This is a genomic window from Miniphocaeibacter sp., assembly GCF_049276255.1.
Lineage (GTDB): Bacteria > Bacillota > Clostridia > Tissierellales > Peptoniphilaceae > Miniphocaeibacter.
This window is the reverse complement of record NZ_JBASWB010000083.1, coordinates 57,672-115,342: the sequence shown is the minus strand read 5'-3', so window position 1 is coordinate 115,342 and position 57,671 is coordinate 57,672. Positions and strand designations below refer to the sequence as shown.

At 27.6% G+C, this 57,671-nt stretch carries 60 protein-coding genes, 1 tRNA gene, 1 pseudogene and 1 riboswitch (2 of these 63 cut by a window edge); of the genes and pseudogenes, 53 read left to right on the top strand and 9 right to left on the bottom strand.

Annotated elements, in window-relative coordinates; genetic code table 11:
* The 3 genes in view from uxaC to WAO56_RS12165 are tightly spaced (at most 55 nt apart) and all read left to right on the top strand, a layout consistent with a single transcriptional unit that may run on beyond the window.
* On the top strand, positions 1-1,257 hold the 3' portion of the coding sequence (gene uxaC / locus WAO56_RS12175) for a glucuronate isomerase (protein WP_422144326.1). Its footprint begins 147 nt before the window's first position; 1,257 of the gene's 1,404 nt are visible here — the last part of the coding sequence; the start codon falls outside the window, past its left edge; the stop codon is at positions 1,255-1,257.
* Positions 1,258-1,312: 55 nt separating this feature from the next.
* Complete coding sequence (locus tag WAO56_RS12170) at positions 1,313-2,779, top strand: tagaturonate reductase (protein ID WP_422144325.1); 1,467 nt, start codon at positions 1,313-1,315, stop codon at positions 2,777-2,779.
* 7 nt (positions 2,780-2,786) lie between these two features.
* The gene (locus WAO56_RS12165) at positions 2,787-4,277 is read left to right on the top strand and encodes a UxaA family hydrolase (RefSeq protein WP_422144324.1); all 1,491 of its coding nucleotides are present in this window, start codon (positions 2,787-2,789) and stop codon (positions 4,275-4,277) included.
* Between the two features lie 339 nt (positions 4,278-4,616).
* Here the strand turns inward: WAO56_RS12165 and WAO56_RS12160 are convergent, their stop codons facing one another.
* Positions 4,617-5,132 carry an IS256 family transposase gene (locus WAO56_RS12160; protein ID WP_422144323.1) on the bottom strand — a complete coding sequence of 172 codons (516 nt, stop codon included), beginning with the start codon at positions 5,130-5,132 and terminating at the stop codon, positions 4,617-4,619.
* Positions 5,133-5,471: 339 nt separating this feature from the next.
* On the opposite strand from WAO56_RS12160, the gene WAO56_RS12155 reads away from it, so the two are divergent.
* The 4 genes from WAO56_RS12155 to WAO56_RS12140 all read left to right on the top strand — a co-directional run bounded on the left by WAO56_RS12155 (position 5,472) and on the right by WAO56_RS12140 (position 10,151).
* Positions 5,472-7,217: an ABC transporter ATP-binding protein gene (locus WAO56_RS12155; protein ID WP_422144322.1), complete on the top strand. Its 1,746-nt coding sequence runs from the start codon at positions 5,472-5,474 to the stop codon at positions 7,215-7,217.
* On the top strand, positions 7,207-8,928 hold the full coding sequence (locus WAO56_RS12150) for an ABC transporter ATP-binding protein (RefSeq protein ID WP_422144321.1): 1,722 nt from the start codon (positions 7,207-7,209) through the stop codon (positions 8,926-8,928). The genes WAO56_RS12155 and WAO56_RS12150 overlap by 11 nt, the downstream gene beginning before the upstream one ends.
* A 64-nt stretch (positions 8,929-8,992) precedes the next feature.
* On the top strand, positions 8,993-9,145 hold the full coding sequence (locus WAO56_RS12145) for a hypothetical protein (RefSeq protein WP_422144320.1): 153 nt from the start codon (positions 8,993-8,995) through the stop codon (positions 9,143-9,145).
* Between the two features lie 433 nt (positions 9,146-9,578).
* Positions 9,579-10,151 carry an energy-coupling factor transporter transmembrane component T gene (locus WAO56_RS12140; RefSeq protein ID WP_422144457.1) on the top strand — a complete coding sequence of 191 codons (573 nt, stop codon included), beginning with the start codon at positions 9,579-9,581 and terminating at the stop codon, positions 10,149-10,151.
* 68 nt (positions 10,152-10,219) lie between these two features.
* Here the strand turns inward: WAO56_RS12140 and WAO56_RS12135 are convergent.
* The 3 genes and pseudogenes from WAO56_RS12135 to WAO56_RS12125 all read right to left on the bottom strand — a co-directional run.
* Positions 10,220-10,531 (bottom strand): annotated as a pseudogene (locus WAO56_RS12135) (transposase); the annotation flags it as partial.
* Between the two features lie 68 nt (positions 10,532-10,599).
* Positions 10,600-10,749, bottom strand: coding sequence for a hypothetical protein (locus WAO56_RS12130; protein ID WP_422144319.1), 150 nt, complete (start codon positions 10,747-10,749; stop codon positions 10,600-10,602).
* Positions 10,750-10,869: 120 nt separating this feature from the next.
* A tRNA-Arg gene (locus WAO56_RS12125) sits at positions 10,870-10,945 on the bottom strand.
* Between the two features lie 95 nt (positions 10,946-11,040).
* On the opposite strand from WAO56_RS12125, the gene WAO56_RS12120 reads away from it, so the two are divergent.
* The 3 genes from WAO56_RS12120 (at position 11,041) to ahpC (ending at position 12,740) form a co-directional block, all read left to right on the top strand.
* On the top strand, positions 11,041-11,352 hold the full coding sequence (locus WAO56_RS12120) for a hypothetical protein (RefSeq protein ID WP_422144318.1): 312 nt from the start codon (positions 11,041-11,043) through the stop codon (positions 11,350-11,352).
* A gap of 4 nt (positions 11,353-11,356) precedes the next feature.
* Positions 11,357-12,091 (top strand): HAD-IB family hydrolase, encoded by a 735-nt coding sequence (locus WAO56_RS12115; RefSeq protein ID WP_422144317.1) that lies wholly within the window; start codon positions 11,357-11,359, stop codon positions 12,089-12,091.
* Positions 12,092-12,176: 85 nt separating this feature from the next.
* The gene (gene ahpC / locus WAO56_RS12110) at positions 12,177-12,740 is read left to right on the top strand and encodes an alkyl hydroperoxide reductase subunit C (protein ID WP_422144316.1); all 564 of its coding nucleotides are present in this window, start codon (positions 12,177-12,179) and stop codon (positions 12,738-12,740) included.
* Positions 12,741-12,788: 48 nt separating this feature from the next.
* On the opposite strand, the gene WAO56_RS12105 is transcribed toward ahpC, so the two are convergent.
* A complete protein-coding gene (locus tag WAO56_RS12105) occupies positions 12,789-14,588 on the bottom strand; it encodes an ATP-dependent helicase (RefSeq protein WP_422144315.1) in 1,800 nt (599 codons plus the stop codon).
* A 61-nt stretch (positions 14,589-14,649) separates the two neighbouring features.
* Between WAO56_RS12105 and WAO56_RS12100 the strand changes: the two genes are divergently transcribed.
* Genes WAO56_RS12100 through smpB form a run of 7 tightly spaced genes read left to right on the top strand, consistent with a single transcriptional unit; the run spans position 14,650 to position 21,185 of the window.
* Positions 14,650-15,447 (top strand): nitroreductase family protein, encoded by a 798-nt coding sequence (locus WAO56_RS12100; protein WP_422144314.1) that lies wholly within the window; start codon positions 14,650-14,652, stop codon positions 15,445-15,447.
* A 27-nt stretch (positions 15,448-15,474) separates the two neighbouring features.
* The gene (locus tag WAO56_RS12095) at positions 15,475-16,404 is read left to right on the top strand and encodes a tetratricopeptide repeat protein (RefSeq protein ID WP_422144313.1); all 930 of its coding nucleotides are present in this window, start codon (positions 15,475-15,477) and stop codon (positions 16,402-16,404) included.
* A gap of 51 nt (positions 16,405-16,455) precedes the next feature.
* Positions 16,456-17,268, top strand: coding sequence for a molybdate ABC transporter substrate-binding protein (modA, locus tag WAO56_RS12090; RefSeq protein ID WP_422144312.1), 813 nt, complete (start codon positions 16,456-16,458; stop codon positions 17,266-17,268).
* The gene (modB, locus tag WAO56_RS12085; protein ID WP_422144311.1) at positions 17,268-17,933 is read left to right on the top strand and encodes a molybdate ABC transporter permease subunit; all 666 of its coding nucleotides are present in this window, start codon (positions 17,268-17,270) and stop codon (positions 17,931-17,933) included. The genes modA and modB overlap by 1 nt, the downstream gene beginning before the upstream one ends.
* Positions 17,933-18,562 carry an ATP-binding cassette domain-containing protein gene (locus WAO56_RS12080; RefSeq protein WP_422144310.1) on the top strand — a complete coding sequence of 210 codons (630 nt, stop codon included), beginning with the start codon at positions 17,933-17,935 and terminating at the stop codon, positions 18,560-18,562. The genes modB and WAO56_RS12080 overlap by 1 nt, the downstream gene beginning before the upstream one ends.
* A 56-nt stretch (positions 18,563-18,618) precedes the next feature.
* On the top strand, positions 18,619-20,721 hold the full coding sequence (rnr, locus tag WAO56_RS12075; RefSeq protein ID WP_422144309.1) for a ribonuclease R: 2,103 nt from the start codon (positions 18,619-18,621) through the stop codon (positions 20,719-20,721).
* Positions 20,722-20,732: 11 nt separating this feature from the next.
* Positions 20,733-21,185 carry an SsrA-binding protein SmpB gene (smpB, locus tag WAO56_RS12070; protein ID WP_422144308.1) on the top strand — a complete coding sequence of 151 codons (453 nt, stop codon included), beginning with the start codon at positions 20,733-20,735 and terminating at the stop codon, positions 21,183-21,185.
* A gap of 26 nt (positions 21,186-21,211) precedes the next feature.
* Here the strand turns inward: smpB and WAO56_RS12065 are convergent, their stop codons facing one another.
* The gene (locus WAO56_RS12065; RefSeq protein WP_422144307.1) at positions 21,212-22,963 is read right to left on the bottom strand and encodes an Rqc2 family fibronectin-binding protein; all 1,752 of its coding nucleotides are present in this window, start codon (positions 22,961-22,963) and stop codon (positions 21,212-21,214) included.
* A 111-nt stretch (positions 22,964-23,074) separates the two neighbouring features.
* Here WAO56_RS12065 and WAO56_RS12060 point away from each other — a divergent pair, with 111 nt between their 5' ends.
* The 16 genes from WAO56_RS12060 to WAO56_RS11985 all read left to right on the top strand — a co-directional run bounded on the left by WAO56_RS12060 (position 23,075) and on the right by WAO56_RS11985 (position 38,559).
* Positions 23,075-23,956: a YicC/YloC family endoribonuclease gene (locus tag WAO56_RS12060; protein ID WP_422144306.1), complete on the top strand. Its 882-nt coding sequence runs from the start codon at positions 23,075-23,077 to the stop codon at positions 23,954-23,956.
* Positions 23,957-23,967: 11 nt separating this feature from the next.
* Positions 23,968-24,558: a guanylate kinase gene (gene gmk, locus WAO56_RS12055; RefSeq protein WP_422144305.1), complete on the top strand. Its 591-nt coding sequence runs from the start codon at positions 23,968-23,970 to the stop codon at positions 24,556-24,558.
* Entirely contained in the window at positions 24,555-24,749 is a 195-nt protein-coding gene (gene rpoZ, locus WAO56_RS12050; protein ID WP_422144304.1) for a DNA-directed RNA polymerase subunit omega, read from the top strand. Before gmk ends, rpoZ begins: the two co-directional genes overlap by 4 nt.
* Positions 24,749-25,918 carry a bifunctional phosphopantothenoylcysteine decarboxylase/phosphopantothenate--cysteine ligase CoaBC gene (coaBC, locus tag WAO56_RS12045; protein WP_422144303.1) on the top strand — a complete coding sequence of 390 codons (1,170 nt, stop codon included), beginning with the start codon at positions 24,749-24,751 and terminating at the stop codon, positions 25,916-25,918. The genes rpoZ and coaBC overlap by 1 nt, the downstream gene beginning before the upstream one ends.
* Positions 25,919-28,312, top strand: coding sequence for a primosomal protein N' (priA, locus tag WAO56_RS12040; protein ID WP_422144302.1), 2,394 nt, complete (start codon positions 25,919-25,921; stop codon positions 28,310-28,312).
* 8 nt (positions 28,313-28,320) lie between these two features.
* On the top strand, positions 28,321-28,833 hold the full coding sequence (def, locus tag WAO56_RS12035) for a peptide deformylase (RefSeq protein WP_422144301.1): 513 nt from the start codon (positions 28,321-28,323) through the stop codon (positions 28,831-28,833).
* The gene (gene fmt, locus WAO56_RS12030) at positions 28,830-29,765 is read left to right on the top strand and encodes a methionyl-tRNA formyltransferase (RefSeq protein ID WP_422144300.1); all 936 of its coding nucleotides are present in this window, start codon (positions 28,830-28,832) and stop codon (positions 29,763-29,765) included. Before def ends, fmt begins: the two co-directional genes overlap by 4 nt.
* A gap of 2 nt (positions 29,766-29,767) precedes the next feature.
* Positions 29,768-30,466: a zinc metallopeptidase gene (locus WAO56_RS12025; protein WP_422144299.1), complete on the top strand. Its 699-nt coding sequence runs from the start codon at positions 29,768-29,770 to the stop codon at positions 30,464-30,466.
* Between the two features lie 28 nt (positions 30,467-30,494).
* Complete coding sequence (gene rsmB, locus WAO56_RS12020; RefSeq protein WP_422146375.1) at positions 30,495-31,796, top strand: 16S rRNA (cytosine(967)-C(5))-methyltransferase RsmB; 1,302 nt, start codon at positions 30,495-30,497, stop codon at positions 31,794-31,796.
* 31 nt (positions 31,797-31,827) lie between these two features.
* Complete coding sequence (rlmN, locus tag WAO56_RS12015; RefSeq protein WP_422144297.1) at positions 31,828-32,862, top strand: 23S rRNA (adenine(2503)-C(2))-methyltransferase RlmN; 1,035 nt, start codon at positions 31,828-31,830, stop codon at positions 32,860-32,862.
* A 12-nt stretch (positions 32,863-32,874) separates the two neighbouring features.
* The gene (locus tag WAO56_RS12010) at positions 32,875-33,609 is read left to right on the top strand and encodes a Stp1/IreP family PP2C-type Ser/Thr phosphatase (protein ID WP_422144296.1); all 735 of its coding nucleotides are present in this window, start codon (positions 32,875-32,877) and stop codon (positions 33,607-33,609) included.
* The gene (gene pknB, locus WAO56_RS12005; protein WP_422144295.1) at positions 33,606-35,564 is read left to right on the top strand and encodes a Stk1 family PASTA domain-containing Ser/Thr kinase; all 1,959 of its coding nucleotides are present in this window, start codon (positions 33,606-33,608) and stop codon (positions 35,562-35,564) included. The genes WAO56_RS12010 and pknB overlap by 4 nt, the downstream gene beginning before the upstream one ends.
* A gap of 2 nt (positions 35,565-35,566) precedes the next feature.
* Positions 35,567-36,436, top strand: a complete 870-nt coding sequence (gene rsgA, locus WAO56_RS12000) for a ribosome small subunit-dependent GTPase A (protein ID WP_422144294.1) — start codon at positions 35,567-35,569, stop codon at positions 36,434-36,436.
* Entirely contained in the window at positions 36,436-37,092 is a 657-nt protein-coding gene (rpe, locus tag WAO56_RS11995; protein ID WP_422144293.1) for a ribulose-phosphate 3-epimerase, read from the top strand. Before rsgA ends, rpe begins: the two co-directional genes overlap by 1 nt.
* Positions 37,092-37,186, top strand: a riboswitch (TPP riboswitch). (Overlaps the previous gene by 1 nt.)
* A gap of 170 nt (positions 37,187-37,356) precedes the next feature.
* On the top strand, positions 37,357-37,917 hold the full coding sequence (gene thiT / locus WAO56_RS11990; protein ID WP_422144292.1) for an energy-coupled thiamine transporter ThiT: 561 nt from the start codon (positions 37,357-37,359) through the stop codon (positions 37,915-37,917).
* A gap of 9 nt (positions 37,918-37,926) precedes the next feature.
* On the top strand, positions 37,927-38,559 hold the full coding sequence (locus WAO56_RS11985; protein ID WP_422144291.1) for a thiamine diphosphokinase: 633 nt from the start codon (positions 37,927-37,929) through the stop codon (positions 38,557-38,559).
* 46 nt (positions 38,560-38,605) lie between these two features.
* Here the strand turns inward: WAO56_RS11985 and rpmB are convergent, their stop codons facing one another.
* The gene (gene rpmB / locus WAO56_RS11980; protein WP_243660788.1) at positions 38,606-38,797 is read right to left on the bottom strand and encodes a 50S ribosomal protein L28; all 192 of its coding nucleotides are present in this window, start codon (positions 38,795-38,797) and stop codon (positions 38,606-38,608) included.
* A gap of 176 nt (positions 38,798-38,973) precedes the next feature.
* On the opposite strand from rpmB, the gene WAO56_RS11975 reads away from it, so the two are divergent.
* The 20 genes from WAO56_RS11975 (at position 38,974) to WAO56_RS11880 (ending at position 55,974) form a co-directional block, all read left to right on the top strand.
* Positions 38,974-39,342: an Asp23/Gls24 family envelope stress response protein gene (locus WAO56_RS11975; RefSeq protein ID WP_422144290.1), complete on the top strand. Its 369-nt coding sequence runs from the start codon at positions 38,974-38,976 to the stop codon at positions 39,340-39,342.
* Entirely contained in the window at positions 39,342-40,979 is a 1,638-nt protein-coding gene (locus WAO56_RS11970) for a DAK2 domain-containing protein (protein ID WP_422144289.1), read from the top strand. The genes WAO56_RS11975 and WAO56_RS11970 overlap by 1 nt, the downstream gene beginning before the upstream one ends.
* Positions 40,980-41,014: 35 nt before the next feature.
* Complete coding sequence (gene recG, locus WAO56_RS11965; RefSeq protein ID WP_422144288.1) at positions 41,015-43,039, top strand: ATP-dependent DNA helicase RecG; 2,025 nt, start codon at positions 41,015-41,017, stop codon at positions 43,037-43,039.
* Between the two features lie 7 nt (positions 43,040-43,046).
* Complete coding sequence (rsmD, locus tag WAO56_RS11960) at positions 43,047-43,616, top strand: 16S rRNA (guanine(966)-N(2))-methyltransferase RsmD (RefSeq protein WP_422144287.1); 570 nt, start codon at positions 43,047-43,049, stop codon at positions 43,614-43,616.
* Positions 43,594-44,073 (top strand): pantetheine-phosphate adenylyltransferase, encoded by a 480-nt coding sequence (coaD, locus tag WAO56_RS11955; protein WP_422144286.1) that lies wholly within the window; start codon positions 43,594-43,596, stop codon positions 44,071-44,073. Before rsmD ends, coaD begins: the two co-directional genes overlap by 23 nt.
* Before the next feature lie 66 nt (positions 44,074-44,139).
* Positions 44,140-44,610, top strand: a complete 471-nt coding sequence (locus tag WAO56_RS11950; protein WP_422144285.1) for an ATPase — start codon at positions 44,140-44,142, stop codon at positions 44,608-44,610.
* 274 nt (positions 44,611-44,884) lie between these two features.
* Positions 44,885-46,279 (top strand): glycine--tRNA ligase, encoded by a 1,395-nt coding sequence (locus WAO56_RS11945; protein WP_422144284.1) that lies wholly within the window; start codon positions 44,885-44,887, stop codon positions 46,277-46,279.
* Entirely contained in the window at positions 46,279-46,527 is a 249-nt protein-coding gene (locus WAO56_RS11940) for a glutaredoxin domain-containing protein (RefSeq protein ID WP_422144283.1), read from the top strand. Before WAO56_RS11945 ends, WAO56_RS11940 begins: the two co-directional genes overlap by 1 nt.
* A gap of 74 nt (positions 46,528-46,601) precedes the next feature.
* Complete coding sequence (locus WAO56_RS11935; protein WP_422144282.1) at positions 46,602-47,867, top strand: Glu/Leu/Phe/Val family dehydrogenase; 1,266 nt, start codon at positions 46,602-46,604, stop codon at positions 47,865-47,867.
* A gap of 54 nt (positions 47,868-47,921) precedes the next feature.
* Complete coding sequence (locus WAO56_RS11930) at positions 47,922-48,800, top strand: DNA-3-methyladenine glycosylase family protein (RefSeq protein WP_422144281.1); 879 nt, start codon at positions 47,922-47,924, stop codon at positions 48,798-48,800.
* 92 nt (positions 48,801-48,892) lie between these two features.
* Entirely contained in the window at positions 48,893-49,177 is a 285-nt protein-coding gene (gatC, locus tag WAO56_RS11925; RefSeq protein ID WP_422144280.1) for an Asp-tRNA(Asn)/Glu-tRNA(Gln) amidotransferase subunit GatC, read from the top strand.
* Positions 49,177-50,580 (top strand): Asp-tRNA(Asn)/Glu-tRNA(Gln) amidotransferase subunit GatA, encoded by a 1,404-nt coding sequence (gene gatA / locus WAO56_RS11920; RefSeq protein ID WP_422144279.1) that lies wholly within the window; start codon positions 49,177-49,179, stop codon positions 50,578-50,580. The genes gatC and gatA overlap by 1 nt, the downstream gene beginning before the upstream one ends.
* Complete coding sequence (gene gatB, locus WAO56_RS11915) at positions 50,580-52,004, top strand: Asp-tRNA(Asn)/Glu-tRNA(Gln) amidotransferase subunit GatB (protein WP_422144278.1); 1,425 nt, start codon at positions 50,580-50,582, stop codon at positions 52,002-52,004. Before gatA ends, gatB begins: the two co-directional genes overlap by 1 nt.
* Before the next feature lie 7 nt (positions 52,005-52,011).
* Entirely contained in the window at positions 52,012-52,617 is a 606-nt protein-coding gene (rdgB, locus tag WAO56_RS11910) for an RdgB/HAM1 family non-canonical purine NTP pyrophosphatase (protein ID WP_422144277.1), read from the top strand.
* Complete coding sequence (locus tag WAO56_RS11905) at positions 52,598-53,089, top strand: metallophosphoesterase family protein (protein WP_422144276.1); 492 nt, start codon at positions 52,598-52,600, stop codon at positions 53,087-53,089. The genes rdgB and WAO56_RS11905 overlap by 20 nt, the downstream gene beginning before the upstream one ends.
* Positions 53,074-53,925, top strand: a complete 852-nt coding sequence (locus WAO56_RS11900; RefSeq protein WP_422144275.1) for a bifunctional 5,10-methylenetetrahydrofolate dehydrogenase/5,10-methenyltetrahydrofolate cyclohydrolase — start codon at positions 53,074-53,076, stop codon at positions 53,923-53,925. The genes WAO56_RS11905 and WAO56_RS11900 overlap by 16 nt, the downstream gene beginning before the upstream one ends.
* 60 nt (positions 53,926-53,985) lie before the next feature.
* Positions 53,986-54,843 carry a ComEC/Rec2 family competence protein gene (locus WAO56_RS11895; RefSeq protein WP_422144274.1) on the top strand — a complete coding sequence of 286 codons (858 nt, stop codon included), beginning with the start codon at positions 53,986-53,988 and terminating at the stop codon, positions 54,841-54,843.
* A 12-nt stretch (positions 54,844-54,855) separates the two neighbouring features.
* Positions 54,856-55,269 carry a class I SAM-dependent methyltransferase gene (locus WAO56_RS11890; protein WP_422144273.1) on the top strand — a complete coding sequence of 138 codons (414 nt, stop codon included), beginning with the start codon at positions 54,856-54,858 and terminating at the stop codon, positions 55,267-55,269.
* A gap of 163 nt (positions 55,270-55,432) precedes the next feature.
* Positions 55,433-55,657: a hypothetical protein gene (locus WAO56_RS11885; protein WP_422144272.1), complete on the top strand. Its 225-nt coding sequence runs from the start codon at positions 55,433-55,435 to the stop codon at positions 55,655-55,657.
* Between the two features lie 116 nt (positions 55,658-55,773).
* Positions 55,774-55,974 carry a hypothetical protein gene (locus tag WAO56_RS11880; protein ID WP_422144271.1) on the top strand — a complete coding sequence of 67 codons (201 nt, stop codon included), beginning with the start codon at positions 55,774-55,776 and terminating at the stop codon, positions 55,972-55,974.
* A gap of 350 nt (positions 55,975-56,324) precedes the next feature.
* Here the strand turns inward: WAO56_RS11880 and WAO56_RS11875 are convergent, their stop codons facing one another.
* Together WAO56_RS11875 and WAO56_RS11870 are read right to left on the bottom strand one after the other, a co-directional pair.
* The gene (locus WAO56_RS11875) at positions 56,325-56,471 is read right to left on the bottom strand and encodes a hypothetical protein (protein WP_422146374.1); all 147 of its coding nucleotides are present in this window, start codon (positions 56,469-56,471) and stop codon (positions 56,325-56,327) included.
* A 294-nt stretch (positions 56,472-56,765) separates the two neighbouring features.
* A protein-coding gene (locus tag WAO56_RS11870; protein ID WP_422144270.1) for a cell wall-binding repeat-containing protein crosses the window boundary here: on the bottom strand, positions 56,766-57,671 show its 3' portion. The gene runs 534 nt beyond the window's last position; only the last 906 of its 1,440 coding nucleotides appear in the window; the start codon falls outside the window, past its right edge; its stop codon occupies positions 56,766-56,768.

Here is a 57,671-nt window from a genome sequence, read left to right as displayed (position 1 = left end):
ACTGATGCATGGTTAGGGGGAGACCATTATAAATGGAGAGTCATGCGTGCTCATGGTATATCTGAAGAAAAAATTACAGGAAAAGCTTCAGATTTTGAAAAGTTTAAAGAATGGTCTAAGGTTGTTCCGTTATTAATAGGAAATCCTTTATATCATTGGACACACTTAGAATTAAAAACCTTTTTTGGAATTGATACTGAACTTAATGAAAATACCTGTCAAGAAATTTGGGAAAAAGTCAATCAATTATTGGAAACTGATGAATTTAAAGCAAGAAAATTAATTGAAAAATCTAATGTATATGCAGTTTGTACGACAAATGACCCTATTGATGATTTAAAATATCATAAAAAAATTAAGGAAGAGGGGAAATTTAAGACAAAAGTTTTACCAGCTATGAGACCAGATAAAGCCTTAAACATAGAAACTGGTGATTATAAAGAATATATAGGAGAATTGTCTAATATTTCTGGCATTGAAATTGAGAGTTTTAAAGATTTAAAAACAGCATTAGCTAAAAGAATAGCTTATTTTAATGATAATGGATGTGCAGCTTGTGATCATGCCTTTAATTATATTCCTTATAGAAGAGCTTCAGAAGAGGAGTTAGAAAATATAATTGCTAAAGGCTTAAATGGCGGGAAAATAAGTAAGGATGAAGAAGATAAATACAAAACTGAACTTATGATTTTCTTAGCAAAAGAATATAAAAAATATGACTGGGTTATGGAACTACACATTGGTGCCTTAAGAAATAATAACGAAAGAATGTTCAATAAATTAGGACCTGATACTGGCTACGACTCTGTTAATGATTATAAATATGCTAAAGAGCTAGGTCAATTACTTAGTGCAATGGACTTAACAGATGAATTACCTAGAACAATTTTATTTTCATTAAATCCGAAAGATAATTATGTATTATCAACAATTGCCGGATGTTTTCAAGGAGAAGAATATGGAATATCCAAAATTCAATTTGGAACTGCTTGGTGGTTTTTAGACCATAAAGATGGAATGACTAAGCAAATAAAAGATTTAGCAGCTAGTGGAATTTTATCTAATTTTATTGGAATGTTAACAGATTCAAGATCATTTTTATCTTATCCAAGACATGACTATTTCAGAAGAATACTTTGTAATATTTTAGGTGAATATGTAGAATTAGGAGAATATCCTTGGAATAAGGAATTTTTAGGAGAAATAGTTAAAAATATAAGCTTTTATAATGCAAAAAAATATATAAAAATTAAATAAATGTAGTAGATTTTATAATAATGATTTATTTAATTAAATCAATTTAGGAGATAATATGGAAATAAAAGACAAAATAATAAAAGATAATTCTAAATATCCTAAAAAAATTCTTCAATTTGGACAAGGAAACTTTCTAAGAGGATTTGTCGATTGGATTATTGATTTAAGTAATGATGATGAAAGTTTAAAATCATCTCTAGTAGTAGCTAAGGCTACTGAAAGAGGAAATTTAGATAGGTTTAAAAAACAGAACTTTAACTATACTTTGGTTATGAGAGGTTTAGATAATGGAAAACCTAAAGAAGAATCTAAAATCGTAACTAGTATTTCTGATATGGTAAATCCATATAAGGCCGAAGATTTTAAAAGATATGAAGAAGTTATAAAAAGTGAAGAGTTATCAATTATTATTTCAAATACAACAGAAGCTGGAATTGCATATGAAGAAGTTGATTTTAAAGAGAATTATCCAAAATCTTTTCCAGCTAAAATAACAAAATTATTATATACAAGATATTTACATTTTAATGGCGATGAATCTAAGGGGTTATTATTTATTCCAGTGGAATTAATTGATAATAATGGTAGAGAATTAAAAAGAATAGTTTTAAAACATATTGAAGATTGGAAATTACCAGATAAATTCAGGAAATGGGTAGAAGAAAACAATAAGTTTCTAAATACGTTAGTTGATAGAATTGTGACAGGATATCCTAAAAATAATATAAAAGAAATAGAAGAAAAATTGGGTTACAAGGACGAAATTCTGGTAACTAGTGAAATTTTCAACCTTTGGGTTATAGAAGGTACAAAGGAAGATGCGATTAAGTTTCCAGTTCATAAGACAAAGGCAAATATTATTTGGACAGATAATGTTAAGCCATATAAGATTAGGAAGGTTAGAATTTTAAATGGAGCCCATACTTCTATGGCTTTAGCGGCTTATCTTTCTGGGTTTAAGATAGTTAGAGATATGATGGAAGATAGTGCTTTTAATGACTTTTATGATTTAGTAATAAAAAAAGAAGTAATACCTACTATTGATATGGACGAAGATGAATTAATAAGTTTCTCTAGTTCAGTAAAGGATAGATTTAAAAATCCTTTTATTGACCACAGCTTATTGGATATTTCTTTAAACTCCGTAGCTAAATATAAGGAAAGATGTTTAAGTAGTTTATTGGATTATTATAATAAATTTAATAAAATTCCTCGAGGATTAACATTCTCCCTAGCATCATTAATTCGATTTTATAAAATAGAAGAGAAAGATAATAACTTTTTTGGAAAGGATTTAAATAATTCAGAATACGAGATAAAAGATGATACTAATATTCTAAAATTTTTTGAAAATGTATGGAAAGAAGAAAACATTAATATTATATTAGAAAAGATATTAGAAAATAAAGATATTTGGGGAATTAATTTGTTAGAAATAAATGGTCTATTTGAAGAAGTATTATATTATTTAAACAGTATTGAAGAAAAAGGAATAATTAAAACTATAGAAAATATTAAATAGGTGAGGAATGAATAATAAAATTTTACAAATTAATGAAAATGATAATGTTGTTGTTGCAATAAAGAATTTAAAAAGAGAAGACAAAATTATTTTTAAAGATACTGAAATTGAAATTAATTCTGAAATTCCAGTTGGTCATAAAATTGCAATTAAGAATATTAATATCGGAGAAAATATAATTAAATACGGTGAAATTATTGGAAAGGCTATTGATAATATTAATATAGGCGACCATGTTCATACCGATAATGTAAAAACCAATCTTGAGGATATTATAGACTATAAATACAATAAAGAAACCATTAATTTTAATTATAAGAAGGAAAAAACACCAACGTTTAATGGCTATATAAGAGAAGATGGTAATGTTGGTACACGAAATGAAATTTGGATAGTACCTACAGTTGGCTGTATTAATCAAACAGCAAAAAATTTAACTAAATTGGCTAAAGAAAAGTACGGTAATAAGGTAGATGATATAGTTGCCATAACTCATGATATGGGTTGTAGTCAATTAGGTGACGATTTAGAAATAACTCAAAAAATACTTTCCGGTATAATTAAAAATCCTAACGCCGGAGGTGTTTTGGTTTTAAGTCTTGGTTGTGAGAATAACTATTTAGAAATTTTCAAACCTTTTCTTGGAGAATATAATAAAGATAGAATTAAGTTTTTAACTATACAAAATGTTAAAGATGAATATTTAGAAGCTATGAATTTATTAGGGGAATTAGTTGATTATGCAGCTAAATTTGAAAGAAAAGAAGTTGGAATAGATAAGTTGAAAATAGGATTTAAATGTGGTGGCTCTGATGCATTTTCAGGAATAACTGCAAATGTTCTTTCAGGTAAGGTAAATGATGAAATTGTTTCTTATGGAGGAAGTACAGTTATTAGTGAGGTTCCAGAGATGTTTGGAGCAGAACATTTATTAATGGCCAGAGCTAAAGATAAAGAGGTTTTTGGTAAAATTGTAGATTTAATTAATGGTTATAAAAATTATTTTAAAAAATATAATCAAGAAATATATGAGAACCCTTCACCAGGTAACAAAAAAGGGGGTATTACAACTTTAGAAGATAAATCTTTAGGATGTATTCAAAAAGGTGGAAGTTCTGAAATAGTAGGGGTTTTAAACTATGGGGAACAAATAGACAAGGCCGGTTTCTTTTTATTAAATGGTTCTGGTAATGATCAAGTATCCACCACTAACCTAGTTGCTTCAGGTGTTAATTTAATTGTTTTTACAACAGGAAGGGGTAATCCTTTTGGAAATATAGTTCCAACTATAAAATTGTCTTCTAATAGTGAACTAGCTGAGAAAAAACCACATTGGATAGATTTTGATGCAGGACAATTACTTAATGGTATAGATTTTGAAACATTAACAGAATCCTTTTTAGACTATATTGTAAAAGTAGCTTCAGGTGAATTAACAAACAATGAAAAAAATGGTTTTAAAAGTATAACAATATTTAAAGATGGAGTAATCTTATAAGGGAGTGTAAATAGTTTTGTGTTTCGGTTTCTAGATTAAGATAAACAATATAATATTTCTTAATATTATTATCAAAAAATATTTTAGTCTATTAAATTTCTGAAATTCGAATTTCTAGCTATATTCTGACATAGTTAATTAAAACTGTCAATTAACAGTTTTTCTCTTAGGTGATTTTAATTCAATAATTGGGAAATATTTCCCAATTATTGAATTTTTGTTTTTGTCTTTAGACAGTTGAGTACGCGTAGCGTACGAAACATAAAACCACCTGCTATTAAGGTGACCCCAAAAAGTTGGACTTTTTCCAGAGCGAATATTTTGCTGATTCATTTTCACCTATTCCATGCCGAACACTTCTTTAAGTCCGTTTAAATTATAGCCTAAGACAATATATACAGCCTTCTTGACGATTACTCCATTTTCTCTTACGTTGTAGTGTATAGCGTCTAAAGATACGAAAGGATATATTCTTTCCAAAGGTCTATTTTGCCACTCTTTTATTGTTGGTAATATCTTATTGGTTATTTGACTTACCATGCTTTCAGATATTCCAAATCCGTATATTTGTTTTATGTGACTTGATATATCTCTTGTGGTCATTTCTTTTGCATATATGGATATTATTTGATTTTCTATATTAGAAATGTCTTTTTGATATTTCTTTAATACTATAGGTTCAAAGGTAGATTCTCTATCTCTAGGAATATCAACATCAAGTTCTCCGTATGTTGATTTCACTTTTTTAGAACTGGAACCATTTCTAGTATTTAATGACAGTGGTGTTTCTCCATAATCATAGTCCAAATGCTCATCTAATTCTGCTTTTAATAATCCTTCTATTGTTCCTGACAAGAAATCTTTTAAAGCCTCTTTAATATCTTGTGCTGAATTAATTTCATAGTTTTCTATTTTAGGTGTTGCATTTAATTTTACAATCTATCATTATAAAAAAATTATTAAATCAAGGATTATTATAATGGGAAGTTATAGAATTTTAAGGTAAATTTGGAAATTATTTGAAAATAGCAGAAGAAAACTAAAACTTGAAATTTAATATTAATGTGGTACAATGATTATGATAATAATTATCAATCAATCAAGTTCTATGGACAATTATCATGTCAATGAACTTGATATTTTTTAAAAAAATAAATGATAATAATTATCAATAATAATTTAATAGGAGGTATTATGAATACATATAAAAGACTTTTAAAATATACTCCGGAGAAGAATCATTACGCTTACATATCTATTTTTTTATCGGTTCTTGCTTCTATAACCGCAGTTATGCCCTACTGGTTTTTTTGGAAATTTTTAAATGAATTTATAATGAGAGGCAATGCTGTGAAAAGTAAAACCTATGCAATTATAATAGTGGGTTTGATGATAGCTTATGGATTCATCTATATTTTAGCAGTTATGATGTCACATTTATTAGGCTTTCGTTTAGAGACAAATCTTAGGAAAGAAGGGGCCAAGAATTTATTGAAAGCTTCTTTTTCATTTTTTGATGAAAATTCTTCTGGGAAGATAAAGAGAATTATAGATGATAATGCAGTGGAAACTCACAGTATTGTCGCTCATTTAATTCCCGACAATGCTTCTGTAATAGTAACCCCTTTACTTTTAGTAGCTATGACTTTTTATATAGATATAAGACTGGGAATATTAATGCTTCTTGTAATTTTAGTATCGGGTATAACTATTAAAGCTATGATGGGTAATAAGGAATTTATGAGGTTGTATACTGAATCCTTGGAAAGGTTAAATAGTGAATCTATAGAGTATGTAAGAGGCATGCAAGTTGTTAAAATTTTCAAGGGTACAGTACAATCTTTTAAAGCGTTTTATAAGGCTATTGTAGATTATTCAAAATACGTTTTAAATTATTCTTTAAGTACTAGAACTCCCTATGTGTTATTTCAGATTTTATTGAATATTTTCGTAGCTTTTACAGTTCCTTTTTCGGTTATCTTCATAAATAGAGGGGAAGATCCAAGGCTTATTTTATGTAAGATTGTTTATTGTGCAGTGGTTTCCGGAATATTGAATCTTACTTTTACAAAGGTTATGTACGTGGGAATGAATGGATTCTTAGGAGTTCAAGCGGTGGAAAAGCTTGAAAATTTATTTACTGAGATGTCAAAGGACAAGGTTAGATATGGAACTTTAGAGGATTTCAGTAATTTCAATATAGAATTTAAAAATGTATCATTTAAATATTCAGAAGACTATATTTTGGAAAATATCAGCTTTAAACTTAAAGAGAAACAGACCTATGCTCTTGTAGGGAAGTCGGGAAGCGGTAAGTCCACAATTGCAAAATTGATTTCAGGATTTTATAAAGTGAACGAAGGCAGCGTTTTAATAGGGGGAAATGATATTTCAACTTATTCAGAAAAAGCTCTGTCAGAAAATATAGCTTTTGTATTTCAAAATACTAAATTATTTAAAGTCAGTATATTTGAAAATGTAAAAATGGGAAAAGAAAATGCAAGTTATGAAGAAGTTATGGATGCCATGGAAAAAGCAAACTGTAACGATATAATCAATAAATTTAAAAGTAGAGAGAATACTGTAATTGGAAGTAAAGGAGTACACCTTTCGGGAGGGGAAATTCAAAGGATTGCCATTGCAAGAGCAATATTGAAAAATGCAAACATAGTTATTCTCGATGAGGCTTCGGCAGCTGCGGATCCTGAAAATGAATATGAAATTCAACGAGCTTTCTCCAACCTTATGAAGGATAAAACAGTTATAATGATTGCTCATAGGTTAAGTTCTATAAAGAACGTAGATGAAATTCTCGTAATTGAGGATGGCGATATTATAGAAAGAGGTAAAGACAGAGAGCTGATGAATTTGGAAGGTAAGTATAAATATTTTCAAGATATTTTCTCTAAGGCAAATGATTGGAGGATATATGGTAGATAAAATTAAAGAAGTTTTTCAATTAACAGATAAAGGAGCTAAGGGATTAATAAAAGCCAGTGTTTCTACTGTATTTTCATATATTTCTTATATGCTTCCTTTGATGTTCGTGATGTATTTCATAAGAGATTTATTAATGGGGAATTTGAAAACTCCAATGTTATATGTATTTATGATTTTAGGAATAGCGGTTGTAATGTACATGTTTTTATACGTCAACTACAATACTTTATATACGGAAACTTATAGAGAAAGTAAAAATTTGAGAATTGACATTGCCAACATTTTAAAAGAGTTACCGTTATCCTATTTTTCAAGACACGACGTTTCTGACTTAGCTCAAACTATAATGAAGGATGTTGAAGCTATAGAACATGCCTTAAGTCATGCTATTCCTCAAGCAATAGGATTGATTTTGTTTTTAATAATAGTTTGTATTTCTATGCTGGCAAATAATTTTAAAATGGCCCTGGCTATTATTTTGCCTGTAATTATAAGCTTTGTCTTGTTACTTTTAAGTAAAAGGATGCAGGTTTACGGTTCCACAAAGTACTATAATCAACTTCGAGTTAATTCTGATAAATTTCAAGAAGCAATAGAATTACAACAGGAGATTAGGAGTTATAATCAGGGCTATAAGGTCAGGGAAGACTTACTATGGGAAATGGACAAATCAGAAAAGATACATATTACATCTGAATTTTCTCAAGCTTTGCCTTTATTATTATCGTCTACGATTTTAAAGTTTGCTCTTGGATTTATTATTTTATTTGGAACGAATTTATATATTAATGGAGATATTAGTCTGCTTTATTTTCTAGGATACGTAATAGGTTCTGCGAAAATTGTATTTACAACTGAAGGTCTCTATGAAAATATTGGTGAAATAATGTATTTAGACGCAAGAATAAACAGAATAAGAGAATTGAGAAATACTGAAATTCAAAAGGGAGAACGAGTAGATATAAAGACCTATGATATTGAGATTAAAGATGTGGAGTTTTCCTATAATGAAGCTACAAAAGTAATAGATGGGATTTCCTTTGTGGCAAAACAAGATGAGGTAACTGCAATAGTGGGGCCATCAGGCTGCGGTAAAACTACGGTTTTAAGACTTATGTCCAGACTTTATGACTATGATAAAGGTTCATTATTCATTGGAGGAAATGAAATAATGAAAATTGATACTGACAGCTTGTTTGATAAAATTTCCATAGTTTTTCAGGATGTAATGCTTTTTAATACCTCAATAATGGAAAACATTAGAATGGGAAATAAAGAAGCAACAGATGAAGAAGTAAAAGAAGCTGCACGACTAGCAAATTGTACTGACTTTATAAAAAATCTTCCACAAGGCTACGAAACAGTAATAGGAGAGAATGGGAGTAATCTTTCAGGTGGAGAAAGACAGAGGATTTCCATAGCGAGAGCGATTTTAAAAAATGCTCCCATTATATTACTTGATGAGATAAGCGCTTCCTTAGATGTTGAAAATGAAATGCAGATACAGAATAGTTTAAATTCTTTAATTAAGAATAAAACGGTGGTTATTATTTCGCATAGATTAAAGTCTGTTGAAAATGCAGATAAAATAGTAGTTATGAATAATGGTAAAATTGATTCCATTGGTAAACACAAAGATTTATTAAAAAAATCAAAACTTTATAAAAATATGATTGAAAAATCAAATATAACGGAAAGTTATTTATATTAGGATGTATTATGAATAAGTTTACAGTAAAGATTTAATAAATGCTGGGCTGTTTTCAGTTCTAACTTTGATATTTTACTGGGGTTCGGGAAATATAGGTTTTATACTTGTATTTATGCCTGCACTACCTTTTGTATGTGGATTGGTGTCGGGCCCCATATTTATGCTCTATTCAACAAAAATAAAAATATCTGGAATGGCACTCTTGTCTCTTCCTTGATTGCTGAGTACATAATGAAGATGGGGAAATATGAAAGTATAGTTCATGCAAGGTGGGCTTATGTCGTATTTTCAACATTTTCAACCCACCTATATTCATCTCAAGAGATAACTATGTTAAATATTTAATAGATTCAGGTTACGGTATGGATTTTGCGAGTAAGGTTATGTCCGTACTTCCAAACTGGTCGCTTTCGGTTATTACAAAATGTGGTTGGATAGGTGCTTTTATAGTTATACTATAGGTATTAAAATTTTAAATAAGCATTTTAAAAAAGCCGGTATGGTTTAAACGAATGGGATGAGATTATTATAAAATTGGATTTTAGAACTAAATTTTTAATGACCATAGTTATAGCTTCGGTATGTATTTCAGGGAATTTACAGCAGAGGTATCCTTACTTATCTTTAATTAGAAGCTTAATTCCCTTTATATTGATGCTGTTGGAAAAGAAGTATTTTTCTTTATAAAGGGAACCCTATTTTTAATTTGTGCAGTAGTTTTAAATCAAGTTGTAATAGATAATTATAGCGGTGTTATTGGAACTATAGCATTGATTTTTTCAGGAATAGTTTTGAGGATGATACCTGGAATTATGATGGGTTACTATTCGATTGTTTCAACGAAGATGTCCGATTTAGTGGAATCTTTAAGGAAAATGAAGTTACCTGACTTTATAATAATTCCAGTTTTAATAATGTTTAGATTTCTATATTCTATTAAGGAAGATTATATCTTTATAAATGAAGCTATGAAAATGCACGGTTTAACTATGAGGAATTTTTTAAAAGAGCCAATCAGAGTATTGGAATATAAAACAGTTCCCCTGTTGATGTGTTCAACAAAGACGGCTGATGATGTAGCAATATCGGCAATGACTAGGGGAATGGAGGTTGGAGCTCAGAGGACGAGTGTTTCAGAAGTGAAATTGGGAATTGCTGATTATTTAATGTATATATTTATAGGAGGTATAGTTTTTATATTTTTAAGTAGTATATATGCTTAGATTAGAGAATTTTACTCTGAGGTATTCAGAGGAGCCTATTTTAGAAAATATTTCGTTGAATTTTTGTTCTAAATCCTATTATTAAAATATATTGATAATTGAGAATAAATTTTATCCCAACCACGTATTCTACTAGTCCATTTAAGAGAAGCGTCTACCATAGCTAGATATAGGCTTTTAGACAAGGCAAAATCCGTTGGAAATATAGCCTTATTCTTTGTTACTTTCCTAAGCTGTCTATTAAATGCTTCTATGGCATTTGTTGTATATATTAACGTTCTTATCTCTTGTGGATATTTAAAGTAGGTCGCAAGTTCAGCCCAGTTATCTGCCCAACTTCTTATACAACTTGGATATTTGTCATTCCATTTATATTCAAACAAATCTTATTGTAATAATGCAGATTCTATCATGTTTGGTATAAAACTGTCCTATTTAGTGTAGCCTATCAAATTTCTTTTAAAGTATGAACCTCTACAGATGTATATACTTCACCAGTACCATAATCATGTGGAACTTTTGTATTTACATAAAAATTAGAAACTTTATGAAGCACATCTGCTGCATCAGCATTACTATATTTTTTTTTGTTTTTCATTTTATCACCTATATTATTATAAATTATGGTCCACGTTAGTATAATTCATATTATTTAATAAATCAATAATATAATAAGTAAAAAAACAATTTAAAGATTAAAAGAAAAATAAGATTTTTTTGGCGCATCAGAGAGGAATCGAACCCCCAACACACGGTTCCGAAGACCGTTGCTCTATCCGTTGAGCTACTGATGCATATACATTTATTTTATCATAAAAACTTTGTTTAAAATTACTAAATTTAATATGGTATAATTATATATATTAATTTTAAGTATAAAGGAGTAAGTATGAGGACTATACTACAAATGATATTAGATAATAAAGATAAAGTTTTAAAAGTTCCTTTGTTTTGTTTTTTTTCAATAGTTATAGTTTTTATTGTCTTTAAATTTATAAAAAAAGAAGGAATAGCAAAATATATTTTTGGACTGGTTATGTTAGCAGTTGCCTTAGTATTGTTTATTGTATCTATAACAAATTTAACTGATCCTATAGTTTTAACTACCCTGGAGTTTTTTGTTTTAACTTTGGCATCAGGAGTTGTTTCTTTATGTGCTGCTTGGTTTTTAGATATATTTTTTGTAAAGGAAAAGAAATAATACTATGAATAAAAAAATAGCTGCTTTTTTTGATATAGACGGTACTATAGCTAGGGAAACTCTAATTGTAAGACATTTTAAGAAACTACTTGATTATGGAATTATTGAACAATCTGTTTGGTATGATAAAATTAGACCATTTCAAGATGCTTATTCTAAAAGATACAATGACTATGATTATTATTTTTTAGCTTTAGCTGATGCATATAGAGAAAGTATTACAGGTTTTAATAGTGTCTTTAATCAATTTATTTCACAACAGGTTGTTGAAGAAATAGGGGAAATTGTATATAAATACACTCGTAGTAGAATAAACTTTCATAAGAATGAGGACCACTATATTTTCTTTATTTCAGGCAGTCCAAATTTTTTAGTTAGAGAAATGGCTCTAAAATATGAAGTTACTGAATATAAGGGTTCAGAATATAAAATTGATGAAAACAATAATTATAATGGTGAAATTGAGCCTATGTGGCAAAGTCGGAAAAAGAAAATGGAAGTTTTAAAGTTTGCTGAAAAATATAATGTAGATTTATCAAAGTCATACAGTTATGGTGATACTTCTGGGGATGTGTCAATGTTAAAATTAACTGGTAATTCCATAGCTATTAATCCAACTAAAGAGTTGGTAAATATTATTAAAGAAGATGAAGAATTAAAGAAAAAAGCACAGATTATTGTAGAAAGAAAAGACGTAATTTATTCACTAGATTCCTCTGTAAATATATTGGATATATAAAAATATTATTGAATTTATTAATGATATTGAATTTCAATTTCGGCAATGATATAATAATATTGTATTAAAAATCAAGGAGGGATTTATGAATTATATAGGAAAAAAAGTCGAAGAATTTAAGGTTCCTGCATATAAAGATGGAGCTTTAACTACTGTTTCAAGTGATGATTTAAAAGGTAAATGGTCAGTGTTGTTTTTCTATCCAGGAGATTTTACTTTTGTTTGTCCAACAGAGTTAGAGGAATTACAAGGCCTATATGAAGAATTTAAAGCTATAGGAACAGAAATTTATGGAGTTTCAACAGATAGTGAATTTGTTCATAAGGCTTGGTTAGATGCATCTGAACAAATGAGCAAGGTAGAATATCCATTATTATCCGATAGATCTTTTACTCTTTGTAATCAATTTGGTGTTCTTATTGAAGAAGAAGGACAAGCAAGAAGAGGAACTTTCTTAATAAATCCAGATCTTGAAATAGTTCTTTATGAGGTAAGTGCAGATGGTATTGGTAGAAATGCTAAGGAATTACTTAGAAAGGTAAAGGCTGCACAATATGTGGCAAAATATGGAGACCAAGTTTGTCCAGCAAGCTGGGAACCAGGAGATGACACTTTAACTCCAGGAATTGATTTAGTAGGAAAATTATAATATTTAAAGTCTTGGTTTTTTAGCCAAGACTTTTTTTGTAAGATTATGCTATTTGTTAATTTTCTTTATTTCTTTAAAAAACTTAGATGGCTTTACTTTTGTTTCATACCTGTACTTAGGAAAAACTAAATATAGTTGTTTTTTTGCTCTTGTAATTCCAACATAAAATAGCCTTCTTTCCTCTTCTAAACTTGAAGCCCTATCACTATAAATTGGAAATTCACCATCAACTAAATCAATTAATAAGACATTATCATATTCTAATCCCTTTGATTGATGTATTGTAGATATAAAAATATTACTAGTATTGAAATTTTTATTTTTTAAAATAGTCTCAATATTTTCAAAAGCTTTTAGAAGTTCGTTTATTGTTTTATAGTCTTTTGCAAAGTGTAGAATTATTTCTTGGATATAATTAATTGGAATATTTTCAAAATGCTTAGAAATATATTCAATATATCCTAATTCTTCAAAAATTAACTTAATAGAGTTATATAAGTTTAAATTAATTATTTTTTCAAGGACAAATTTCAAATTTTCTACTAATTCTTTTTGATAATCCTTTATATAGGAATCATCTAATATTGTATCTAGTATGCTTTTATTAAAATCAATATTTAGACCATAAACATAATCTTTTTTTAAATATAGGTTTAATTTATAATAAATGGATTTAAATAGTTCTAAATTATTACTATCAAGGGCAAAATCAATTATATTGTTTAAATCTTGTAGTATAATATTTAAGTTATTATTATTGAAATTTAATCTCTTGTTAAATTGAATTTTATTTTTTATTAAATCAAAAGCAACAGAATATGCGCTAATATTATTTCTAAATAGAATGGCTAAATTTTCATTGGATTTTAGGTCAGATATTTTATTAGTAATAAATTTATTTTGACTTTCAATATTTTTAACTTTTATTATTTGTATTGGTGTTTTCTCATTGTTGTGACTTTCAACTGTTTTTAAATATCTTTCCTTATTGTTTCTAATTATATAATCAGATAACATTACAATGTCTTTAGTAGATCTGTAATTTTTATTTAGATAATAATATTTTATATTTTCAAATATTGAGGAAATTTTTAATAGGTATTCTGGATTAGCTCCTCTAAAAGAATATATTGACTGATCATCATCTGCTAAAATATATATATTATTTTCTGGATAGGCGATTAGTTCCAATATTTTAAATTGAATTAAACTTGCATCTTGTCCTTCATCTAATTGAAAATATTTATAATTCTTTTTAATAATTTTTAAAATATCATTATGATTTTTCAAGATATTGTATGCATAGGTTAACATATCATCAAAATCAAATAAATTATTTCTTTTTTTATAATCTTCATATTTTAAAGCAATATCAAAGAAATGGTTATTATTTAAAGTTTCTAAACTTAACATATTGTTTTTTATTAAACCATAATTTGTAAAAAAATAATCCAAATCATCATTTGAAGGAGGGGCTTTATAAGATTCATAAAAAATACGTTTTAATAGCTTATATTTATTAAAAATATTATTTCCTTCAATTAATTTTAAATTTACTTTATATTTTCTAGAATATAATTTTATTACATTAAAGGCAAAGGCATGAATAGTTGAAAAAACTGCATTATTATTTTTATCCATTATATTAAAACGGGTTTTCATATCACTTGCTTGTGTTTTACTAAAAGTTAAATTTAAAATTTGTTTATATTCCACAGATTGGGTATTATTTAAGTATATGATTCTATTTAACAAAACAGTAGTTTTACCTGAACCAGGCACAGCTAAAACCAGTGCCGGACCATTGTTGTGTGAAATTGCTTTTTTTTGTTGGTCTGATATAATCATTTAATCACCAAATTGATTATATCAGAATAATAATCAGAAATAAAAATAAAGGAGTTTTTTAATGAGATTAAATGAATTTATGGAGCAAAGAAAATCATCTAGAGAATATAAAAATAAAAAATTATCGAAGAAAGAAATATCATTAGTTGAGGAAATACTAGATGATGTAAATAAGGAAGCTAAAAAATATGGTGTAGAATATAGATTATTTAACGGAAAAGATATTTTCGATGGTTTAAAAGGTGAAGGTGGTTATTCAGGAGTAATGATAGAGGCCCCAGCCTATATAACACTAGGTATGTCAGATTTAAATGATAAAGCCTACATATACGGTTCATATTACTTGGAAGATATAATTGGTAAATTATCAAATTTAGGATTTGGTACTTGCTGGGTTAGTTTATTTTCCGTTGATAATAAAATTAAAGAAAATGTTTTTAAATTAAATGAAACTATAGATTTTATTTTAGCATTTGGAAAACCAATTACTCAATCTATACTTACAGATGAGCCATATAGTAATAGATTAAGTATGGAAGAATTTGTTTATTTTAATGACTTTAATACTCCAGCTACTGTAGAAAAATTAGAAGGTTATGGTTTAGATGAAATATTTTACTATTTAAGAAATGCTCCATCTGCCTTTAATAAGCAACCTTGGAGATTTTTAATAAAAGATGGTAAAATTGATTTATTTATTGATGACTTTCAAGGTAATGTAAATTTAACTGATGCAGGTATTGTTATGTATTATTATGAAGAATTAGCTGCTTTAGCAGGTATTAATGCAAGTTGGGATTTAGAAGTTGAGCCTTGTATTGAAACTGATAAAAAATTTATAGGAAGGACAAATTTCTAGAAGTGGGAAACCACTTCTTTTACATTTATGGAAAAATTTAGAAGAAGTAATAACTATATAAATATAGCCAACAGTTTTTACATTAATAAGGATTTGGAAAAAGCCTTAAAATATTATTTTAAAGCTTTAAATTTTGAAAATTCTCAAGATGAGTATATAAATATATATTTAAATATTGCTCAAATATATTTTGAATTAGATAAAAAATATAAGGCTATTGAAACTTATGAAATTATTTTAGAAAAATTTGGAAAAATAAAAGAAGCCTATTATGGAATTGCTGTAATGTATGATTATTTAGATAAGTTTACAGAAGCAGAAAAATATTATTTAGAATCTTTGAAAATAGATAGTACTTTTAGAGATGCTTTGTTTTTTTTAGCTGATCTATATGACAGAAAAGGTAAGGTTGAAGAAGCTGTTTTATATTATAAAAAAACAATAGAGAAACATCCAGAGGATTACATGGCCTATAATAATTTAGGAAGTATTTTTGAACAAAATTCTAGGTATAAAGATGCTATAGAGTTTTTAAAAAAATCTATTGAAATTAATCCAAATTACTATTTGTCTGTATTTAATTTAGGCATAGCATATAAGGGATTAAATGATTATAATAATGCAGAAAAATACTATTTAACAGCTTTAGAATTAAATCTACAGGAAAGTAATATATATTTAAATTTATCAGCCTTATATATTGAAAATGAAGAGTATGAGAAAAGTTATAATATCTTAAATAAAGGAATAGAAAATATACCAACATCGGCAAATTTATTTTATAATAGAAGTTGTGTAAATTTAAAGTTTAAAAAAGTTGATGAAGCTATGGATGATTTAGAAATTTCCTGTGAATTAAATCCTAGAATAGCAGATTATTCTTTAATAGACCAAGACTTTGATTCTTATAGAAAGGATAAAAGATATTTAGATATAATAAATAGATACTTGAAATAATTACTTGCAAGCGATATACTAATAATAATATAACGTTAGGAGTGATTAAATATGAAAAGAAAAAATTCTTTCATTCTTATAGCAGTTGTATTAGTATTTACAGTATTATTTGCATCGTGCTCAAATAATAATACAACTGCTACAGAGGACATAAAAGAAACAAACAAAATAGAGGAAAAGGTTAGTAGTAAAATAACAGTAGCTGCAGCAGCTAGCTTAACTGATGCTTTTAATGAAATGAAACCTATATTTAAAGAAAAAGAAAATATAGAATTGGAATTTACATATGGGGCAAGCGGTACTTTACAAAAACAAATTGAAGAAGGAGCAGGTGTAGATTTATTTATTTCTGCCAGTACTAAAAATATGGATGAATTAGTAGAATCTAAATTAATAGATGAGGATTCAGTTGGTACTATTTTAAAAAATGTTTTAGTATTAATAACTCCTAAAGAGTCTACTGTTAAAAATATTTCAGATTTAGAATCTATAGATGAAAAAATTGCAATAGGGGAAACGAAATCAGTTCCTGCTGGACAATATGCAAAACAATCTTTAGAAAGCTTGAACTTATGGAGTCAATTAGAGGATAAATATGTTTTTGCTAAAGATGTAAGAGCAGTTTTATCCTATGTAAGTACAGGTGAAGCTGGAGCAGGATTTGTTTATAAAAGTGATGCAATAGGAGAGGGAAATGTAGTTATAGTTGAAGAAATTGATGAATCTAATCATGATCCAATAGTTTATCCTGGTGGAGTTATTTCCGAAAGTAAGGAAAAAGATGCTGCAAGAAAATTTTTAGAATATCTTAAAACCGATGAAGCAAAAGATATACTAATAAAATATGGATTTGTTGTAGACTAATGAATATTTGGGAGCCAATTATTCTTTCCTTAAAAGTAGCAACTATTTCAACTTTCTTCACTTTAATCATTGGAACTTTTTTTGCCCATGTATTTACAAAGTATAATTTTCCCTTTAAAGATGGATTAGAGGTTATATTTACACTACCAATGACAATACCTCCTACAATAGTTGGATATTTATTGTTAATTCTCTTAGGTAGAAGAGGTCCTATTGGTGTTTTTTTGGAAGAGGTATTTGGTATTAGGATTATTTTTACTTGGGTAGCAGCCTGTATTGCATCTATAGTTGTTTCATTACCGTTAATGTATCAGAGTATAAAATCTTCCTTGCAAGGTGTAAATCCCGTCTATGAAAAGGCGGCAAAAACCTTAGGAGTATCAAATATAAAAATATTTTTTAAAATTACTGTTCCACTAGCATTACCAGGAATAGTAAGTGGTATTGTACTTTCCTTTTCAAGAGCCTTAGGGGAATTTGGTGCAACATTAATGGTTGCTGGAAATATTCCAGGCAAAACAGAAACAATTCCATTGGCAATTTATTATGCTGTGGAAAGTAACAACAAGGAAAAGGCAAATGTGCTAATGTTAATTGTAATATTGTTTAGCTTTATAAATATATATTTGTTAAATAAATGGCTTAAAAAGAAGAGGATGAATTAATGTCTAATTTAATAGTCAATATAAATAAAAAACTTAATCATTTTACCTTAGATTTAGATTTTGAATTAGACAAAGAAATTTTAGTTATTCAAGGAGAATCAGGTTCAGGAAAAACAACTACATTAAATATAATATCCGGTTTAATGAAACCTGATAGGGGATATATAAAGTTAAATAATTCGATTTTAGTAGACACTAAAAATAAAATATCTGAAAAGGTTCAAAATAGAAAGATTGGTTATGTTTTTCAAGATTTTGCACTTTTCCCTAATATGACTGTTAAAAAAAATATTAAGTTTGCTATAAAAGATGAGAAAATCTATACTGAAATTATAAACTTATTAAAAATAGAACATCTTTTAAACAATTATCCAGCTGAAATTTCCGGGGGAGAAAAACAAAGGGTTGCCTTAGCTAGAACATTGGTTACAAGGCCAGAATTACTTTTGCTAGATGAACCATTTTCAGCTTTAGACAGTAAGCTAAAAAACAAATTATATACTGAATTTAAAAGTATTATAGAAAATTTAAATATTCCAGTTATTTTAATCACCCACAATGAAAAAGAAGCCGAGATTTTAGGTGATAGATTATTGTATTTAAAAAATGGAAGAATTCAAGCTAGGTAAATTCCTAGCTTTTTCATTTGTTTTTATAATGTTATAATATAGACTGGAGGATTAAAATGAACATTAAAAATAATATAATAAAATATATTTCATCTAATAATTATAAACCGATGACTAAAGAAGAATTAGCATTGGAATTTAATATAGATATAAAAGAATATAGAACTTTTTTTGAAATATTAAGGGATTTGGAAAAGGAAGGTTCTTTATTTAAAACTAAAAGGGAAAAGTATGTTTTAGCTTCTTCTGAAAATTTATATAAGGGTATATTACAGGGAAACAAGGCTGGTTTTGCATATTTTATAGAAGAAAATAAATCCATAGCAGATGTTTTTATTTCAAAAGATAGACTAAACAAAGCAAAACACAAGGACACTGTATTAGTAAGAATTATATTAGATGCTACAGAAAACAGAAGTGCTGAAGGAGAAGTTGTAAGAATAATAGAAAAAAGTAAGACACCAATAGTTGGAACCTATAAGGATTCTAAACAATTTGGATTTGTAATTCCCGATGATTCTAAATATGGTTTTGATATTTTTATTGCAAAAAGGGATAAAAATGGAGCTAAAAACAATGACAAAGTAGTAATAAAATTAAAGGATGAAGTTAAAAATGGTAAAAGTCCGGAGGGAATTATAACTTCAGTACTAGGGAATAAAAATGAAAAAGGTGTTGATATTTCAAGTATTGCATTGGAATTTCAATTGCCTTATGAGTTTTCAAATAAACTATTAGAAAAAGCAGATACAGTTCCACAAAAAGTTTCTAAAGAGGAAATAAAAAAAAGACATGATTTTAGGGATTTATTTACGGTTACAATAGATGGGGAAGATGCAAAGGATTTTGATGATGCTGTTTCAATAGATAAAAAGGGTGATAATTACATTCTATATGTTCATATAGCTGATGTAGCTCATTATGTTGCTAAGGGAAGTGCATTAGACAGAGAAGCCTATAAAAGAGGTAATTCTATTTATTTATTAGACAGGGTTATTCCAATGTTACCTAAACAATTATCCAATGGAATTTGTAGCTTAAACCCTAATGAAGATAGATTAACAATTACTTGTAAAATGGAAATAAATCATAAGGGTAAGGTTGTTGACTATAAGTTTTTTGAATCTGTTGTTAATTCTGACTATAGATTAGTCTATAACCATGTATCAGATATTTTAGAAAATAAATCAGATTACTATAAAGATGATTTTTTAAATAATAAGTTAAAAATAATGGAAGAGCTTTTTGAAATTTTAAGGGATAAAAGAAAAAATAGAGGTAGTATCGACTTCAACTTTGTTGAACCTAAAATAATATTAGATGAAAATGGAAAAGCTGTTGATGTAGTTAGGGAAGAAAGAAGAGTTGCCAATAGAATTATTGAAGAGTTTATGATTGTAACTAATGAAACAGTTGGAGCACATTTTGGCTATATGGAAGAACCATTTATCTATAGGGTTCACATAGAACCAAGTAAGGAGAAGGTTCTACAATTTAAGAATATAATTAAAAAATTTGGTTATTTTCTAAAGGGACAGGATATTTATTCTAAGGATTTCCAAAAAATCTTGGAGGAAGTAAAAGGAAAACCAGAAGAAATGTTGGTTTCAACCTTGTTGCTTCGCTCACTTTCAAAAGCTGAATACAGTTTAGAACCGGATATACATTTTGGATTATCCAGTATGTTTTATTCTCATTTTACATCTCCAATTAGAAGATACCCAGATTTATTTATTCATAGAATCTTAAAAAACTTTATCCATAACAAGCCAAACACAAAAAATATGAGAGCTTATTTAGAAATGATAGATGAAGTTGCACATCATTGCTCTATGACTGAAAGACGAGCAGAAGAAGCCGAATATGAAGTAACAGATATGAAAATGGCAGAGTATATGGAACAACACATTGGGGAAGAATTTGAAGGAATTATTTCCTCCTTAACAAATTTTGGTATTTTTGTCCAACTTCACAATGGAATAGAAGGATTGGTGCAATATAGTCAAATGAAAGATGATTATTACACTTTTAATCAAGAATCCTATATAGTAGTAGGAGAAACAAGGAATAAAATATATAATCTAGGTCAAGAAGTTACGGTAAAGGTAATAGATGCTAGTAGTTCCAGAAGGCAAATAGACTTTGAATTTATAAATTAATGGTGAAAAATATGAGTAAGAAAATTATAGCTAACAATAAAAAAGCACGTTTTGAATATTTTATTGAAGAGGTATTTGAAGCAGGAATTGTTTTAAAAGGTACTGAAGTAAAATCTATACGAAGAGGTAAGGTCTCTATTAAAGAAAGTTATTGTCTATTAAAAAATGGAGAACTTTTCATATTTGGTATGCATATTAGTCCATACGAACACGGTAATAGATATAACGTAGATCCTTTAAGAACAAGAAAACTACTCCTTCATAAAAAACAAATTAATAAACTAATAGGCGCTACAAAAGAAAAGGGATTTACAATAGTACCCTTAAGTTTATATTTAAAAGATGGTTTGGTAAAATTGGAAATAGCCTTAGCCAAAGGTAAAAAAATATACGATAAAAGGGATAGCATTGCTAAAAAAGACGCTGAAAGAAGAATTCGTAGAGCTGTAAAGGAAAGGTATTAAATAGTTGTAAATAAAAAAATAGAGATTTATTTCTCTATTTTTTTATAATCTTCAATATTAAACTCTTTTAAATTTACCAACTTGGTTTCGTAATTATCATAATAGACCATACCGGGTTTAGCATGTTTAGCCTTTCGTACATTTTTCTTTAAAGTATAGTCAACAAGAACGTAATCTTCTTTTGATTGACTACTATAATAAGCTGCTAACATAGAGGCATCGTTAATATCCTCTTCTGTAATATTATTACCTCTTAAAATAACATGGGAGCCAGGAACATCTTTTGCATGTATAAAATAATCGTTTTTATTAGCAAATTTCAAGGTTAGATAATCATTTTGATAGTTATTCTTTCCTATATAGATGTCATTATTATTTTTGTTTTTATAATGTAGTGGAGTAGATGGTTTAGGTTTGGTTTTTGCCTTCTTTCTCCTCTTAATATATCCACTATTTTCAAGTTCATCTCTAATTTCATCAATTTCATTGTTTGAATTTACAAATTTGAGACTTTCTAAAACTTGGTTAATATATTCTATTTCAAGTTCTAATTTTGGAATTTGTGTCTTTAATAATTTATTAGCCGTTTTTAATTTACTATATTTTTTATAGTAAAATTGAGCATTTTCCCAAGGACTTTTAGTTTCATTTAATTTTATTTCAATTATTTCTAAACTTGGGTCATAGAAATTTTCAGCATTTAAAATTGTTTGTCCCTTTTTTATAGTATGACTATTAGCAGATATTAAATCTGCCCAAATTTTGTATTTTTCCCTATCTGCACTAATAATTTCTTCTTTTTTTAGTTTTTCCAATTTACTTAAGTTTCTATTTAAAATTGTTTTTAAACTTTTTTGTAAATTAGATATTTTCTGACCAACTTTATCAGATATAGTTGTATGGCTATAAAAATCGTCTACTAAATCCGAAATATTCTCATACTGTTTATAATTTTCACCTAGATGATTTAATTTAACAGAATGAAAATCTAAATAATTATTATTTGAGTCCTTATATATATTCATTTCATATTGTTTATTTATAATTGAATTTATAATATCGTTAAAAACAATATCTATTGAATTTATATCTTCCTCGTTTAAATCACTTGTTTTTATATCAAAATCCAAATTAGCTCTATAGCATATTTCTTTTCCTAATTGTGGACTAAATCCAGTGTAATTCATATAAAAAAGTCGTGATAATTTAACAGATTTTTCTAATGTAGATATAATTTTACTTGGATAAACAATCTCTTTATTTATATCTATTTTTTCATCAGGAATATTTGTATAGGTCATACCTGGTAAAACCTGTCTTATTCTACTTAAATCTAAAGTAATCCTTTTTATACTATCTATTATTTTTTGATCTTTTTTATATGTTAAAATTATATTAGAGTATTTTCCCATTAATTCTATTACTAGAGTTTTTATTACAAAATCTCCTAATTCATCTAATGATTGAATATCTATTTTAATAACCCGATCTAATCCAAACTGTTCAATATTAATAATGTTTCCACCTTGTAGATGTTTTCTAAGAAGCATACAAAAAGTAGGAGCTTGAACTGGGTTTTCAAAATTATTTTTTGTAATATTCATTCTAGGATTATTACTAGAAGCATCTATTAATAGTTTATAGTTATTTCTATTATTATAAATATTAAATATTAAACAATTTTTATCAGGTTGGTTAATTTTATTTATTTTTCCATTTATTAACAATTTTTGTAATTGTTCCACTATAGTTTTTGTAACTACACCATCAAAACTCAAAATATCACCTCTGAATAATTATATCATAGTAATTGTTAAGAAAAAGTAATAATCTATTGTATTATAATTTAATATATATTAAAATTAAATAATTAAGGAAAAGGAGAAAATATGGTTTATTCAATGACAGGCTTCGGAAGAAGCAATGGAGAAAATGATGATTTTACAATATCTATAGAAATAAAGACAGTTAATCATAAATACCTAGATATTCAAATAAAATCACCATATTATTTTAATTATTTAGAAGAAGATATAAAAAAAACAGTAAAAAAATATCTTAATAGAGGTCGTATAGAAATTTTTCTAAAAGCCACAAGAAAAATTGGTAATGCAGCTAAAATAGATGTAGACTATGCTTTGGCTAAAAGCATTAATGAGGCTTTAAATAATTTAAGAAATGAATTGGAAATAAATGAAGAAGTAGATTTAAATAATATTTTAAAATATGATGGCGTACTTAATCTACAATACGAAGAACCTAATGAGGATAGTACCAAAAAATTTATAATCGATTTAATGGAAGAAGCTTTAATAGAATTAAAAAATATGCGACAAGTTGAAGGTGAAAATTTAAGTACTATTATAAATTCTCAATTAAATGAAATTAGTAATCTAGTTTCAGAAATAGAAATTGAGTCACCTAAATTAACGGAAAAATATAGAGAGGATCTTTTTAACAAGTTAAATGATATTTTTAATGAAATAGATTCTATAGATATGGATAGGGTTAGTTTAGAAATTGCTCTATATGCTGACAAATCCGATATAACAGAGGAAATAGTAAGACTTAGATCCCATGTAGACCAATTTACCAGTACAATGTTAGAAGAAGCATCTATTGGAAGAAAATTGGATTTTATAATTCAAGAGATGAACAGGGAAGTAAATACTATTAGTTCAAAATCTAACGATAAAATAATTACTGAAAAATCAATTGAACTTAAGACTATTATAGAAAAAATTAGAGAACAAATTCAAAATATAGAATAATGGAGGATTAAATGAGAGATGGATTTCTATTAGTATTATCAGGGCCTTCAGGTGTTGGAAAAGGTACTGTTTGTGAAGCTTTATTAAAAAAGAGAAAAGATATTAAATATTCAATTTCAGCTACAACTCGTAAAAAAAGACCACAAGAAAAAAATGGTGAAAATTATTATTTTTTATCTTTAGATGAATTTAAAGACAAAATAGAAGATGGGGAATTTATTGAATATGCTAAAGTACACGGGAATTATTATGGTACTCCAAAAAGCTATGTAGTAGATAGAATAGGAGAAGGAGATATTGTTATACTGGAAATAGATGTTCAAGGTGCTTTACAAGTAAAGGAAAATTACCCTGGAGCAGTATATATATTTTTACTGCCACCAGATATGAAGGAGTTAAGAAACAGAATAGAAAAAAGAGCAACTGAAGATGAAGAAACTATAAATCTTCGAATGAATAATGCAAAGAATGAACTATCTTTTATAGACAAGTACGATTATGCAGTTATTAACGATGAAATAGAAAAAACCGTTAATAAAATAGAATGTATTATTGAAGCTGAGAAATTAAAAGTTACAAATATTCAAGGGGTGAAATTATGATTAATCCATCATTTAAAGAGTTAGAAAAAATTAGTAATAGTAGATATGCAATTTGTGTTATGGCTTCTAAAAGAGCTAGAAAAATAATAGATGGTTCTGAAGTTTTAATAAAAACTAAGGACAAAAATCCAGTTACAATTGCTATTGAAGAAATAATGGAAGGTAAAGTTACAGAAGTAAAGGGAGAGTAATGAGTAAAAAAAGAATTTTAATTTGTGTAACAGCAGGAATAGCAATTTATAAAGTTGTAGATGTTGTATCTAAATTAGTGAAAAAAGGTTATGAATTAGAAATAATAATGACAGAAGCTGCTACTAAATTAATTTCTCCTTTAGTGTTTGAAACTATGGGCAATTGTTTAGTTCATACTGACATGTTTCACAAGGGACATCATTATGAAGTTGAGCATATTGAAATAGCTAAAAGAGCTGATTTGTGTTTAGTAGCTCCTGCAACAGCAAATACTATTGCTAAATTAGCTAATGGTATAGCTGATAATTTACTTACATCAACTTTATTAGCCTATACAAAAGATACTTTTGTGGCAGTTGCCATGAATACAAATATGTTAAATAATGTTGCAACAGTAGACAATATTAATAAATTAAAAAATAGAGGGTTTAAATTTATTAATTCAAAAGTTGGATTTTTAGCCTGCAATACCTATGGTGATGGAAGATTAGCAGAGCCTGTAGAAATTGTTGAAGAAATAGACAGGTATTTTATAAAAAAAGATTTAGTAGGTAAAAAAATTATAGTTACAGCTGGTCCAACTATTGAAAGAATTGATCCAGTAAGGTATATAACAAATGATTCAAGTGGGAAAATGGGTTATTCTATTGCAGAAATGGCCTACAATAGAGGGGCAGAAGTAGTATTAATTTCAGGCCCTAGTAAATTAAATATATCTGATGGTATAAATAAAATAGATATAATTACAAATAATGAATTAAAAAATTCTATTGAAAAGGAATTTTCTAATTCAGATGTTCTTATTATGGCTGCAGCTCCTTGTGATTTTAGGGTAAAAGAACAGAGTAAGGAAAAAATAAAAAGAAAGAAAGAAAGTTTTAATTTAGAATTACTGCCAAATGAAGATATACTCTCACATTTTGGAAAAATTAAAGAAAATAGGTTAATTATAGGATTTGCCGCAGAATCAAATGATTTAATTGAAAATAGTAAAAGAAAACTAGAAAACAAAAACTTAGACTATATAATTGCAAATAATATTACTGAAAAAGATGCAGGTTTTAATGTAGATACAAATAAGGTGAAAATTGTTTCTAAAGAAGAAATAATAGATATACCATTAATGCTTAAAAGTGAAGTAGCTAATAAAATTTTGGACTTAATATAAATGATTTATGTAGAAATTGTTCTTGAAAATAAAACAAGAGTAACCGATAGGATATACACCTATAAAGTAGATGAAAAGTATGAATTTGATGTAAAAATAGGTAAAAGAGTAATAGTACCTTTTGGAAAGGGTAATAAAAAAAGATTAGGTATTATAGTAAATATTCTAAGTGAGTTTAGTTCTGAATTTGAACTAAAATATATTTATAAAATAGTAGATAAAAACCCTATAGTTACAAATGATTTAATAGACCTAGCCTTTTATATGAGAGATAGGTATTTATCGGATTTTTCATCTGCTTTTCAAACGGTTTTACCTCCAGGAAACTGGAAGGATTTAGCAGAATACTATTTTATAAACGATAAGATAAAGAATAATTTAGGTGAAGAAATTAATAATTTCTTACTTAAACCTAAATCATATGAAGATATTTCAAATAAATATCCCGATTTAGATATTTCTAAATTAGTGGAAAGTAAAATATTAAAAACACAATATATTATTAAAAATTCTGTAAGGGAAAGAAGAACTTATTTTTTTGAATATAATAATGATTTTAATTTAGGAAAAATAAGAAAAAACGCAAAATCTCAAATAAAAATAATAGAATTTTTAAAAGAAAATGGAAGAACGGAAATAAAAAGGCTAATGAAGGAAACTTCAACCTCTTCAAGTGTTTTAAAAACTTTAGAAGAAAAACAAGCTATTTTAAAAACTGAAGAAGTAAGTTATGGAAATATTATTGAAGAAAGTAATATTTATAAAAAAATAACTTTAAATAGTGAACAAAAAGAAATATTTAATAATATTTTACAAAGCGATAAAAACTTAAATTTAATTCATGGTGTAACCGGTAGTGGTAAAACAGAAATATACTTACATTTAACTGAAGAAGTATTAAAAGAAAATAAATCAGTAATAATATTAGTTCCTGAAATTTCTTTAACACCACAGACGATTGAAAGGTTCTCTGGTAGATTTCCAAACCAGGTTGCTGTACTTCACTCGAAACTAACACCTACAGAAAAACTAGAACAATGGCAGCAAATAGAAAATGGAGATTATAAGATTGTAGTCGGTGCTAGATCAGCTGTTTTTGCACCAGTAAAAAACTTAGGTCTTTTAATTATAGATGAAGAACATGACACTAGCTATTTTAGTGAAAAAAATCCGAAATACAATACTATTGAAGTAGCGGAATATAGGGTAAATATGAATAATGCCAAATTAGTTTTAGGTTCAGCTACACCGAGTATTGAATCCTATTACAAAGCTAAAAATGGGCATTATAATCTATTTGAAATAATGAATAGAGCAACGAATTCATCTTTACCACAAGTAAATATAGTCGATATGAGAGAGGAGTTAAAAGCTGGGAATATTTCTATTTTTAGTTCTCAGTTAAAAGAAGCTCTTACAGAGAATTTATCTAGTGGTAAACAGAGTATTTTATTTTTAAACAAAAGAGGACATACCTCATATATCTTTTGTAGAAGATGTGGTTATGTAGAAATGTGTCAACATTGTGATGTTTCAATGACTTATCATAAAAGAAGTAATAGATTGGTCTGTCATCATTGTGGTAGAACAAAATATAAACCAAATGTTTGTCCTAATTGTGGAAGTAGATATATTAAGGAATTCGGTGCTGGAACAGAAAAATTAGAAGAAGAATGTAAAAAAATATTTCCAGAAGCAAAAATATTTAGAATAGATGGAGATACTAACACTGGTAAAAACACCTATGCTAATCTATATAATAAAATGAAAAACAGGGAAATTGATATTTTAATTGGAACCCAAATGATAACTAAGGGATTTGATTTTAAAGATGTAACATTAGTCGGAATAGTAGCAGCTGATATTAGTTTAAATGTTGGTGATTATAAATCTTCGGAAAAAACCTTCCAATTGTTAACACAGGTAGCAGGAAGGGCAGGAAGAGGCGAAAATAGTGGTAATGTATTTATACAAACATATAAACCGGACCATTATTCAATAGTTGCTAGTAAAAATCATGACTTTGAATCATTTTATAATTTAGAAATAGAATATAGGGAAAAGTTTAGGTACCCTCCTTTTTATAATTTATTTAATATTAAATTATCTGGAAAAAATCGAACACAAACAAGATTGAAACTTTTTGAAATACTCAGATATATTCAAAACAATCTTAGAAGAGAAAAAATTAAAAACATAGAGATTATTGGACCAAATCCTAGTCCCGTAAATAGGATTAATGATTATTATAGGTTTGATATTCATTTTAAATTTGAAAAGGACAATTTAGAATTTCTAAAAATAATAAAAAGAGTTTTAATAGAAGATGAATATAAGATTAACTTAACTGGATTTAAATTAAGCATGACAGTTAATCCTATATCATTTTTTTAGGAGGCAATATGGCAATAAGAAAAATTAGGATAGAGGGAGACCCTCTATTGAGAAAAAAATCAAGAGAAGTTACAGAAATAAATGACAGAACTTTAGAACTTCTTGAAGATATGAAAGACACTTTATATGAAGCAGAAGGCTTAGGGTTAGCTGCTCCACAAGTAGGTGTTTTAAGAAAAGTTGTAGTAGTAGACATGAGAGACGATGAAGGATTATTAAAAATGATAAATCCTAAAATAATAGAAAAAAGTGAAGAAACTCAAATTAATATTGAAGGTTGTTTGTCAGTTCCTGATGAATCCGGTTATGTTCAAAGACCTAAAGAATTAACAGTTGAATATTTAGATGAAAAGGGAGAAACACACAAAATGAAGTGTGATGGATATAAAGCTGTTTGTATTAGTCATGAACTTGATCATTTAGAAGGTATACTTTATATTGATAAAAAAATAGAAGTAGACGAAGAAATGTTAGAAAGTGAAGAACTATTAGAAAATGAAGAAAATGGTGACACTAAATGATTAAAGTAGTTTTCTTAGGTACACCAGATTTTGCTGTAGAATCATTAAGAAAATTAAATGAAGATGAAAATATTTCTGTTGATTTAGTAATTAGTCAAAAGGATAAAAAGAGAAGTAGGGGTAAATTTACTCCTACTCCTGTTAAAGAATATGCAATAGAAAATAATCTGGAATGTATTACTCCAGAAAATGTTAATTCAGATGAAGTATATAATACCTTGTGTGAATTAAATCCTGATTTATTAGTAGTTGTAGCCTATGGACAAATAATAGGAGATAGGTTGTTAGAGAAGTTTAAAGATAGAATTGTAAACTTACACTCTTCAGTACTTCCAAAGTATAGAGGAGCGGCTCCTATAAACTGGGCTATAATTGAAGGTGAAGAAAATTCAGGAACCACAATTATGCTAGTAGAAAAAGAATTAGATTCTGGAGATATTTTAAAAATTGAAAACACTTCTATTGGAGAAGATGAAAATGCAGAACAATTACATGATAGATTAAAAATAATTGGGGCAAAATCCCTTGTAGAAGTAATTAACAATTTTGATTATTTTTACATTAATAGAAAAGAACAAGATGAAGAATTGGCTTTATACAGAGGCATGTTGAAAAAATCAATGGGTAGTATTAACTGGACAGATAATATAGATGATATATATAATAAATTTAGGGGAATGTATCCATGGCCAGGGTCATATTTTAAATATGATGATAAAATTGTAAAGGTTCATGGAATGAATACTATTAAGGAAAATCATAAGGAAGAATTTGGTAAAGTTGTAAATGTATCAGACAAGGGTATAAAAATAGCCGTAAATGGCGGTTATATAGTTTTAAATAGAATTCAATTTCCTAATAAAAAAGCTATGGATGTGAAAGATTTTTTAAAAGGAAATGAATTTAAAACTAATATAGTTTTAGAGGGATAAATATGTACGGATATAATTATTATTATAATTTTGATTGGACCTACTTGTTAGTATTATTTGCAATTATACTAGCAATGTTTGCACAGCAAAAAATAAGTAGCTCTTTTAATAAAAATAGTAAAATTCCTTCCCAAAGGGGATTTACAGGAAAAGAAGTAGCTAGATTTATTTTAGATAGAAACGGACTAAATGATGTAGAGGTGTTACCTGTTTCAGGTAATTTAACAGATCATTATGATCCTTCAAAAAAGGTAGTTAAATTATCGCAAAATGTTTATAATAGCTCTTCTATTGCAGCTATTAGCGTTGCTGCCCATGAAGTTGGTCATGCCATTCAAGACAAGGAGGAATATATACCTTTAAGAATTAGGTCTGCCTTAGTACCTGCTGTTAATTTTGCTTCAAAATATGTTTTTATTTTGATATTAGTAGGATTTTTTGCAAATCTCTTTATGCTAGTACAAATTGGAATTGCTATTTTTATGGTTGCAGTATTATTTCAAATAGTAACACTGCCAGTAGAAATAAATGCAAGTAAAAGAGCCTTAATTCAATTAGAAGATTATGGAATATTAGAAGAAAGTGAAATAGACAAGGGAAAATCTGTTTTAAAAGCCGCTGCTTTAACATATATTGCATCAACATTAGTGGCAATAACACAATTAATACGTTTAATTTCAAATACAAGGAGAAGAGATTAAGGGATTGATTAGAATCCCTTTTTTTATTATGAATGAAAGAATAGAATCAGTTATAATTTTAGAAAAAGTTAATACAGAATCAGGTTATTCAAATGAATTAATTAACTCTGTAAAAAATCAAGATTTAAATAGGAATTTCATAAGGGAATTGGTATATGGTGTAATTGAAAATAAAATATTATTAGATTACATATTATCTACTAAATTAAAAAGACCTAATAAAAAACTTCCTACAAAAATTCAAGAAATATTTAGAATAAGTATTTTTCAAATTCTTTTCTTAGATAATGTACCTAAATATGCTATAGTAAATGAAGCATTAGAAGCAGCTAAATATTTTAAATTAGATAAATACAAAAATATCTTAAATGCAATATTAAGGGATATAGAAAAAGGCGACGAGGAAAAATATTTAAAAAAAATCAAGGATAGAAATTTAAGGATTCAAACGGAGTTTTCAGTTTCAAAAGATTTTTATGATATTCTATCAAAAGATTATTCAACAAAAACTTTAATAAAAATATTAAATTCCTATAATTCTAAACAAGAGTTTATTATTAGAATTAATAAATTGAAAAGTAGTATAGAAGATGTAAAGAATATATTTGAAAGAAATAATATTTTATTTAAAGAACATCCATTTTTAAACAATTCTTTAATAATTGAAAATCCAGGAGAGGTTTTTAAATTAGAATATTTTAAAAAGGGATTTTACACAGTACAAGATGGGGGTAGCACTTTAGTTTCAAAGGTTTTAAATCCTAAAAAGAACTCTAGAGTATTGGATTTATGTGCAGCTCCTGGAAGTAAAACCTGTCATTTATCTGAAATTATGGAAAATACAGGAAGTATTTTAGCAAATGATATACATTCTAAAAAATTAAAAAAAATTCAAGAAAATATAAAGAGATTAGGATGTAAAAACATAGAAACAGTAAGTTTTGATGCTAGTGAATATAAGGAAAAATATAATGGGGAATTTGATTATATTTTAATAGATGCACCATGTTCTGGTTCAGGTATAGTCTCAAGAAAACCCGAAATAAAACTATATAGAACTAAGGAACAAATTCAGGAATTAATTACCATTCAAAGAAAAATACTTGAAAATGGATTTAAATATTTAAAAAAGGGTGGTAGTTTAGTTTATAGTACATGTAGTATTTTTAGTGATGAAAATGAAAATCAAGTTAAGTGGATTTTAAATAATATTGAAAATGTAAATATATCTAAAATAGATTTTAGAAATAAGGAACTTGATTATATTAAACTCATGCCATATGAAATTGGTAATAATGGCTTTTTTATGAGTAAATTCACAAAAAAATAGGCGTATTATGGTATAATAGATAAGGATTAATATGAAAAAAATTAGTTATAATAATATGGATTTAAAGGAATTAGAGGATTTTTTTATTTCCATAGATGAAAAAAAATTTAGAGCAGAGCAATTGTTTATTGGTTTGCATAATAAAAATTATTTTGATTTAGATGAATTTACAAATATTTCTAAGGAATTAAAATCTAAATTAAAAGATTATGGATTTATAAATAAAAGTGAAATATCCAAAGTTTTTAAATCTAAATTGGACAATACAAGGAAGTATTTAATTAAATTAAATGATGGTAATATTATTGAATCGGTTTATATGGAATATAGTTCTCATAATACAATTTGTATTTCTTCACAAGTAGGTTGCAGAATGGGATGTACTTTTTGTGCTTCTACAAAGCAAAAATTTGTCAGAAATTTACAACCATCTGAGCTTTTAAATCAGATTTACTTAATTCAAAAAGATGTTGGTAAAAGGATTAGTAATATTGTTCTTATGGGTATAGGAGAACCTTTAGATAATTATAATAATGTACTTAAATTTATTAAAATACTTTCAGATAAAAAAGGATACAATATAAGTAAAAGAAATATTACTTTATCAACATGTGGTATTGTACCAAGAATACATGAACTTGCAAATGAAGATTTACCTATTAATATTACAATTTCTCTACATAATCCATTTGATGAAGAGAGAAGAAAAATTATGCCAATAGGTAACAGGTATTCTGTAGAAGAAATTATAGAAGCTACAAAATATTATTTTCAAAAGACTGGAAGAAGAATAAGTTTTGAATATACTTTAATTGAAGGAGAAAATGACAGTTATACACATGCCAAAGAATTAAGAAGAATACTACGAGGCCTTAATTGTCATGTAAATTTAATACCTTTAAATAAAATTAAAGAATTTAATAAAAATAGTTCAAATAGAGAATCTATTAAAAAATTTAAATCATATTTAGATGAATTTGGAATTACGACTACTATTAGAACTAGTTTAGGGCAAGATATAGATGGTGCTTGTGGACAATTGAGAGCAGCCCATAATTTTAATTAAGGATGTGATGATGTGCAATTATATTCTAGTACAGATATAGGACTGCAGCGTAAATTAAATGAAGATTATTATGATAATTATATAGTTGATGATATGGCCCTTATGGTTGTAGCAGATGGAATGGGAGGACATAATGCAGGTGAAATAGCCTCAGAACTTGCAGTAAAATCCTTTGTCTATTTTTTTAAGGAAAATTATGAAAAATATGACAACTACTTAGATTTACTAAAAGATTGTGTTTCCTATTCTAATAGCATTATATATGATGAATCTCACAACAATGAGGAATTATTAAATATGGGAACTACTATTGTAGTTGCTTTAGTTAAAGATAATTCCCTTTATATTTTAAATGTTGGAGATAGCAGGGCCTATTTTTTAAATCAATATGGTTTTAGGCAATTATCCAAGGACCATTCTCTAGTTAATGATCTGTTAAGTAATGGAACTATTACAGAAGAAGAGGCTAGAACCTATATACAAAGAAACGTTATAACTAGGAGTTTAGGGTCTGAAGAAAATGTTGAGCCTGATATGATAGCTATTGATATAGAGGAAAATGATACGGTTTTACTTTGTACAGATGGTTTGAATACGATGTTAGAAGATTATGAAATCGAAGCAATTTTAAGAGAAGAAATTCAAATTGAAGATAAAGTAAATAAATTAATAGATGAAAGTTTAAAAAAAGGTGGAAATGATAATATTACTATTTCCTTATTTGTAAAAGAGGAGGTAGCTAAATGATAGGCTTAACTCTTGGAAATAGATATGTAATCGAGGAAAATGTTGGTATAGGTGGAATGGCTATAGTATATAAGGCCAAGGACACACTATTAAATAGATATGTAGCAGTAAAAGTTTTGAAAAATGAGTTTATGGATGATGATGAATTTTTGAAAAAATTTGCTATGGAAGCTCAATCTGCAGCAAGTTTATCTCATCAAAACATAGTGTCGGTATATGATGTTGGCAGTTCAACAATAGAAAATAAAAAGTATAATTATATTGTTATGGAGTATATTGATGGAAAAACACTTAAGGATATTATTAATGAAAAAGGTGCATTAGATCCTGAGTATATTGCTAATATTGGTTTTCAAATAGCTGCTGCAATAGAAGCTGCACACAAAAATGGTGTTATTCACAGAGATATTAAACCTCATAATATATTAATAAACAGTGATAATATTGCAAAGGTTACAGATTTTGGAATAGCTAGAATTTCATCGACAGCTACAATAACATATACTTCAACTGTTTTAGGAACTGTTCATTATATTTCACCTGAACAGGCAAAGGGTAAATTTATAGATGAAAAATCAGATATTTATTCTTTAGGTGTTGTACTCTACGAAATGGCAACGGGAAAGGTACCTTTTGATGCTGAAAATGCAGTTGGCATAGCTTTAAAACATATTCAAGATCCTTTAATAGAACCAAAAAGTATAAATCCTTCAATTCCTGATGGATTAAATGACATTATTATAAAGGCTATGGAAAAAAATCCTAATGATAGATTTGAAAATGCTACAGAAATAAAAATAGCTCTTTTAAATTACAGAAATTATAAAGCCAATTATAATGATGATTTGGAGAAGACTGAAAGAATTGGTGTAATTAAAGACGAGGATTTAGAAGAGAAAAAAGATACTAAGGCAATTTATAATATGCCAAAGGAAGATGAAGAAGAAAATAAACCAAAGAAAAAAGAGAAAGGTAAGATTTTCAAAACATATATTTTACCAATTATCTTAGCTCTTTTAGTTATGGTTGCTGGTGTTTTTGCCTTTAAAGTCTTTAGTGGAGATATAAAACTATTTGGAAAAGATATGGTTAAAACTCCAAATCTATTGGATTATACCTATAGTGAAGCAGAAGAACTATTAGAAGAAGAATACAAAGAATATGAATTAGGATTAGAAATAGTAGAATCTGACGATGATGATAATACTGAAGAAGGAAAAATTGTTAATCAAGATCCTGCAGCTGGAACTGAAATAAAAAAAGGCACAATTATTAAGGTGAAAATTAGCTCAGGGGAAGAGGAAGTAACAGTTACTAATTTAAAGGATTTAACTAGGGAAGCTGCTATAACTGAAATTAATAGGTTAGGTTTAAAAAGAGGGGCTGTTCAAGATCAATATAGCGATACTGTTCCAAATGGTATTGTAATAAGTCAGGACCCTGAAGAAGGTGCTGTAGTTGCACCAGGATCTACAATAACAATAGTAGTTTCTAAAGGTCCAAAACCGGATAATCCAAAGATGCCAGATGTAACAGACCTTACAGTCGACAGAGCAACTAGCATATTAAATGATCTAGGTTTAGTAGTTAGTTATAATAAAGTTTATAGTGATGAAGTTAAAGCAGATAGGGTAATTAGTCAAAGTATAAATACTAATACAGAAGTTGAACAGGGACAAAAGGTTGTTTTAACCATTAGTCTTGGGCCTGAGGAAAAACCTACAGAACCAGAAGAAGACAATTCAACAACAGATGCAACTTTTTCAATAAACACTTCCGATATTAAAGAGGGAGCCTTTGATGTTAGAATAACTAGCAAAGATGGAAATACTATTTATAGAAAAAGACATAATACCAATGAGGGAAAAACCATAGATATAAATGTTTCTAATGTTCCTACCGGAAAATATGATATTTATATAGCCGGTGAATACTATGATACGGTGAATGTTTAATAATGAATAAAATCATTAAGTCACATAGAGGAATTTATTATGTGGAAAATAATAATGAAATAGTGCTATCTAAGGCAAGGGGAGTTTTTAGAAATCAAAACATTAAACCAGTAGTAGGTGATAATGTAAAATTGTCTATTAATAATGATGGTACAGGCTATATAGACGAAGTATTTGAAAGAAAAAATCAATTACTTCGTCCACCTATTGCAAATGTTGATCAAGTAATAGTTGTTATGAGTATATTATCACCTGATATAAATTTAAATTTATTAGATAGATACTTGCTTATGCTAGAAAAATCAAAAGTAGACATTAAGATAATATTTAATAAAATTGATTTATTGAAAAATGATGATTTGAATTATATTTTCGATATATATAGAAATATTGGTTATGAGATTTTTTTAAACTCCAACAATGAAACAAAAAATATAGAAACATTAAAAAAAATATTTAATAATAAAATTACTGCAGTAGCAGGACCTTCTGGAGTTGGTAAGTCTACAACATTAAATAATGTTTTCGAGGATTTAGACCTAGACACTGGACTTGTTAGTAAAAAAACCCAAAGAGGTAAACATACTACAAGAACTGTTAAAATGCTTAAAATAAATGAAAATACCTATATAATAGATACTCCAGGCTTTAGTTCTTTAGATTTAAGTTTTATAGAAGATAGAGCAGAAATTAGAGATAATTTTATAGAATTTAAGAAGTTTTCAGCTAATTGTAAATTTCATAATTGCTTTCATATAAATGAACCATCTTGTGCTGTGAAGGAAGCAGTAAAAGTCGGAGACATTTCTGAGTATAGGTATAATAATTATAAATTGATTTTAGAAGAATATGATAATATAAGGAGATATTAATGGCGTTTTTATCACCATCGTTGTTAGCAGCAGATTTTTATAATTTAGAAAAACAAATTAAGGTTTTAGAAGAAAATAATGTTAAATATCTACATTTAGATGTAATGGATGGAAATTTTGTTCCAAATATTTCCTATGGACCAGGAATTATAAAATGTTTAAGGGAAAAAACAGACCTTATTTTTGATGTTCATTTGATGATTGAAAAACCTGAAGATTATATTGAAGATTTTGTAAAAGCAGGTGCAGACATTATTACCATACATCAGGAAGCTACTAAACATCCATTAAGGGTTTTACAACAAATAAAAGAGTATGGAGTAAAGGCTGGAATTTCTTTAAATCCTGGTACATCCTTGTCAGTTTTGGATTATTTATGGGATGAACTTGACTTAATTTTAGTAATGACTGTTAATCCTGGATTTGGTGGACAGAGTTTTATACCAAGTAGCATAAATAAAATAAAAGAAACTAAAAGGTTGATTAATAAGTATAAAAATGATATATTGTTAGAGATTGATGGAGGAGTTAAAACAAGTAATTTAGATTCCCTTTTAGATTTAGGAATAGACATATTTGTTTCAGGCTCTGACATTTTCAATAAAGATTTAAATCTTATGAAGGAAAAAATTGAATATTATTTAGAAAGAATCTAATTTATCACTAGGGGAGCTTAAGCTGAGAATGTTATACATGACCCTTTTACCTGATCTAGATAATACCAGCGTAGGGAAGTGAATTTTATAATATTATTTATTTGTATTATATTTAATTAATATTATTTTAATCCATTTACCTTGTTGGTAAGTGGATTTTTTATTTTAAGAAATTAATATAAAAAATTTATTTCAACAAGCTCAACATGTTTTGTATAAATTATTTCTAAATAAGTAAGGATTTGTTTAAATTTAGGAGGAAAAATGGATACAAAAAAAAGTACTATAGGAAAAGTTAATGTTAAGATGTTGGCAGAAGCTGGAATAATGATAGCTTTATCAATTGTTTTAAATTCTATTACCTTATATAGAATGCCTCAAGGTGGTTCAATTACACCGGGAGGTTATGTGCCGATACTATTATTTGCATTGAAATGGGGACCGGCTAAGGGTATAACTGCCGGAATAATCTATGGTTTAATAGACAGTTTATTAGGTGGTGGTATAATTCATCCGATACAGTTTATATTGGATTATCCTTTAGCCTATGGAATGTTAGGTTTAGCTGGTTTTGGCTATAATATAAATTTTAAAACAGCAAAAGGTAAAATTAAATTAACAGCTTCAGTTTTATTTGCAACAATTATGAGATTAATAATGGCAATTTTATCTGGTGTAATCTTTTTTAAAAAATACTTACCAACAGATATTCCATATGTACTAGGATCATTTATTTATAATATATCCTATGTACTTCCTAATACAATTATATGTATAATATTAATATTCATATTATATCCAAGATTGGCAAAAATTAATAAATAAGGTGGAAAGATGATAGGTTTAATTGTATCTGGTGGCGATAGGGTAAATGATAATTTACTTAAAAATTACTCTTCTAAGGCAGATTTTATAATAGCTGTTGACAAAGGGGCAGAATCCTTAATTGCAAATAATATAAAAATAGATTTATTAGTAGGAGATTTTGATTCAATTAGTGAAAAGTCTTTAAATATTTTAAAAGAGAGGAAAACTTCTATTAAAAAATTAGAAATAGAAAAAGATGAATCCGATACAGAAGCGGCATTAAACTATTTAATTAAAAATAATTACTCTAAAATTTTTATGTTAAATTGTACAGGAAGTAGACTAGATCATACTATATCCAATATTTTTTTGTTAAAAAAATTATTAGATGATAATATTGAAGCTTATTTATTAGATAATAATAACAGGGTAAGAATGATAAATTCAAAAGCAAGAATCAAAAAAGAATATGAAAATATTTCAATAATCCCTTTAACTGTAGATGGAATAAATATTAGCTTAGAAGGATTTTATTATAAATTATCTAATGAAGAAATCGAATATGGAAGTAGTAGGTGTATAAGTAATTTTCTAATAAATGACTTTGGAAATGTAATTATAAATTCGGGTTTAGCCCTAATAATAGAATCTAACGATTAAAAAAATACCTCGAAAGAGGTATTTTTTATATCTAAATATATTATAATTATTGAGGTCTAACAACTTTACCAGATCTTAAACATCTAGTACACACATTAATTCTTTTTGTTTTTCCGTCAACAACTGCTTTTACTTTTCTAATATTTGGAGCCCAACTTCTATTATTCTTTTTATGTGAGAAAGTAATGTCGTGTCCAAATACTCTGGATTTTCCACAGATTTCACATTTTTTTGACATAGTTACACCTCCTGTCAATAATATCAATATTCTTGTTTAGAACAGTAATATTATAGCAAACAAAGTTTTTTTATGCAACAAATAGTTAATTTATATGGTACTTTGGGTAAATTATATTTACATTATTAGTATTTTACATTAAAATGAATGTATATGTATAAAATTAAGGAGGCAATATGACAGCTCATATAATAAATGAATTGGGAGTAATACAAATTAGTGATAATGTTATCTCTATGGCTATAAGTGATGTTACAATGCAATCATATGGTGTTGTAGGACTAGTAAGTGCAAGTGCTACTGATAGCTTATTGACTTTATTAGGAAAAGATAATATAACTAAAGGCGTTGTATTAAATATAAAAAACAATAAAATAACTATAGATGTACATGTAATATTAGAATATGGAGTTAAAATTTCAGTTGTCACTGAAAATTTAATTGATGCAATTAAATTTCATGTAGAAGAATATACTGGTATAGCAGTTGAGAAAGTAAATATAATAGTAAGAGATATTAGACTCCAAAATCAGGAGGAAATATAATGAATATAACAGATGGTAAGTTGTTTACAAATATGCTTAGGGCAGCTTATCTCAACTTAGAGAAGAATAAAGAAGAAGTAAATAGATTAAATGTTTTTCCTGTTCCAGATGGAGATACAGGAACGAATATGTCGTTAACTTTAAAATCGGCAGTTAAAAATATGGAAACGGAAAATAGTGAAGATATTTCAAAAATTGCCAAAGCCTTTAGTACAGGTTCCTTAATGGGTGCAAGAGGAAACTCTGGAGTTATAACTTCCCAAATTCTAAGGGGTTTTTCCCAAGGAATTGACGATGCAAAAATTATTGATGTTGAAACTTTAAAAAATGGTTTAGTACAAGCTTATAAAATTGCTTATAAGGCAGTTATGAAACCTACTGAAGGAACAATACTAACAGTAATAAGAGGTATAGGTGAGTTTGCCGAGGCCAATTATAAGAATTATGTAGATGTTAAAGTATTTTTTGAAGACATTATTGCTGAAGGTAAAAAAGTACTAGAATCAACTCCGGAAATGTTACCTGTTTTAAAACAAGCTGGTGTAGTAGATGCTGGAGGTATGGGACTTATTGTCATATTAGATGGAATATTAAACTATGAAAATATTGAGTCCAGTGAATCAATTTCTGTAGAAACTGCAAAAATTAACTCTTCTAGTTTTCCTATAGCGCAAGATACAGGTGATGATATTAAATATGGATATTGTACTGAGTTTATGATTGAAACTGACTATGGTGACTATTTAAAATTCAGAAATGATATTTCTAAATTCGGTGATAGTATTTTAGTAGTTAAGGGTGACGGTTTAATTAAAACGCATATCCATACTAATAACCCTGGAGTAGTTTTAGAAAAAGCCTTACAGTTAGGCCAATTAAAAGATATAAAAATAGATAATATGAGAATTCAACATAATCATATTATTGCAGGAAAAGAAGCAGATGAATATTTTGATCCTGCTATGGACCCAAATAAAAAAATGAAATACGGCTTTATATCTGTTTCTAGCGGAGAAGGATTTTCAAAATTATTCAAAGAATTAGGGGTAAATAAAATCATTTCCGGTGGGCAAACAATGAATCCATCTACAGAGACTATATTAGAGGCTGTAGACGAAATTAATGCAGATAATATATTTGTTTTTCCAAATAATGGAAATATTATTCTTGCAGCAGAACAAGCAAAGTCATTATCTGAAAAGAATATTATAGTTATAAAGTCTAAAACTATACCACAGGGAATTACTTCCCTATTGTCATTTGATGAAGAATTAAATCCAGAGGAAAATGAAAAGGAAATGAGTGAGGTTTTAAGTACCGTAAAAACAGCTCAATTGACTTTTTCTATTAGAGATACAGAAATTAACGGATTAAAAATTAAAAAAGATGATATTATTGGATTAGAAGGTGGGGAAATACTTTCTACTGGAAAAAAACTTAATAAGGTAACCTTGGATTTATTAAGTAAGATTGTTGATGAAGACTCTAGTTTAATTACCGTTTATTATGGCGAAGATACAGAAGATAAGCATGTAAATGACTTAGAAAGAAAACTTACTAGAATTTATGAAGATTTAGATATAGAATTTGTAAATGGTGGACAGCCATTATATTATTATATTATTTCAGTGGAGTAAGCCTTACGTATATGTAAGGCTTTTTATTTATTAATATGAATTTAAAAGAAATTAAAGGCATTGGCCCTAAAAAAGAAAAATTATTAAACAATTTAGGCGTTTTTACTGTAGATGATTTAATTGAATATTTTCCTAGAAAATATGAGGATAGAAGTAAGGTAGTAAATATTAACGATGTAGCAAATGGAGAAATGGGATTGTTTTTTTTGAAAATCATTTCTCCTTGTGTTGTTTCTTACCCTAAAAGAAATATGTCAATTACTAAATGTAAGGCAACAGACGGTGAAAAAATTATAAATTTAAGATGGTTTAATAACTATTTTATAAAAAATACGATAAAATTAAATAATACCTATTATATTTATGGTAGGCTTGTACGAACAAATAAATTTATTGAAATAGATTCGCCTATTGTTAATAAAACTCTAGGAGGAAGTTTAGGAAAAATCTATCCTATTTATTCTCTAACAAAAGGTCTAACTAACAACGATATAAATAAATTTATTATTGATGCTTTAAAGAGGACTAATATCGAAAATATTTTACCAAATTGTATTATAGAAAAATATAGTCTAATAGATAGAAAACTAGCTATTAGGAATATTCACTTTCCTGAAAATGAAAAACTCCTTGTACTTGCTCGTAAAACCTTAAAATTCGAGGAATTATTAGTATTGCAAACAGCTATTAACCTAGACACTATTATTGTTAAAAAAGAAGGTATTCAATTTAACGATTTTAAGGAAGTTAATGAATTTATAGAAGGATTACCCTATAGGTTAACAGATGCTCAAACAAGGGTTATAAATGAAATATTTAAAGATATGAACGAAAACAAATCCATGAATCGACTTGTTCAAGGGGATGTTGGCTCTGGTAAAACCATTGTAGCAGCAATTGCGATGTTAAAGGCCTTTTATAACGGTTACCAGTCAGCTATGATGGCTCCTACTGAAATTTTAGCAACTCAACATTATAATTCATTAAAGGAATTATTTAAAAACATTGACCTTAAAGTTGAATTACTAAAGGGAAGTATGACAAAGACAGAAAAGGATAGTGTTTATGAAAGAGTATCTAACCATGAAATAGATATTTTAATAGGAACACATGCAATAATAGAAGATAAGTTGAAATTTTCTAAAATTGGTTTAGTAATTACAGATGAACAACACAGATTTGGAGTTAAACAAAGAGCTGAAATTTCAAAAAAAGGAAATGTAGATACTTTAATTATGACAGCTACACCAATCCCTAGAACATTAACTTTGGCTATGTATGGAGATTTAGATATTTCTATAATAGACACATTGCCACCAGGACGTAAAAATATTGATACCTTTGCGGTAAATATGAATTATGAAAAAAGAGTTATAAATTTTTTAAAAAAACAAATTAAAGATGGCAGACAGGGATATATTGTATGTCCTTTAATTGAAGAATCAGATAAACTAGAGTTAAACTCTGTACTTGAATTATATGAAAGATTAAAAAATGAATATTTTCAAGACGTTAACATAGCTTTTATACATGGTAAAATGAAAAATGATGAAAAAGAAAGTATTATGAATGAATTTTTGGAAAATAATATAAAAATATTGTTTTCTACAACAGTAATTGAAGTAGGAGTTAATGTTCCTAATGCAAATATTATGATTATTTATAATGCTGAGCGTTTTGGACTTTCTCAATTACACCAATTAAGAGGGAGAGTAGGTAGAGGGGAATACCAATCCTACTGTATTTTAATTAATAATTCAAATAGTAAGATTGCTAGGGAAAGAATGAGAATTATGCAAAATTCAAATGATGGTTTTGAAATTTCAAAAAAAGATTTGGAATTAAGAGGTAGTGGTGACATACTAGGTACTAAACAAGCTGGTCTGCCTAGTTTAAAAATTGCAAATATTTTTGATGATATGAATCTTTTAAATACAATTCAACCTATTGCAAAAAAAATAGTAGTCCAGGGGAAATTAGAAGATAAAGAATTTTTAAATCTTAAAAAAAGAATATTGGAATTTTCAGATAGATTAAAAGAAAATATTATATTTAACTAGGAGGATTATGAGAGTTATATCTGGTGAAAAAAAAGGCATGAAATTATTTTCTACTAAGGATAAAAACACTAGACCAACAGAGGATAAAATAAAGGAAGCTATATTTAATATATTGTCTGATATAGAGAATAATTCTGCGGTTTTAGACCTTTTTGCAGGTACAGGCAGTATAGGTATTGAATTTTTAAGCAGAGGGGCTAATTTTGTCGTTTTTAGTGAAAAGAGCAAAATTAATATTAAATGTATAAAGGATAATCTTAAGCATACTAACTATCTAGATAGAAGTAAAATATACTTTGGTGACTATATAATAAACTTGAAAAATATAGCTAAGGATTTTTCTGGATTTGATTATATTTTTATAGACCCTCCTTACGAAAATGTAAAAATGTATTATGATTCTTTAGAATTAATTTATAGTTTAAAGCTTTTAAATAAAGGTGGAATTATTATATTAGAAAGTAATTCAGAATTGGATTTAACAAAATACAATATTATTAAAGAAAAAAAATATGGTAAAAAATTTATTTATTTTATAGATTTAGGAGTTGATTATGAAAATAATATATCCAGGTAGTTTTGATCCTATAACTTTAGGACATTTAGATATTGTAGAGAGAATTTCAAAAAAATTTGATGAGGTCTACATAGCTATATTAAGCAACTATAAAAAACAATCTCTTTTTACAGTTGATGAAAGAATAAAAATAATTGAAGAGGCTTGTAAAGATTTTAATAATGTTAAAGTAGTAGCCTTTTCTGGACTATTGGTGGATTTTGCAAAAAGTATAGATTGTAAATTAATAGCCAGAGGCCTAAGAGAAGTATCGGATTATGAAAAAGAAGTACAAATGGCCCTTATGAATAGGGCACTAGACAACGATATGGAAACTCTTTTCCTAGTATCTAATGCTAAATATTCATTTGTTAGCTCATCTATTATAAAAGAAGTAATTTCTTTTGGAGGAGATGTAGAGAGTTTTGTGCCAGAAGCAGCCTATAAAATGTTAAAAATCAAGTATTTGAATAAGTAAATTCTTGTAAGTTAACGGTTTTTAATATATAATATTTAGAGAATTATAAATTTGGGAGGTATTTGTATGGATGTACTTCAAATTATTGAAGAAATAGAAGATTTACTAGACGAAGCTTCTACAGTACCATTTTCTAAAAAGGTTATGGTGGATACAGACGAAGTATTTCATCTTTTACAACAAATAAGACAAGGATTACCTGGAGAAATTAAACAAGCTCAATGGGTAAATGAGGAAAAAGACAGAATATTAGCTGAAGCTGAAAGAGATGCTTCTGCAATAAAAGATGAAGCTAACAAAGAAGCAGATAAAATCATTAATGATGCTAAAGAAACATTTAATAATATGATAAGTGAGCATGAAATCACTAAAAAAGCAAATGAATTTGCAGAAGATATTGTTTCTAAAGCAGAAGAAAATGCTAGGGTTTTAAAGACTCAATCATTAACTTATGTTGATGAAATGCTTCAGGCAACTCAAGACAGACTAAAAGAAATCTTAAATGATTTAGAAGAAGATAGAAAAGAATTAAGATAAAATTTTATTATATTTGAATAATTCATATCGAATGCCTTTAATTATTTAAGATAAACTCAATAGAACAGTGATGAGGAATATTTATAAAAATATTTTTTAGAGAACTAATGGATGGTGAAAATTAGTAAATATTTTATAATGGGCAACTCTGAGTTCATTAATCAAGTGACGACATAAGTCGTAAATAGGGTGGAACCGCGGAAAACTTTCGTCCCTAGCTTTAGCTAGTGGTACGGGGGTTTTTTTATTTATAATAAATTATTAGGAGGAAGTTATGGCTAAGGAAATTAAAATGGAAAATATTGTTAGTCTTGCTAAAATGAGAGGATTTGTTTATCCAGGCTCTGAAATATATGGAGGATTATCAAATACATGGGATTATGGTCCTTTAGGAGTAGAACTTAAAAATAATATTAAAAAAGCTTGGTGGAAAAAATTCATACAGGAAAGTAAGTATAATGTAGGAGTCGATGCAGCAATTCTTATGAATCCATCAGTTTGGGTTGCATCAGGACATGTTGGTGGTTTCTCAGATCCATTAATTGATTGTAAAGAGTGTAAATCTAGATTTAGGGCTGATAATTTAGTTGAAGATTATTTTTTAAATAAAAAAAATGAAGAAGTTGTAGGCTTAGATGGATACACAAATGAAGAATTGAAAAATATTATTGAAGAAGAAAATATTAGTTGTCCAAAATGTGGTAAACATAATTTTACAGATATAAGAAAGTTCAATTTAATGTTTAAAACCTTCCAAGGGGTAACAGAAGATAGTACATCAGAACTATATTTAAGACCAGAAACAGCACAAGGTATTTTTGTTAATTTTAAAAATGTACAAAGAACTTCTAGGAAAAAAATTCCTTTTGGAATTGGACAAATAGGAAAATCCTTTAGAAATGAAATTACTCCTGGTAATTTTATCTTTAGAACTAGAGAATTCGAACAAATGGAATTAGAATTTTTCTGCAAACCTGGTGAGGATTTAGAATGGTTTAATTATTGGAGAACCTATTGTAAAGATTTCTTATTAAATTTAGGAATACAAGAAGATAGACTTAGAATGAGGGATCATGGGGAGGAAGAACTTTCTTTTTACAGTGTAGCTACAACTGATATAGAATACTTGTATCCATTTGGTTGGGGCGAATTATGGGGTATAGCAGACAGAACTGACTATGATTTAAAACAACACATAGAAGGTTCAGGAGTTGACTTTACCTATACAGACCCACAAACCAATGAAAAATATATTCCTTATTGTGTTGAGCCATCAGTAGGTGTTGATAGAATGTTTTTAATGTTCCTATGTAATGCTTACGAGGAAGAGGAATTAGAAGATGGAACTACAAGAAATGTACTTCATCTACATCCAGCACTTGCACCATATAAAGCTGCTGTTCTACCATTGACAAAAAAACTTTCAGATAAAAGTGATGAGGTTTATGAACTACTATCAAAAGAATTTAACGTAGATACTGATGTTTCCGGCTCTATTGGAAAGAGATACAGAAGACAGGATGAAGCAGGAACTCCTTTCTGTATTACAGTAGACTTTGATACTTTGGAAGACAACTCAGTTACTATAAGAGACAGGGATACTATGAAACAAGATAGAATAAAAATAGATGATCTTGTTAATTATATTAGTGAAAGGATTGTGTTTTAATGGAGAAATTAATAGTTTTTGGCTCAGATAAATGTCCAGATTGCCCTCCGGCTTTAGAAGAATTGGATAATAAAAATATTGATTATGAATTTATTAATATTACAGAATCAATTCCTAATTTAAAAAGATTTTTGCTAATAAGAGATAATAATCCTGAATTTGATAAAGTAAAGAACAATGGTTCAGTAGGAATACCATGTTTTTATAAAGATGGAAATATTTTCTTTAATATTGAGGATATTTTATAAAAATATTGATTTGATTAATTTAATGTAGTAAAATAGTTTAACAAAAGGACGAATAAAAAGGAAAGAGGGATATAATGAGTAATGAGGTGTTAAACCCCTTAATAAGTGCTCAAACACAGTTAAAAACTGCATGCGAAAATTTAAATTTAGATTCTGCCATATATGAATTATTAAAGGAACCAGAAAGGGTTATTGAAGTTTCCATTCCGGTAAAAATGGATGATGGAACAGTTCAGGTTTTTAAAGGTTATAGATCAGCACATAGTACAGCTGTTGGTCCAAGTAAGGGAGGAATTAGATTTCATCCTCAAGTTAACTTAGATGAAGTAAAAACTTTATCTATGTGGATGACTTTTAAATGTTGCGTGACAGGTATTCCTTATGGTGGTGGAAAAGGAGGCATAGCAGTAGATCCTTCTAAACTTTCACAAGGGGAATTAGAAAGATTATCAAGAGGCTTTATTAGGAAAACTTATAAATATTTAGGTGAAAATATTGATATTCCAGCTCCTGATGTTGGAACTAATGCACAAATAATGAGTTGGATGATAGATGAATATATTACAATAAAAGGCGAACACTTAAATGGGGTAATAACTGGAAAACCTATAGTGTTTGGTGGCTCAAAAGGAAGAACAGAAGCTACAGGATTAGGTGTTGCCATAATAGCTAGGGAAACTTTTAAGAGTATTGGTAAAGATTTAAAAGGTTCAAAAGTAGCTGTACAAGGTTTTGGAAATGTTGGTAGTTTTGTTGTAAAATATTTAGAGGAATTAGGGGCTAAAGTAGTTGCTGTTTCAGAGTACCATCCATCAAAAGGAACATATGCAATATATAAAGATTCAGGTTTATCATTTGAAGAATTAAGTTCCAGTATGAAGGAACATAGGATGTTAAAAAATATTGAAAATTCTAAAGAAATATCCATGGACGATTTCTGGAGTTTAAATATAGATTTAATTGTTCCAGCAGCTTTAGAAAATGCCATTTCCGCTAAGGAAGCAAAATTAATTAAGGCAGATATAATTGTGGAAGCTGCAAATGGACCTATTACTTTAGAAGCAGATGAAATTTTAAATAAGGAAAATATAGTTGTAGTACCGGATATTTTAGCTAATTCAGGAGGAGTTACTGTATCATATTTTGAATGGGTTCAAAATCTTTATGGATATTATTGGGAAGAAGAAGAAATAGCAAAAAAACAGGAAAATGCTATGGTAACTGCTTTTGAAAATGTTTTGGAAATTAAAGATGGCTATAAAGTATCTTTCAGAGAAGCTACTTACATGTTTTCTGTTAAAAAAGTTGCTGAAGTAATGAAACTTAGAGGTTGGTATTAAATTTGAAAGTCATAATGTGATATAATTCATATTATGACTTTTTTAGGTGAAGATATGGAATATAAAGTAAAAAATAAAAATATAATAATTAAAAATAATAATGATTTTAATCCAAAGCACATATTTGAATGTGGACAAGCTTTTAGATGGAAAAAAGAAGAGGATAATTCCTATACTTGTATTGCTAAGGGAAGAGTTCTTAATGTTTCTCAACAAAATGATGAAATAATATTTAATAATACAAATGAAGATGACTTTAATAATATATGGATTGATTATTTTGATTTAAAGACAGATTATAATAATATAAAAAAGGAATTATCTTTAGAAAAAACTATAAAAGATGCCGTTAATTATGGATATGGTATAAGAATATTAAATCAAGAAAAATTTGAAACAATAATTTCTTTTATTATTTCGGCTAATAATCAGATTCCAAGAATTAAAAAATCTATTGAAATTATTTCCAGAAATTATGGCGAATTTATTGAAAACTTTAAAGGAGAAGATTATTTTTCATTTCCAGCTGCAGAAAAATTATCTAAAGTTTCAGTAGAGGAGTTAAGGGAAGTGGCAAGAGTTGGCTTTAGAGATAAAAGAATAATTGAAACATCTAAGCTAATAGCCAATAATGACTTTTCTATTAGGGAATCAGTTAGTTTAAATAGTGAAGAATTAAGAAAGGAACTAGAAAAACTTCCAGGAGTAGGTCCAAAAGTGGCATCTTGTATTATGCTTTTTTCTTATGGTCGAAGTGAAACTTTTCCTGTTGATGTTTGGATTAAAAGAGTTATGGAAGAATTATACATCAAAGAGGAAACAAATATAAAGCATATTGGAAAATATGCAAATGATATATTTGGTAATTTAGCAGGATATGCACAACAGTATTTATTCTATTATGGAAGAGAAAACTCCATTGGGAAAATTTAATTGGTTTTTATTATCACTGTATTACTAATTTAATGAAAAGCAAATAAAAATATGATAAAATTAATAAGAAATTATTTTAATTAGGAGAACTTATGATTGATATAAACGAAGTAAAAAGAGTCTATTCTTTAGCAAAACTAAATATTAAAGAAGAAGAACTAGAAACAATGAAAAATAAATTTAATACTGTTTTAGAATTTGCAAATAGTATTATGGAAGTAGATACAGAAGGTGTTGATATGCTTGAAATGGTGTCAAATCATAATTCTGTTCTAAGAGAAGATATTGTAGAAGAAAGTGTCGATAGAGAAACAGCATTGAAAAATTCTACAGACAGAGAATATGGATATTTTAGATTGAAAAAGGTTGTTGAATAATGAATATAAATGAATTAAGAAGTAGTTTTATCTCAGGTAAGTTAGATTTAAGAAAATTCTATAGTGAATTAATTGAGACTATTGAATCAAAAAAAGATTTAAATATTTTTATTTCTTTTAATAAGGATGATATTTTTAGACAAATTGAAAATATAGAAAAAAAGAATAATAATAACAGTCACGGTGCTCTTTTTGGTATACCTGTTACATTAAAAGATAATATTTCCTACGATAAATTAAAAATGACTTGTGGTTCAAAGATGTTAGAAAATTTTGAGCCTATTTTTAATGCTACAGTTGTAGATAAATTAATAAAAGAAGATGCAATAATAATAGGTAAAGTTAATATGGACGAATTTGCTATGGGAAGTTCATCAGAAACATCATATTTTGGTCCTACTAAAAATCCTATAGATAATACATTAATACCAGGAGGTTCATCTTCAGGATCAGCTGCTTCTGTTGCAGCAGAAATGGCACTAATATCCCTAGGTTCTGATAGTGGTGGCTCTGTAAGACAACCTGCGTCTTATTGTAATATATATGGTTATATGCCAAGTTATGGAACAATTTCAAGATATGGAGTTGCCTCTATGGCTAATACCCTAGATCAAGTGGGTATACTATCAAATTGTGTTGAAGATATTGTTACTACGACAAATATTATTGGTGGTTATGATAATAAAGACATGAACTCTACCTTAAATGAAAAAGTAAATTTCCAAATAAATGAAGATTATAATTTTAAAGGTAAAAAAATAGGGGTTATAGACCTAGATAAATTTGAAATTGAAGAAACAGTTAAAGAGGATTATGAATTAGCAGTAAGTAAAATAAAATCTTTAGGTGCTGAAATTATAGAGTTGGATTTTAAGTATTTAAAATATTCTACATCTGTTTATTCTGTAGTAATGTCTTCAGAAGTTAGTAGCAACATGTCAAGATTTGACGGAATAAGGTACGGATACTTAACTGACGAATATGAAACAACAGATGATTTATACATCAATACTAGAAGTGAAGGCTTTGGAGAAGAAACTCAAAGAAGAATAGCTATGGGAACATTATTTTTAGCTGCTGAAAATAATCAAAAATTATATAAGCAAGGTCAAAAGGTTAGAAAGCTAATGTCAGACGAATTTAATACTCAATTTGAGAAAGTTGATATTATCTTAACTCCTACAACAACTAATCTACCATATGAACTAGGTTCTAGAGTAGAAGATCCTTTATCAGTTTATGATAGTGGAACTTTTAATGTTCCAGTGAACCTTTGTGGTTTATGTTGTATATCTATACCTGTTAGGAAGGGTATTTCAGGTTCAATTCAATTTATTGGAAAAAGATATGAGGACGAAGAAATACTTAATGCAGCGTATTATTATGAAAGGAGTAACAATTAATGAATTATAAAACTTTAATTGGCCTAGAAATTCATGTGGAACTTTCTACTAAAAGTAAAATGTTCTGTGGATGTAAAAACGAATTTGGTTCTGCTCCTAATACAAATGTTTGTCCAGTTTGTTTAGGACATCCAGGTGCCCTACCTGTTATGAATAAAAAGGCATTAGAATATGCTATAATGGCAGGCTTATCTTTTAATTGTGATATTAGAAATAGTTTTAAAATGGATAGAAAAAAATATTTTTATCCGGATTTAACAAAGGGATATCAAATTACTCAACAGGACATGCCTTTATGTGAAAATGGTTATGTAGAAGTTCATACAGACGAAGGAATTAAAAAAATTGGACTTATTAGAATTCATATGGAAGAAGATACAGGAAAATCAATTCACAATGAAGAGGGAAATACCTTACTAGATTATAATAGGGCAGGAGTTCCTTTAATTGAAATAGTTTCCAAACCTGAAATGTCAAATGCAGATGAAGCTAGGGAATTTTTAGAAAATTTAAAGGAAACTTTAAAATTCATTGGAATATCCGATGTTAAAATGGAGCAGGGCTCTCTAAGATGTGATGTTAATATAAATATTTTAGATGAAGATAGCGATTTTAAAACAAAAATTACAGAAATTAAGAACTTAAATTCCTTTAAAGCAGTTTATAAGGCAATAATTTTCGAAGAAAAAAGACACCTTGAAATGATGAAAAATAAAGATGTTGGATATAAAGAAACTAGAAGATGGGATGATGCTAGTAATTCAACAGTTGTAATGAGAAGAAAAGAAGAAGGTAGTGATTATAGATTTTCAGTAGAAGGTGATATTCCTATAACTTTTGTAGAAGATAGTTTAATTGGGGAAATAAAAAACAATTTGCCAGAACTTCCTTCTCAACTTATGAAAAGATTTGTTAAAGAATACAATATTTCAGAATATGATGCAGATATATTATCAAGAAATAAGTATCTATCAAGTTATTTTGAAATTGTTGCAAAAGAAGTGCAAGATCCTAAATTAGTTAGTAACTGGTTATTGTCTGATGTTTTACGTAGAGTAAAAGAAGCGGAAATTGAATTTGAAGAAGTAAAAATGGAAAGTAAAAATTTTGCTAAACTTTTAAAATTAATTAAAAACAAGGATATAAATAACAATACAGGTAAAAAAGTTTTACGAAAATTATTTGAAGAAAATTTCGACCCAGAAGAATATGTAAAAGAAAAGGGACTTATTCAAGTTAATGATGATTCTGTATTAGAAAAAATAGTAGATGAAGTTTTAGCAAATAATCCAGAGTCTATTAATGATTACAAAAATGGTAAAGACAGAGCCCTAGGATTTTTAGTAGGACAATGTATGAAAGCATCAAAAGGTAAGGGGAATCCTCAAAAATTCAATGAAATGATTTTGAAAAAAATTAGCTAGGTGGAAAATGGAAAAATTAGTATTAGCAACTCATAATAAGGGAAAAGTAAAAGAAATAAAAAATATTTTAAAAGAACTAAATATTGAAGTTTTAAGTATATCTGATATTATATCAATTAAGGATATAGAAGAAAATGCTGATACATTAGAGGGTAATGCTAAAATTAAAGCAGAGTATATTCATCAAAAAATTGGTGGATATACTCTTGCTGATGATACAGGACTTTTTGTTAACGCCTTAAATGGTGAACCAGGAGTTCATACAGCAAGATATGCAGGTGAAAACTGTTCAGAAGAAGACAATAGGCTAAAAATGCTAAAGGCTTTAGAAAATATTGAAGATAGAACAGCATATTTTAAAACAGTACTAGTATTAATAGATAATAGGGGAAAAGAATATATTGTTGAGGGCATATGTGAAGGAAGTATAGCACCTGAAGAAATGGGTGAAGGTGGATTTGGATATGATAAAATTTTCATTCCAAAAGGATATACAAAAACATTTGCGCTACTAGGTTTAGATGAAAAGAACAAATTAAGTCATAGGGCAAAAGCTTTGGACAAATTAAAAATATTATTGGTGGATGTGTTAAATGAAAGTAGCTATAATTAGTGATACTCATGGGAGTTTCAATAATGTAATTGAAGAAATTAAAAAACATAATATCGATTTAATTATTCATTTAGGAGATTTTTCTGATGATGGTAGAGATATTGGTCAAATTACAAATAAAATTTCCTATGTGGTAAAAGGTAACAATGATTACTTAGCTACTAATGAATTGGAAGATCTTTTTATAAACCTTAATGGTATAGATTTTTTTATAACTCATGGTCATAGATATAATGTATACAGAGGTGTAGATAAACTTGTCCAAAGAGCAAAAAAAGCCAATGCTAAAATAGCATTATACGGACACACACATGTATACTTTAACGATGTTGTAGATGGTGTATGGGTTATAAATCCAGGAAGTCCAAGTTATCCAAGATATGGTGATGATAAAAGTTTTGTTATTTTGGATTTAGATACAATGGAATTAGAGAGAATAAAATTTAGGAGGTCAAAATGGAAGCTATATTAAGTTCGAATGAATTAGCAAAAGAACTAGAAGAAGATATTATTTCTAGGGTAAAAGTTTTAGCAGATAAAGGTGCTAGACCAAAATTAGCAATCGTAAGAGTGGGTGAAAATCCTAATGATATTTCTTATGAAAAAAGTTTATTAAAAAAAGGTGATGGATATGGAATAGATATCCAACAGGTTGTTTTAAACGAAAATATTTCAACAGAAGAGTTAAAAAGCGAAATGGAAAAACTTAATGTTGATGATTCTGTAACAGGAATTATTTTGTTTAGACCTTTACCAAAACATATTGATGAAGAATTAATTCAAGAAACAATATCATGGAAAAAAGACGTAGACTGTATGTCACCATTAAACTTAGCAAAAATATTCCAAGGGGATTTTACTAGTTTTCAACCAGCAACACCGTTTGCTTCAATGAAAATATTAGAATATTACAATATTGACTTAACTGGTAAGACAGTAGCAATAATAAATAGGTCAATGGTACTAGGAAAACCTTTAGCTATGATGGTTTTAGGGAAAAATGGTACTCCTATAATCTGTCATTCAAAAACAAAAGATCTTAAAAAAATATTACAGGAAGCTGATGTAGTTGTAACAGCAACTGGTAGAGCAAAAAGTTTAAAAAGAGATTCCTTAACTGAAGATTCAATAGTAATAGATGTTGGAGTTTCCCTAGATGAAAATGGTAAATTATCTGGTGATGCTGATTTTGAAGATTTAAAAGATTTTGTAAAAGGAATCACTCCAAGACTAGGTGGTGTTGGTAAAATCACCTCAACATTATTAATGGAACAGTTAGTTACAGCAAAAGAAAACAGTTTAAAATAAAGCCTTGGGGCTTTATTTTTTTGTCTAGAAGAAATATGCTATACTCTAAAAGGTGATAATATGAAAAAAATAACTAAGAAAAAGATTATATCATTATTAATAGCATTAATTATTACAGCCTTTGGTGGTATAACAGTAACAGAAAATCTTGCAGATAATATTAATTCAGATTTAGAAGTACATTTTATAGATGTAGGACAAGGAGATAGTACTTTACTAATATCAAAGGAAGAATCCATACTTATTGATGGTGGGGAAAGGCACGCTTCGTCTAAAGTTGTAAGCTATATAGAAAAACTAGGTATAGAAGAAATAGATTATGTAATTGCAACTCATCCTCATAGTGATCATATCAGTGGACTAGTAGGAGTTATAAATAAATTTAAAGTTAAAAATATTATTAGGAATGAAGAAGAAGTAAACAGTAAAATATATGAAAGTTTTGTAAATTCCTATACTAATAAAAATATTAATGTAATAATTCCAAAAGTTGGGGATAACTTTGAATTTGGAGAAGCAAATTTTAAAATAGTAGGACCAACAGCATATAATTTTGATACTAATAATAATTCCTTAGCTATAAAGGTTAACCATGGTAAAAATTCCCTGTTATTTACTGGTGATGCAGAAAAAATAGAAGAATCTACATTAATGTACACAGGAGAAGAAATAGATGCTAAAATTCTTCACGTAGGACATCATGGAAGTAGGAAAGCTTCATCAGAAGAATTTTTAAAAGAAGTTAACCCTGAATATGGAATAATATCTGTTGGTAGGGATAATATCTATGGACATCCTCATAAAGAGGCAGTAGATAGACTGAAAAAACAAAATATTGAAATTTATAGAACAGATATATCAGGAGATATAATTTTAATAAGCGATGGAGAAGAGATACTTATAAGTACAGAGAAATAATAGGGAGAAAAGATGCTTAGTACTATATGGTCAGAAAAGATACAAGGTATTTTAATGTTAGAAAGATCTAGGGATTCTAGATTTCAAGAAGATAAAAAAGATATTATTTTAAACAGTCTTAGAATTAAAAATTCGAAAATAATAGTAGATATGGGGTGTGGACCAGGTACACTTATTTTTAAATTAGAAAACTGGTTAAATAAGGATAGAAAATTTATTGGTATAGATAGAGATGAAAATTTTATTGATTTTGCTAAAAATAAAAATACAAAAAAATCAATAGAGTTTATCAGAAGTGATATTTTAAAAACACCATTAAAAAATAGTTCTGTTGATGCGGCAATTTCAAATACCGTAATCGAACATGTACCAAATGAAGAGTTTCTTCTAGAGCAAAAAAGAATAGACTGTAGGATAAAAAATTAGATAATAAAAAGTTAGTTTGGGATTATGAAATTGAAATTGTAAGTATATTTTCTGCTATTGTTAAGAAATAAATTTATAACCCTTGAATAATTATCTTAATGTGCATTTGGGTATATTATAACTAGGAAACTAGCTAATATATTAATTTCAAGGAGGTATTGAAATGTCAGAATATAGAGAAATTGTTATTCAAGAAGAAGAGTTAAAACAAAGACTGGAACAATTACGTGCTGATAAAAGAAAATTAGAAGAAGACATACTTATAACCTTTGGAAAAATATACCTAGGAAAAAGAGGATTGGATATTAAAGACTTTACGGGATTAAAACCAGAAGAACTAGACAGGTTAATTAATAAAGTAATAGATGAAGATTTAAATAAAATTTAATTTCCTGCTTATAAATAGAAAACCACATCACTATAAATACAGATAAATTGACATATAAATATAATTATATGTCAATTTTATTTTAATAGAATATCTAAAATTAAGGGGGATTATGGATGAAATTAGATAGTTTTCAAATATCTGTCATAATAACAATAATCGGCTTGTTTTTCTTATTTCTAGGAAGAAAAAATTTTAAATTTAGGGCTATAACGAACAAAAAAGCATGGGGAGGATTTACCCTTCCTTTAATAATTATTGGATTATTAATTACAGGAGTTGGATTAATATTAATCTATAAATTTTACCCATTTTAAACACTAAATTTACAATTAGAAAGTAAAATTATATTGTATAAAATGTTAGGAGATTTTTTAACAGATATGAGGAAATTTATACTTTCTAAAAAAGCTAAAAGAAACATTTTTTTAACAGCGTTAATTATAATTATTCTAGATATTATCTTTTTTATAATTGAATATTATAATGGAGAAATTACTCTAAGTTATATTATTCATAGATTAATATTCTTTTTATCCATGATAAGTTGTACAATTTTACTTAATTTAGTATTTGGAGACAAAGATTAATAGAAGAAAATACAGTAATACTCTTTTAAATATAACGAGTATTACTGTATTTTTAGAATTTAACCAAATAGTTTATTTTACACTCCCACAAAAAATCTTGAAAGCCTTCTTGGTTCTAAAGGTTTACCTAAACCATTTTCGAAAATGGTTTTTTGCTGTTCTAAGATTATTTCACTGGTGGATGATATTAAACCTAAATTTAATTTAAATTTATATTCTTCCATTTTTTTAACAACATTATCTATATCATAACCACAAAATGATTTTCTTTTAGGACTGCCATCTTCATTGGTTCCTATAATTAATTGTGCCTTTAATACTTCTTATTATTTCTTAATTCTACAAAGACAGTTCCATTACCATTAGATTTACTTCTTTTCTTGGCCATAATATCCTCCTTCATAAAAAAGGGGATATATGATATAATTCTACTTGGGAGTAGGAATGTATATCTATATATCCTTATACTCTAAAGTCCATTATGCCTGTCAACATAAGGGGCTTTTTTTATTTATCTTTTATCTGTTATATCCAGATGGATTATATCCAAAAGGATTATCATAAAATTCATTAAAGATTTCTATAAGATTTGGATTTGAGTGGTCAATCTCTTTTATTTTTTTTGCTGCTATATCGTATTCTGATTTATATTTTAAATATTCATTATATAATTCGCTCTTTGTCATTGTTTTAGGTTGTGGTTTAACAGTTTCATAGCCTTCCATTGCACGAGATATAACTGCATCTAAATAAGTAACTCTATCGTTCTTAATCTCAAAACGATAAATTGGATGCCCTGAACCTGCATTACCTGTTAAATGACAATATACATAATTGGCATCATATTCATAATAGAAAGATAACCAACCAAGATCTTTATATTCGTTTAATCTTCTATCATTTGCAATATTTAAATAAAGATATGCTTGTAGGCCCTTATCTAATTTATCAAAATTATTTTCTTCTACTATAGGTGGTGTAACTTCACCTTTTAATTCCTTTTCAATATTTTTAGATACTGAATTTTCTCCACCAACTATAATTACATTTTTAATGTTGTCATTATAATTTATATAGTCTTTTGTAACTTTAGTAAAATTAGTAGGATGAGTTAATAAAATTGCTCCATTGTTTATACTTGCTACTGGTGCTGAAGACAAAGCATCTGGAAACTCTGTTCCATCAACTAATACAATTGTTTCAATTTCTTTATTTAAATGAATAGGGTATGCATCTGCAACCTTTACAGCTGTTTCATATCTATCAGATCCAGCATATCTATATTCTTCAATTCCTTTTGGAACTGAACTTGTTCCACCAAAAACCATTGAAAATCCTGGTTTAACCATAGAAGTCATATATGGGACTAGATACGTTAAAGGAGTATCCTTATCACTAAACATTTGTCCAACTAATGGAGCAGC

What these genes read in the sequence shown, in the direction of transcription:
- WAO56_RS12170 (WP_422144325.1), top strand. Translation starts at nt 1,313, where the DNA reads ATGGAAATAAAAGACAAAATAATAAAAGATAATTCTAAATATCCTAAA.
- WAO56_RS12165 (WP_422144324.1), top strand. Translation starts at nt 2,787, where the DNA reads ATGAATAATAAAATTTTACAAATTAATGAAAATGATAATGTTGTTGTT.
- WAO56_RS12155 (WP_422144322.1), top strand. Translation starts at nt 5,472, where the DNA reads ATGAATACATATAAAAGACTTTTAAAATATACTCCGGAGAAGAATCAT.
- WAO56_RS12150 (WP_422144321.1), top strand. Translation starts at nt 7,207, where the DNA reads ATGGTAGATAAAATTAAAGAAGTTTTTCAATTAACAGATAAAGGAGCT.
- WAO56_RS12130 (WP_422144319.1), bottom strand. Translation starts at nt 10,749, where the DNA reads ATGAAAAACAAAAAAAAATATAGTAATGCTGATGCAGCAGATGTGCTT.
- WAO56_RS12120 (WP_422144318.1), top strand. Translation starts at nt 11,041, where the DNA reads ATGAGGACTATACTACAAATGATATTAGATAATAAAGATAAAGTTTTA.
- WAO56_RS12115 (WP_422144317.1), top strand. Translation starts at nt 11,357, where the DNA reads ATGAATAAAAAAATAGCTGCTTTTTTTGATATAGACGGTACTATAGCT.
- ahpC (WP_422144316.1), top strand. Translation starts at nt 12,177, where the DNA reads ATGAATTATATAGGAAAAAAAGTCGAAGAATTTAAGGTTCCTGCATAT.
- WAO56_RS12105 (WP_422144315.1), bottom strand. Translation starts at nt 14,588, where the DNA reads ATGATTATATCAGACCAACAAAAAAAAGCAATTTCACACAACAATGGT.
- WAO56_RS12100 (WP_422144314.1), top strand. Translation starts at nt 14,650, where the DNA reads ATGAGATTAAATGAATTTATGGAGCAAAGAAAATCATCTAGAGAATAT.
- WAO56_RS12095 (WP_422144313.1), top strand. Translation starts at nt 15,475, where the DNA reads ATGGAAAAATTTAGAAGAAGTAATAACTATATAAATATAGCCAACAGT.
- modA (WP_422144312.1), top strand. Translation starts at nt 16,456, where the DNA reads ATGAAAAGAAAAAATTCTTTCATTCTTATAGCAGTTGTATTAGTATTT.
- modB (WP_422144311.1), top strand. Translation starts at nt 17,268, where the DNA reads ATGAATATTTGGGAGCCAATTATTCTTTCCTTAAAAGTAGCAACTATT.
- WAO56_RS12080 (WP_422144310.1), top strand. Translation starts at nt 17,933, where the DNA reads ATGTCTAATTTAATAGTCAATATAAATAAAAAACTTAATCATTTTACC.
- rnr (WP_422144309.1), top strand. Translation starts at nt 18,619, where the DNA reads ATGAACATTAAAAATAATATAATAAAATATATTTCATCTAATAATTAT.
- smpB (WP_422144308.1), top strand. Translation starts at nt 20,733, where the DNA reads ATGAGTAAGAAAATTATAGCTAACAATAAAAAAGCACGTTTTGAATAT.
- WAO56_RS12060 (WP_422144306.1), top strand. Translation starts at nt 23,075, where the DNA reads ATGGTTTATTCAATGACAGGCTTCGGAAGAAGCAATGGAGAAAATGAT.
- gmk (WP_422144305.1), top strand. Translation starts at nt 23,968, where the DNA reads ATGAGAGATGGATTTCTATTAGTATTATCAGGGCCTTCAGGTGTTGGA.
- rpoZ (WP_422144304.1), top strand. Translation starts at nt 24,555, where the DNA reads ATGATTAATCCATCATTTAAAGAGTTAGAAAAAATTAGTAATAGTAGA.
- coaBC (WP_422144303.1), top strand. Translation starts at nt 24,749, where the DNA reads ATGAGTAAAAAAAGAATTTTAATTTGTGTAACAGCAGGAATAGCAATT.
- priA (WP_422144302.1), top strand. Translation starts at nt 25,919, where the DNA reads ATGATTTATGTAGAAATTGTTCTTGAAAATAAAACAAGAGTAACCGAT.
- def (WP_422144301.1), top strand. Translation starts at nt 28,321, where the DNA reads ATGGCAATAAGAAAAATTAGGATAGAGGGAGACCCTCTATTGAGAAAA.
- fmt (WP_422144300.1), top strand. Translation starts at nt 28,830, where the DNA reads ATGATTAAAGTAGTTTTCTTAGGTACACCAGATTTTGCTGTAGAATCA.
- WAO56_RS12025 (WP_422144299.1), top strand. Translation starts at nt 29,768, where the DNA reads ATGTACGGATATAATTATTATTATAATTTTGATTGGACCTACTTGTTA.
- rsmB (WP_422146375.1), top strand. Translation starts at nt 30,495, where the DNA reads ATGAATGAAAGAATAGAATCAGTTATAATTTTAGAAAAAGTTAATACA.
- rlmN (WP_422144297.1), top strand. Translation starts at nt 31,828, where the DNA reads ATGAAAAAAATTAGTTATAATAATATGGATTTAAAGGAATTAGAGGAT.
- pknB (WP_422144295.1), top strand. Translation starts at nt 33,606, where the DNA reads ATGATAGGCTTAACTCTTGGAAATAGATATGTAATCGAGGAAAATGTT.
- rsgA (WP_422144294.1), top strand. Translation starts at nt 35,567, where the DNA reads ATGAATAAAATCATTAAGTCACATAGAGGAATTTATTATGTGGAAAAT.
- rpe (WP_422144293.1), top strand. Translation starts at nt 36,436, where the DNA reads ATGGCGTTTTTATCACCATCGTTGTTAGCAGCAGATTTTTATAATTTA.
- thiT (WP_422144292.1), top strand. Translation starts at nt 37,357, where the DNA reads ATGGATACAAAAAAAAGTACTATAGGAAAAGTTAATGTTAAGATGTTG.
- WAO56_RS11985 (WP_422144291.1), top strand. Translation starts at nt 37,927, where the DNA reads ATGATAGGTTTAATTGTATCTGGTGGCGATAGGGTAAATGATAATTTA.
- rpmB (WP_243660788.1), bottom strand. Translation starts at nt 38,797, where the DNA reads ATGTCAAAAAAATGTGAAATCTGTGGAAAATCCAGAGTATTTGGACAC.
- WAO56_RS11975 (WP_422144290.1), top strand. Translation starts at nt 38,974, where the DNA reads ATGACAGCTCATATAATAAATGAATTGGGAGTAATACAAATTAGTGAT.
- WAO56_RS11970 (WP_422144289.1), top strand. Translation starts at nt 39,342, where the DNA reads ATGAATATAACAGATGGTAAGTTGTTTACAAATATGCTTAGGGCAGCT.
- recG (WP_422144288.1), top strand. Translation starts at nt 41,015, where the DNA reads ATGAATTTAAAAGAAATTAAAGGCATTGGCCCTAAAAAAGAAAAATTA.
- rsmD (WP_422144287.1), top strand. Translation starts at nt 43,047, where the DNA reads ATGAGAGTTATATCTGGTGAAAAAAAAGGCATGAAATTATTTTCTACT.
- coaD (WP_422144286.1), top strand. Translation starts at nt 43,594, where the DNA reads ATGAAAATAATATATCCAGGTAGTTTTGATCCTATAACTTTAGGACAT.
- WAO56_RS11950 (WP_422144285.1), top strand. Translation starts at nt 44,140, where the DNA reads ATGGATGTACTTCAAATTATTGAAGAAATAGAAGATTTACTAGACGAA.
- WAO56_RS11945 (WP_422144284.1), top strand. Translation starts at nt 44,885, where the DNA reads ATGGCTAAGGAAATTAAAATGGAAAATATTGTTAGTCTTGCTAAAATG.
- WAO56_RS11940 (WP_422144283.1), top strand. Translation starts at nt 46,279, where the DNA reads ATGGAGAAATTAATAGTTTTTGGCTCAGATAAATGTCCAGATTGCCCT.
- WAO56_RS11935 (WP_422144282.1), top strand. Translation starts at nt 46,602, where the DNA reads ATGAGTAATGAGGTGTTAAACCCCTTAATAAGTGCTCAAACACAGTTA.
- WAO56_RS11930 (WP_422144281.1), top strand. Translation starts at nt 47,922, where the DNA reads ATGGAATATAAAGTAAAAAATAAAAATATAATAATTAAAAATAATAAT.
- gatC (WP_422144280.1), top strand. Translation starts at nt 48,893, where the DNA reads ATGATTGATATAAACGAAGTAAAAAGAGTCTATTCTTTAGCAAAACTA.
- gatA (WP_422144279.1), top strand. Translation starts at nt 49,177, where the DNA reads ATGAATATAAATGAATTAAGAAGTAGTTTTATCTCAGGTAAGTTAGAT.
- gatB (WP_422144278.1), top strand. Translation starts at nt 50,580, where the DNA reads ATGAATTATAAAACTTTAATTGGCCTAGAAATTCATGTGGAACTTTCT.
- rdgB (WP_422144277.1), top strand. Translation starts at nt 52,012, where the DNA reads ATGGAAAAATTAGTATTAGCAACTCATAATAAGGGAAAAGTAAAAGAA.
- WAO56_RS11905 (WP_422144276.1), top strand. Translation starts at nt 52,598, where the DNA reads ATGAAAGTAGCTATAATTAGTGATACTCATGGGAGTTTCAATAATGTA.
- WAO56_RS11900 (WP_422144275.1), top strand. Translation starts at nt 53,074, where the DNA reads ATGGAAGCTATATTAAGTTCGAATGAATTAGCAAAAGAACTAGAAGAA.
- WAO56_RS11895 (WP_422144274.1), top strand. Translation starts at nt 53,986, where the DNA reads ATGAAAAAAATAACTAAGAAAAAGATTATATCATTATTAATAGCATTA.
- WAO56_RS11890 (WP_422144273.1), top strand. Translation starts at nt 54,856, where the DNA reads ATGCTTAGTACTATATGGTCAGAAAAGATACAAGGTATTTTAATGTTA.
- WAO56_RS11885 (WP_422144272.1), top strand. Translation starts at nt 55,433, where the DNA reads ATGTCAGAATATAGAGAAATTGTTATTCAAGAAGAAGAGTTAAAACAA.
- WAO56_RS11880 (WP_422144271.1), top strand. Translation starts at nt 55,774, where the DNA reads ATGAAATTAGATAGTTTTCAAATATCTGTCATAATAACAATAATCGGC.
- WAO56_RS11875 (WP_422146374.1), bottom strand. Translation starts at nt 56,471, where the DNA reads ATGGAAGAATATAAATTTAAATTAAATTTAGGTTTAATATCATCCACC.